49 protein-coding genes, 5 tRNA genes, 1 pseudogene and 2 other annotated features (1 of these 57 running past the window's edge) are annotated in these 57671 nt (G+C 27.9%); of the genes and pseudogenes, 41 read left to right on the plus strand and 14 right to left on the minus strand.

Going from position 1 to position 57671, the window contains the following annotated elements:
- The first annotated feature begins 718 nt into the window (after positions 1-718).
- The 10 genes from ACYUDJ_RS19630 (at position 719) to ACYUDJ_RS19675 (ending at position 11691) form a co-directional block, all read left to right on the plus strand.
- Positions 719-2047 (plus strand): AAA family ATPase, encoded by a 1329-nt coding sequence (locus ACYUDJ_RS19630; RefSeq protein ID WP_003483450.1) that lies wholly within the window; start codon positions 719-721, stop codon positions 2045-2047.
- A gap of 22 nt (positions 2048-2069) precedes the next feature.
- The gene (locus tag ACYUDJ_RS19635) at positions 2070-3806 is read left to right on the plus strand and encodes a VWA domain-containing protein (protein WP_003483453.1); all 1737 of its coding nucleotides are present in this window, start codon (positions 2070-2072) and stop codon (positions 3804-3806) included.
- Positions 3807-3817: 11 nt separating this feature from the next.
- Positions 3818-4159: a hypothetical protein gene (locus ACYUDJ_RS19640; RefSeq protein WP_003483455.1), complete on the plus strand. Its 342-nt coding sequence runs from the start codon at positions 3818-3820 to the stop codon at positions 4157-4159.
- A 36-nt stretch (positions 4160-4195) separates the two neighbouring features.
- Entirely contained in the window at positions 4196-4924 is a 729-nt protein-coding gene (locus tag ACYUDJ_RS19645) for a BRCT domain-containing protein (protein WP_003483458.1), read from the plus strand.
- A gap of 635 nt (positions 4925-5559) precedes the next feature.
- Positions 5560-6129: a helix-turn-helix domain-containing protein gene (locus ACYUDJ_RS19650; protein ID WP_003483460.1), complete on the plus strand. Its 570-nt coding sequence runs from the start codon at positions 5560-5562 to the stop codon at positions 6127-6129.
- Positions 6130-6178: 49 nt separating this feature from the next.
- Entirely contained in the window at positions 6179-7081 is a 903-nt protein-coding gene (locus ACYUDJ_RS19655) for a trans-4-hydroxy-L-proline dehydratase activase (RefSeq protein WP_003483462.1), read from the plus strand.
- Between the two features lie 6 nt (positions 7082-7087).
- On the plus strand, positions 7088-9451 hold the full coding sequence (gene hypD, locus ACYUDJ_RS19660) for a trans-4-hydroxy-L-proline dehydratase (protein ID WP_003483464.1): 2364 nt from the start codon (positions 7088-7090) through the stop codon (positions 9449-9451).
- 110 nt (positions 9452-9561) lie between these two features.
- Positions 9562-10368 carry a pyrroline-5-carboxylate reductase gene (proC, locus tag ACYUDJ_RS19665; RefSeq protein WP_030036785.1) on the plus strand — a complete coding sequence of 269 codons (807 nt, stop codon included), beginning with the start codon at positions 9562-9564 and terminating at the stop codon, positions 10366-10368.
- 127 nt (positions 10369-10495) lie between these two features.
- Positions 10496-10774, plus strand: coding sequence for a pyrimidine/purine nucleoside phosphorylase (gene ppnP, locus ACYUDJ_RS19670; RefSeq protein WP_003483468.1), 279 nt, complete (start codon positions 10496-10498; stop codon positions 10772-10774).
- A gap of 41 nt (positions 10775-10815) precedes the next feature.
- Positions 10816-11691, plus strand: a complete 876-nt coding sequence (locus ACYUDJ_RS19675) for a sulfite exporter TauE/SafE family protein (RefSeq protein WP_003483470.1) — start codon at positions 10816-10818, stop codon at positions 11689-11691.
- Positions 11692-11724: 33 nt separating this feature from the next.
- On the opposite strand, the pseudogene ACYUDJ_RS19680 reads toward ACYUDJ_RS19675, so the two are convergent.
- The 3 genes and pseudogenes from ACYUDJ_RS19680 to ACYUDJ_RS19690 form a co-directional block, all read right to left on the minus strand.
- Positions 11725-12419, minus strand: a pseudogene (locus tag ACYUDJ_RS19680) (L,D-transpeptidase family protein).
- A 57-nt stretch (positions 12420-12476) separates the two neighbouring features.
- Entirely contained in the window at positions 12477-13064 is a 588-nt protein-coding gene (locus ACYUDJ_RS19685; protein WP_003483473.1) for a flavin reductase family protein, read from the minus strand.
- A 52-nt stretch (positions 13065-13116) separates the two neighbouring features.
- Positions 13117-13620, minus strand: a complete 504-nt coding sequence (locus tag ACYUDJ_RS19690) for a QueT transporter family protein (RefSeq protein WP_003483475.1) — start codon at positions 13618-13620, stop codon at positions 13117-13119.
- Positions 13621-13840: 220 nt separating this feature from the next.
- On the opposite strand from ACYUDJ_RS19690, the gene ACYUDJ_RS19695 reads away from it, so the two are divergent.
- The 3 genes from ACYUDJ_RS19695 to ACYUDJ_RS19705 are packed head-to-tail and all read left to right on the plus strand — an operon-like array spanning position 13841 to position 17227.
- On the plus strand, positions 13841-15070 hold the full coding sequence (locus tag ACYUDJ_RS19695) for a M16 family metallopeptidase (RefSeq protein ID WP_003483477.1): 1230 nt from the start codon (positions 13841-13843) through the stop codon (positions 15068-15070).
- Positions 15071-15091: 21 nt separating this feature from the next.
- The gene (gene recX, locus ACYUDJ_RS19700; RefSeq protein WP_003483478.1) at positions 15092-16027 is read left to right on the plus strand and encodes a recombination regulator RecX; all 936 of its coding nucleotides are present in this window, start codon (positions 15092-15094) and stop codon (positions 16025-16027) included.
- Between the two features lie 24 nt (positions 16028-16051).
- Positions 16052-17227 (plus strand): transglutaminase-like domain-containing protein, encoded by a 1176-nt coding sequence (locus ACYUDJ_RS19705; protein WP_042384276.1) that lies wholly within the window; start codon positions 16052-16054, stop codon positions 17225-17227.
- 130 nt (positions 17228-17357) lie between these two features.
- Here ACYUDJ_RS19705 and ACYUDJ_RS19710 read toward each other — a convergent pair whose 3' ends face one another.
- The 3 genes from ACYUDJ_RS19710 to ACYUDJ_RS19720 form a co-directional block, all read right to left on the minus strand.
- On the minus strand, positions 17358-17705 hold the full coding sequence (locus ACYUDJ_RS19710; protein WP_003483483.1) for a tetratricopeptide repeat protein: 348 nt from the start codon (positions 17703-17705) through the stop codon (positions 17358-17360).
- 144 nt (positions 17706-17849) lie between these two features.
- Complete coding sequence (locus tag ACYUDJ_RS19715; protein WP_003483485.1) at positions 17850-18653, minus strand: ABC transporter permease; 804 nt, start codon at positions 18651-18653, stop codon at positions 17850-17852.
- Entirely contained in the window at positions 18650-19411 is a 762-nt protein-coding gene (locus ACYUDJ_RS19720) for an ABC transporter ATP-binding protein (protein ID WP_003483486.1), read from the minus strand. The genes ACYUDJ_RS19715 and ACYUDJ_RS19720 overlap by 4 nt, the downstream gene beginning before the upstream one ends.
- A 328-nt stretch (positions 19412-19739) precedes the next feature.
- Between ACYUDJ_RS19720 and ACYUDJ_RS19725 the strand changes: the two genes are divergently transcribed.
- Complete coding sequence (locus ACYUDJ_RS19725; RefSeq protein WP_043032536.1) at positions 19740-24032, plus strand: 2-hydroxyacyl-CoA dehydratase; 4293 nt, start codon at positions 19740-19742, stop codon at positions 24030-24032.
- Between the two features lie 161 nt (positions 24033-24193).
- Here the strand turns inward: ACYUDJ_RS19725 and ACYUDJ_RS19730 are convergent, their stop codons facing one another.
- Positions 24194-25222: an ABC transporter substrate-binding protein gene (locus ACYUDJ_RS19730; RefSeq protein ID WP_003483488.1), complete on the minus strand. Its 1029-nt coding sequence runs from the start codon at positions 25220-25222 to the stop codon at positions 24194-24196.
- A gap of 395 nt (positions 25223-25617) precedes the next feature.
- On the opposite strand from ACYUDJ_RS19730, the gene ACYUDJ_RS19735 reads away from it, so the two are divergent.
- The 5 genes from ACYUDJ_RS19735 to ACYUDJ_RS19755 all read left to right on the plus strand — a co-directional run bounded on the left by ACYUDJ_RS19735 (position 25618) and on the right by ACYUDJ_RS19755 (position 33992).
- On the plus strand, positions 25618-28113 hold the full coding sequence (locus ACYUDJ_RS19735) for an FtsX-like permease family protein (RefSeq protein WP_043032469.1): 2496 nt from the start codon (positions 25618-25620) through the stop codon (positions 28111-28113).
- A 2-nt stretch (positions 28114-28115) separates the two neighbouring features.
- Positions 28116-28862, plus strand: a complete 747-nt coding sequence (locus ACYUDJ_RS19740) for an ABC transporter ATP-binding protein (protein ID WP_042384280.1) — start codon at positions 28116-28118, stop codon at positions 28860-28862.
- A gap of 142 nt (positions 28863-29004) precedes the next feature.
- Positions 29005-29221 (plus strand) — a binding site (T-box leader).
- A 62-nt stretch (positions 29222-29283) separates the two neighbouring features.
- Positions 29284-29790, plus strand: a complete 507-nt coding sequence (locus tag ACYUDJ_RS19745; RefSeq protein WP_030036759.1) for a GNAT family N-acetyltransferase — start codon at positions 29284-29286, stop codon at positions 29788-29790.
- A 20-nt stretch (positions 29791-29810) separates the two neighbouring features.
- Positions 29811-32456: a valine--tRNA ligase gene (locus tag ACYUDJ_RS19750; protein WP_003483495.1), complete on the plus strand. Its 2646-nt coding sequence runs from the start codon at positions 29811-29813 to the stop codon at positions 32454-32456.
- Positions 32457-32702: 246 nt separating this feature from the next.
- A complete protein-coding gene (locus ACYUDJ_RS19755) occupies positions 32703-33992 on the plus strand; it encodes a bifunctional folylpolyglutamate synthase/dihydrofolate synthase (protein ID WP_003483496.1) in 1290 nt (429 codons plus the stop codon).
- A 21-nt stretch (positions 33993-34013) separates the two neighbouring features.
- On the opposite strand, the gene ACYUDJ_RS19760 is transcribed toward ACYUDJ_RS19755, so the two are convergent.
- Entirely contained in the window at positions 34014-34262 is a 249-nt protein-coding gene (locus ACYUDJ_RS19760) for a TIGR03905 family TSCPD domain-containing protein (protein WP_042384283.1), read from the minus strand.
- 139 nt (positions 34263-34401) lie between these two features.
- On the opposite strand from ACYUDJ_RS19760, the gene ACYUDJ_RS19765 reads away from it, so the two are divergent.
- Positions 34402-35286, plus strand: coding sequence for a YncE family protein (locus ACYUDJ_RS19765; RefSeq protein WP_003483499.1), 885 nt, complete (start codon positions 34402-34404; stop codon positions 35284-35286).
- Positions 35287-35288: 2 nt separating this feature from the next.
- Here ACYUDJ_RS19765 and ACYUDJ_RS19770 read toward each other — a convergent pair whose 3' ends face one another.
- Entirely contained in the window at positions 35289-35816 is a 528-nt protein-coding gene (locus tag ACYUDJ_RS19770; RefSeq protein ID WP_003483501.1) for a DUF4364 family protein, read from the minus strand.
- 163 nt (positions 35817-35979) lie between these two features.
- Between ACYUDJ_RS19770 and pdaB the strand changes: the two genes are divergently transcribed.
- The 3 genes from pdaB to ACYUDJ_RS19785 all read left to right on the plus strand — a co-directional run bounded on the left by pdaB (position 35980) and on the right by ACYUDJ_RS19785 (position 38219).
- On the plus strand, positions 35980-36732 hold the full coding sequence (gene pdaB, locus ACYUDJ_RS19775) for a polysaccharide deacetylase family sporulation protein PdaB (RefSeq protein WP_042384286.1): 753 nt from the start codon (positions 35980-35982) through the stop codon (positions 36730-36732).
- Between the two features lie 198 nt (positions 36733-36930).
- Positions 36931-37428, plus strand: a complete 498-nt coding sequence (locus ACYUDJ_RS19780) for a hypothetical protein (protein ID WP_043032468.1) — start codon at positions 36931-36933, stop codon at positions 37426-37428.
- 77 nt (positions 37429-37505) lie between these two features.
- Positions 37506-38219: a single-stranded DNA-binding protein gene (locus ACYUDJ_RS19785; protein WP_080333646.1), complete on the plus strand. Its 714-nt coding sequence runs from the start codon at positions 37506-37508 to the stop codon at positions 38217-38219.
- 116 nt (positions 38220-38335) lie between these two features.
- Here ACYUDJ_RS19785 and dapD read toward each other — a convergent pair whose 3' ends face one another.
- Complete coding sequence (dapD, locus tag ACYUDJ_RS19790; RefSeq protein ID WP_003483509.1) at positions 38336-39046, minus strand: 2,3,4,5-tetrahydropyridine-2,6-dicarboxylate N-acetyltransferase; 711 nt, start codon at positions 39044-39046, stop codon at positions 38336-38338.
- 268 nt (positions 39047-39314) lie between these two features.
- On the opposite strand from dapD, the gene ACYUDJ_RS19795 reads away from it, so the two are divergent.
- Complete coding sequence (locus ACYUDJ_RS19795) at positions 39315-40478, plus strand: pyridoxal phosphate-dependent aminotransferase (protein ID WP_003483511.1); 1164 nt, start codon at positions 39315-39317, stop codon at positions 40476-40478.
- Positions 40479-40725: 247 nt separating this feature from the next.
- On the opposite strand, the gene dapB is transcribed toward ACYUDJ_RS19795, so the two are convergent.
- The 3 genes from dapB to ACYUDJ_RS19810 all read right to left on the minus strand — a co-directional run bounded on the left by dapB (position 40726) and on the right by ACYUDJ_RS19810 (position 43651).
- Positions 40726-41481: a 4-hydroxy-tetrahydrodipicolinate reductase gene (gene dapB, locus ACYUDJ_RS19800; protein ID WP_003483513.1), complete on the minus strand. Its 756-nt coding sequence runs from the start codon at positions 41479-41481 to the stop codon at positions 40726-40728.
- Between the two features lie 276 nt (positions 41482-41757).
- The gene (dapA, locus tag ACYUDJ_RS19805) at positions 41758-42636 is read right to left on the minus strand and encodes a 4-hydroxy-tetrahydrodipicolinate synthase (RefSeq protein WP_003483514.1); all 879 of its coding nucleotides are present in this window, start codon (positions 42634-42636) and stop codon (positions 41758-41760) included.
- 22 nt (positions 42637-42658) lie between these two features.
- Positions 42659-43651 (minus strand): aspartate-semialdehyde dehydrogenase, encoded by a 993-nt coding sequence (locus tag ACYUDJ_RS19810; protein WP_003483515.1) that lies wholly within the window; start codon positions 43649-43651, stop codon positions 42659-42661.
- Positions 43652-44131: 480 nt separating this feature from the next.
- On the opposite strand from ACYUDJ_RS19810, the gene ACYUDJ_RS19815 reads away from it, so the two are divergent.
- From ACYUDJ_RS19815 to ACYUDJ_RS19885, 15 genes are all read left to right on the plus strand, one after another.
- Positions 44132-45817: a peptide ABC transporter substrate-binding protein gene (locus ACYUDJ_RS19815; protein ID WP_003483516.1), complete on the plus strand. Its 1686-nt coding sequence runs from the start codon at positions 44132-44134 to the stop codon at positions 45815-45817.
- A 77-nt stretch (positions 45818-45894) separates the two neighbouring features.
- Entirely contained in the window at positions 45895-46824 is a 930-nt protein-coding gene (locus ACYUDJ_RS19820; RefSeq protein ID WP_003483517.1) for an ABC transporter permease, read from the plus strand.
- A 16-nt stretch (positions 46825-46840) separates the two neighbouring features.
- Entirely contained in the window at positions 46841-47758 is a 918-nt protein-coding gene (locus ACYUDJ_RS19825) for an ABC transporter permease (RefSeq protein ID WP_003483518.1), read from the plus strand.
- A 14-nt stretch (positions 47759-47772) separates the two neighbouring features.
- Complete coding sequence (locus ACYUDJ_RS19830; protein ID WP_043032467.1) at positions 47773-48792, plus strand: ABC transporter ATP-binding protein; 1020 nt, start codon at positions 47773-47775, stop codon at positions 48790-48792.
- Entirely contained in the window at positions 48792-49751 is a 960-nt protein-coding gene (locus ACYUDJ_RS19835; protein WP_003483522.1) for an ABC transporter ATP-binding protein, read from the plus strand. Before ACYUDJ_RS19830 ends, ACYUDJ_RS19835 begins: the two co-directional genes overlap by 1 nt.
- A 310-nt stretch (positions 49752-50061) precedes the next feature.
- Positions 50062-50334: a small, acid-soluble spore protein, alpha/beta type gene (locus ACYUDJ_RS19840; RefSeq protein WP_003361573.1), complete on the plus strand. Its 273-nt coding sequence runs from the start codon at positions 50062-50064 to the stop codon at positions 50332-50334.
- 85 nt (positions 50335-50419) lie between these two features.
- Positions 50420-51160, plus strand: a complete 741-nt coding sequence (locus ACYUDJ_RS19845) for a class I SAM-dependent DNA methyltransferase (RefSeq protein ID WP_003483524.1) — start codon at positions 50420-50422, stop codon at positions 51158-51160.
- Between the two features lie 37 nt (positions 51161-51197).
- Positions 51198-52088, plus strand: a complete 891-nt coding sequence (gene hslO / locus ACYUDJ_RS19850) for an Hsp33 family molecular chaperone HslO (protein WP_003483526.1) — start codon at positions 51198-51200, stop codon at positions 52086-52088.
- Between the two features lie 64 nt (positions 52089-52152).
- A tRNA-Val gene (locus ACYUDJ_RS19855) sits at positions 52153-52228 on the plus strand.
- 5 nt (positions 52229-52233) lie between these two features.
- Positions 52234-52310 (plus strand) — tRNA-Asp (locus tag ACYUDJ_RS19860).
- A 3-nt stretch (positions 52311-52313) separates the two neighbouring features.
- Positions 52314-52389: transfer RNA gene (locus ACYUDJ_RS19865), tRNA-Phe, on the plus strand.
- 4 nt (positions 52390-52393) lie between these two features.
- Positions 52394-52468 (plus strand) — tRNA-Gly (locus ACYUDJ_RS19870).
- A gap of 9 nt (positions 52469-52477) precedes the next feature.
- Positions 52478-52551, plus strand: a tRNA-Cys gene (locus tag ACYUDJ_RS19875).
- A 325-nt stretch (positions 52552-52876) separates the two neighbouring features.
- Positions 52877-53572: an ABC transporter ATP-binding protein gene (locus tag ACYUDJ_RS19880; protein WP_003483528.1), complete on the plus strand. Its 696-nt coding sequence runs from the start codon at positions 52877-52879 to the stop codon at positions 53570-53572.
- Between the two features lies 1 nt (position 53573).
- Positions 53574-55145 carry a putative ABC exporter domain-containing protein gene (locus ACYUDJ_RS19885; RefSeq protein ID WP_043032466.1) on the plus strand — a complete coding sequence of 524 codons (1572 nt, stop codon included), beginning with the start codon at positions 53574-53576 and terminating at the stop codon, positions 55143-55145.
- 200 nt (positions 55146-55345) lie between these two features.
- Here the strand turns inward: ACYUDJ_RS19885 and ACYUDJ_RS19890 are convergent, their stop codons facing one another.
- A complete protein-coding gene (locus ACYUDJ_RS19890) occupies positions 55346-56053 on the minus strand; it encodes a DUF6873 family GME fold protein (protein ID WP_003483532.1) in 708 nt (235 codons plus the stop codon).
- A 154-nt stretch (positions 56054-56207) separates the two neighbouring features.
- Here ACYUDJ_RS19890 and ytxC point away from each other — a divergent pair, with 154 nt between their 5' ends.
- Positions 56208-57107 (plus strand): putative sporulation protein YtxC, encoded by a 900-nt coding sequence (ytxC, locus tag ACYUDJ_RS19895; RefSeq protein ID WP_042384291.1) that lies wholly within the window; start codon positions 56208-56210, stop codon positions 57105-57107.
- Between the two features lie 77 nt (positions 57108-57184).
- Positions 57185-57402, plus strand: a binding site (T-box leader).
- 52 nt (positions 57403-57454) lie between these two features.
- A protein-coding gene (gene thrS / locus ACYUDJ_RS19900; RefSeq protein WP_003483536.1) for a threonine--tRNA ligase crosses the window boundary here: on the plus strand, positions 57455-57671 show its 5' portion. The gene runs 1691 nt beyond the window's last position; only the first 217 of its 1908 coding nucleotides appear in the window; the start codon lies at positions 57455-57457; the stop codon falls past the right edge of the window.

Raw genomic sequence — 57671 nt, forward strand, 5'->3', positions numbered from 1 at the left:
TTTTTCAACTTCACCTATTTTAACATCTGGTGCCTTAACAAGAACATCTTGTGTAAAATCTGGTGGTGTAAATTTTGGTAATTGAAAACTCATTTTAAATTTCCTCCTTAACGTAATATATTTTAAATTGTATTGGGGTTATATATATTATATAAATATAATATTATCAAATTTATTAATTTGTATTATGATAATTTTTAAAAATTAAATTTTACTACTATTAGGTTAAAATTTTAACTTTTAAAAACAAAAACAATAATAATAAAGGGTAATTTTTTATGACAATAAAAAAATTAAATTTAGATTAATTTTTTTGTTTTTTACAAATTGTTACATACATTTATACACACTAAAAAACTATCTCTTTACATAGATAAGAAATGTTATGTAAAGGATATTATTTAAGAAATTTAAATATATAATATAATATTTACTGCTATTATATTATATATTGTTCTATAAATTTTGTAAAACTCCTTCTAATGTAATTAGGCAAATTTAAATATCAAAATCTAGGTAAAAAAGTCAGAAAAAATGAAATTTTGTTAAAATTGAGTTGAATAGCTGTGATTTTTATTGTAATATACAAGTGAAAGTTCATAAAAAATGAAAATTTTTTGTTTGATATAAACAAATATTTAACAAAATAATATAGTTAATATAAAATGTAAAGATATAATTATAGTACATACAATACTTATAACTAGGAGGTAAATAAATGCAGGAATTTGATGATTTTTTTAAAGGATTAAGTTTAGAAAAAGAAAAATATGAATCTAAATATACAAAAACTAATAATGAAAAAAAAGCCAAGGATGAGAGCAACTTTATAATAGAAATGGATTCTAAAGAAGTAGATAAGCTTTATGAAAGCGGATTAGAAAAAATAAATCGTATAGAAGAAGAACTTAATGATTTTTTCGTAGAACGTGAAGAAATTATAAAAGATGCTTTAAGAGCTTTAGTAATTGGACAACATATGTTTTTATATGGTCCACCAGGAACAGGTAAAAGTTTATTAGTATACAATATATGTAAAAGAATAGATGGATCTAGATATTTTCAATGGTTATTAAACAAAACTTCAGATCCTGCAGAAATATTAGGGCCATATAGCATTAAGGCCATGGAACAGGATAAATTTTTAAGAAAAACTAATGGCAAATTACCAGAAGCACATATTGCATTTATAGATGAAATATGGAAAAGTAATGAGCCTACTTTAAATATATTATTACCACTTCTTAATGAAAAAATATTTTATAATGATGGGAAAGCTATAAAAGTTCCTTTAGTAAGCATGTTTTGCGCAAGTAATGAAATACCAGATGATGAAAGTTTAAATGCTTTATATGATAGGATAATATTTAGAGATTATCTGGGATATGTAAAGGATACGGATAATAAGTTAAAGATGTTTAAAAACTATGTAAGTATGAGAAATAGTGAAAATGAAATAAAAGTAAATACAAAAATAAAATTAGAAGAGCTCTATGCTCTACAAAAGAAAACAGAAACTATAGAAATTAAGGATGATATATATTTAGATTTTATAAAGTTGATGGACAATTTAGAAAGAAATGGGATAGTTATATCAGACAGAAGAAAAAATGAGTGTTTAAAAGTTATTCAGGGGAATGCATTATTATGTAGAAGAAATTATGCAGTAGTAGAAGATTTTGAAGCATTAAAAAATGTTTTATGGAATGATTTAGATGATATAGTAATTATAGAAACTAATATTATAAAAATAATAAATCCTTATGATGATAAAGTTAGAGATTATGCTAGAAAATTTAATGAAATAAAAGAAGAAATAGATTATATAGAAGATAAGGATGAAAAAATTAGAGCTACCATTGAAGCTAAAGTGAGTATAGAGAATATTATTAAAAGATTAAATCTATTAATAGAAGAAGCCAAAAATAAAGGCAAAGATACAAAAAATATGGTTAAAAAGAAAAAATATATAGAGGATTATAATGAAAGCATAATGAAGGAAGTTTTAGGTATAGATTTAAGTTTTGAAGAAGATAGTGATATATAATTATTTTGAAAGGAGTCTTTAAATGAAACTAAATTATTACCAGGTGGTTTTTGAAGAGGACAGAGAAAAAGAAGAAATTTCTGCAGAAAAAAATGATAATTTTCAAGATATAGACTCCATATTAGGAATAAAAAAAAGAGAATATAAAAAAGATCAATCGGTAAAACATTATGAGTTTGATTTAGATATATATGAAGATATATATGAAGTTTCTTCTACTATGCAAAGTTTAGTAAAGGAAGGGAAAAGATATTTACCTATATTTGATAAATTATATAAAGATATATTTTTACTTCTATATAAATATGAACCATTTATATATAAGGAAGAGAGAATGAAGTCTACATCTATAATTAATAATAGAATAATTAGAAATTTAGCTCAAACAGAAGATTTACAAAATTTAAGAAGAAATTGTAGTTTAGATGAGCTAAACTCAGCTATAGGGTGTGAAATTATAGGTAAAAAAGCTGTTAAGATAGCAAAAAAGTGGAACCAAGATCAAGAGAAAGAAAAAGAACAATCAGAGGCTATAAATAAAGAAAATAACCCTCATCATAATAATCAAAAAACTTTATCAGATTTGTTAGTAGAGATGCAGGAAGCAGAAGATAAGATAAAGGATTTATCACAGGAAAAGCAAGAATTAGAAGAAAATATAGAAAATTTAAAGAACAATATCAGTGATTTAAGTGAAGAAGATATGAAAAATAAAATACAAGAAATAGATGAAGAACTAGGGGATATGCAAAAACAAGCAGATAATCTAGAAGAAGAACTAAGTGATAAATTAGAAGAAAGTGAAGAGGATATAGAAAATTTATCAAAAGAAATGGCAGAAGCCTTTAATGAGGCAGAGAAAGAAGTTAGAGAGGCCACATCTTACGTAAAGGATTGGGGATTAGGAGACAAACCTAATAAATCTTCGAAAATTTCTTTTTCTGATAAAGTAGGAGCTCTAGAGCGAATAAGAAAATCTAAAAAGTTAAAAGAGTTATCAGATATAATAGGTAGATTTAAAGAAAGTGCATTGAAAGACCAAAAGAATAAACACAAAGATGGAGCTGTAGCTATTAAATCTGTTAGGATAGGTAATGATATAATACATACTCTTCCAAGTGAAAAAATGCTTTTAGTAAATGAAATAACTAAAAAAGAGTTTTACAGAAAATTTAATCAAAAACAATTATTACAGTATGAGTTAGAATCAGATAAATTAAAAGTTAAAGGCCCTATGGTAATATGTATAGATATGTCTAGTAGTATGAAGGGGATAAAGGAAAAATGGTCTAAGGCCGTAGCGATAGCATTACTTGAAATAGCCCAGGAACAGAAGCGAAATTTTGCAGCTATATTGTTTAATGAAGATGCAACAGAACCTATTATAATAGAAAAAGACAAAAAAGAACCAGAAAAAATATTAGATATAGCAGAAAGATTTGATGGAGGTGGAACCTTGTTTGAAACACCTCTTCAAAAGGCATTAGAAGTTATAGAACAGTCTAAATTTAAAAAGGCAGACATAGTTTTTATAACAGATGGACATAGCTATACTCATCCAGATTTTATAAATAAATTTAATAAATTGAAGGATGAAAAGGAATTTAAAGTTTTAAGTGTATTAATATATGCTGGAGGTAAAATTGGAAACATAGAAAGTTTACAGCTTTTTTCAGATGATATAATGACTATAGGAGAACTTACAGAACTTGAAGATGCAAATTCTGTTATAGCACATAAAATATTTAAAAGTGTTTAGAGGTGTTGTAGATGAGTAAACATTGTAAATATTGTAAAAAAACTATATTTAAAGCTTTTATAAAAAGGCCAGGTATAATAGATTTAAAAGAGAATGAACCTAAAATTTTAAAGGAAATAGATAATAAATTTGCCTATGAGGTAGTAGAATGTTTAAATTGTGGAAAAGCTTTAACAAATAATGATTTAGTAGGAACGGTAATCTGTGAAAATTGCAAAAAAGAGGTGCCAGAAGATAGTTTAATAGAAGGTCTTTGTGTAGATTGTTACTTAGCAAAAAATAGACCGGATTTAAGTAATTTACCAAAAGAAGATTTAATAAAAAAAATTTTGAATTTAGAAAAAGAAATTTAAAGTGTAAATATATATAACAAAGACGGGGAGATATAGATGGATAATATAAACTTCATAAATAAAATTAAAAACATGGTAGGAGAAAAAGGATTAAATATTAAAAAGTTAAATGATGAAACTATAAATATTTTATTTAAAAATGGGTTTTTAAATAATGTTTATGATATTTTTTTATTAAAAAAAGAAGAACTATATAAAATAAATGGTTTTACAAAGGAACATGTAGATGAACTTATAAAATCTATTGATAAAGCTAAAAATTGTAGCTTTGAAAAATTTATATATGCATCTTCTATACCTAAAGTTAAAGAAAAAGAAGCAATGGCTATCGCTCATACTTTTTTAAACTTTACAGATTTAGTAATAGATATAAATAATAATGATTGTGATAGATTAAGAAGAATAGATGGAATAAGTGAAGAATTAGTAGAAAGTATAAAAAGAAATAGAGTTTTTTTAGTTAATTTATTTATGTATGTTAATCCAACCTCCATAGATGAAAAGAACGCAAATATTAAAAGATATAAATTTTGCATAACAGGAGTACTAAATAAGGATACAAATTATTATGAAGAAATGATAAAAGAAGCTAATTGTATAGTAGTAGATAATGTAACAAAGGACGTAGATTATTTGGTATTTGGCGATTTAGCTAATGCTATTAAAATGATGGATGCTAAAAAATATAATACTAGGTTAATATCAGAACGTCAATTAGTAGATATATTAAAGGAAATTAAAGAGAGTAATAAAATGAAAAACTAAAAATCTAATAACAAACGAATAATAAAAACTATTGATATATCAAGTTATCAATAGTTTTTTTGTTCTAAATAATTTTAGTTATAGGTAAAAAATTTAAAATCAAAATAAAAAATTATTTAAGTAATATTAAAAAACATGATTACTTATATAAAAAATAAACTATATATAATGAAACAATATAAGTATATTTAAGTAATAATATACTTATTTCATAAATAAGCATTAAATATAACAGTATCAAGAACAATATAGAATTTAACTATTAATTAATTATTATTATAATATAATAAATAGTGTTTTCATGATAATGAAAAAATATTTAATAATTATCAAAAAAATACTAGACTTTATATATTTAATATATTATAATTTGAATTGTAGAGATTAATAATATTTTAACAATCAACATTTAAATAAGCTTATTAAAGACTTATATATTAATTTAATTAATATTAAAAAAATTCTAAATAAAATTTCGAGAGAATATAATTTTTAATTTGGATTTTGTGTAAAATAATATATTTTACCTATACTAAAATAAATATAGACATATGTGTATATTTAAAGTTAAGTATTACTAATTTTCTGTGATATAATGATATATTATATAAAATTAGTGATTAAGGAGATTAATTATGATAGATGATATAGGTAAAAAAATAAAAAAATTAAGGACTAATAAAAAATTAACTTTAAAAGAATTAAGTGAAAGAACAAATCTTTCAATAGGTTTTTTATCACAGCTAGAAAGAGGTTTAACAACTGTAGCTATAGACTCTTTAACTAAAATAGCTAAAGAATTGGATGTGAATCTAACATATTTTTTTCAAGCACCTAAAAAAAATAAAAAAATAGTTCTTAGAAGTTATGAGAAGGAAATATTGCAAGTAGAAAACAATAGATTTATAAAATATAATCTTAGTAATGATTTAGAAGATAAGAGTTTTTTACCAAGATTAATAGAAATACTTCCTACAGATAGTAAAGAGAATATTATTTCTTATCAACATAAGGGAGAAGAATTTGTGTACGTATTAGAAGGTATACTTACATTATTTATTAATGATGATGAGAAGGAATTATATCCTGGAGATAGCGCGCATTATGATTCAAGTATAAATCATAATTGGGCAAATTATACTAGTAAACCTGTAAAATTGTTAACAGTTCATACTCCTAATATGTTTAAAGACGAAAAATATTAAAATTTAATAAAGTAGATTTAATAAAGCAATAGTTTGGGGGGCGGTTTACTTGAATAAGAGCACTATTGTTAACATTCAAAAATTCTCAGTTCATGATGGACCGGGAATACGTACCACTGTCTTTTTTAAAGGATGTCCTTTAAATTGCTGGTGGTGTCATAATCCAGAAACTCAAAGAAAAGAACATGAAATAATGTTTTTTGAGGAAAGATGTACAGCTTGTGGTATTTGTGTTAAGAGATGTCCTCAAAAAGTTATAACAATGAAGAATAATATTCCTGTAGTGGATGAAGGAAAATGCAATTTTTGTGGAAAGTGTACAAACTTCTGTCCAAATAATGCAAGAGAATATGTAGGGAAGGATCTTACATCACAAGAAATAATAAAAGAAATAATAAAAGATGAAGTGTTTTACGAAGAATCCGGCGGTGGAGTTACATTTTCAGGTGGAGAACCAATGCTTCATGCTGATTTTATAAATGGAATATTAGAAGAATGTAATGTTAGAGGAATACATACTACTATAGATACCAGTGGATATGTATCCTGGGACAAATTTGAGAAAGTAAGAGATAAAGTAGACTTATTTTTGTATGATTTAAAATCAATGAACAATGAAATCCATAAAAAATATACAGGAGTAGAAAACACAATTATACTTGAAAATTTAGAACTGTTGTCTAAATATGGTCATAATATCTATTTAAGAATACCTATTATAAATGATGTAAACGATAACAATGAAAATATAGATGAAACAATTAAATTTATATCAAAGTTACATTTAATTCAAGTAAATTTATTACCATATCATAAAATGGGTATGGATAAATATAAAAGACTTAAAATGGAGTACAAATTAACTGGTGAGGAAAAACCATCAGATGAGAAAATGAATAAGATAGCAGAAAAATTTAAGAAGGCTGGAATTAAAGTAAAAATAGGGGGGTAATTAATTATGATGACAGACAGAGTTAAAAAATTAAGAGAAGAAAGTTTAAAGGCTGTACCACGTATTTCTATGGAGAGAACAAAAATAGTTACTGATGTTTACAAAAAATATGAAGGAACAGTATCAATCCCAGTATTAAGAGCATTAGTTTTAAAGGAATTAATGGAAAGAAAAGAGCTTTGTATTTATGATGGAGAACTTATAGTAGGTGAAAGAGGGGAAGCTGCAGCGGCTACACCAACTTATCCAGAATTATGCTGTCATACAGTTGAAGACTTTGATATAATGGATAAACGTGAAAAAATATCATTTAAAACAACTGATGAAGATAAAAAAATACAAGAAGAATTAATTATTCCTTTCTGGGAAAAAAGATCTATGAGACATAAAATATTAGAAAAAATGACTCCAGAATGGAAAGCTTGTTATGAAGCAGGTATATTCACTGAATTTATGGAACAAAGAGGACCGGGCCATACTGCAGGTGGAGATAAATATTATAAAATGGGATTTTTAGATATTAAAGAACAAATAAAAGAAGCTATAAGTAAATTAGATTATTTAAATGATGATGAAGCATTAGATAAAAAAGAACAATTGGATGCTATGGATATAGCGTGTGATGCTATAATGATTTATGGAAAACGTTATTCAGAATATGCAGCTAAATTAGCACAAAAAGAAACAGATTCAGTAAGAAAAAAAGAACTTATGGAAATATCTGAAGTGTGTAGTTGGGTACCAGCTCATGCTCCAAGAACCTTTAGAGAAGCAATTCAAATGTACTGGTTTGTTCATTTATGCGTAATTTCTGAATTAAATCCTTGGGATGCATTTAATCCTGGTAGATTAGATCAACATTTATATCCATTCTATAAAAAAGAAATAGAAGAAGGAACATTAGAGAGAGAACAGGCTAGAGAATTGTTGCAATGTTTCTGGGTTAAATTTAATAATCAACCAGCACCACCAAAAGTTGGTATAACTTTAAAGGAAAGCGGAACATATACTGACTTTGCAAACATAAATAGTGGTGGTATGAAAGCGGATGGATCAGATGGTGTTAATGATGTAAGCTATTTAGTACTTGAAGTAATAGATGAAATGAAGTTATTGCAACCAAGTTCCAATGTACAAATAAGTAAAAAAACCCCACAAAGATTTTTAAAGAAGGCTTGCGAAGTTATAAGAAAAGGATGGGGTCAACCATCAATATTTAATGCTGATTCAGTAGTCCAGGAACTAGTAAGAGCAGGAAAATCTATAGAAGATGCTAGATGTGGAGGAACTAGTGGCTGTGTTGAAGCTGGGGCTTTTGGTAAAGAAGCTTATATATTAACCGGATATTTTAATTTACCAAAAATATTAGAAATAACATTATTAAACGGTGTTGATTCTCAAACTCGCAAACAATTAGGTATAAAAACAGGAGATGTAAGTACATTAAAAACTTATGAAGATTTATTAGATGCATTTAAAAAACAACTTAAGTATTTTGTTGATATAAAAGTAAATGGTAACAGAGTTATAGAAAGATTGTATGCAACATTAATGCCTGCACCATTCTTATCAGTTGTTACAGATGATTGTATAGCAAAAGGAAAGGATTATAATGCAGGAGGAGCAAGATATAATACTAGTTATATTCAAGGTGTTGGTATAGGAACAATTACAGATAGTTTATCAGCAATCAAATACCAAGTATTCGATAAAAAGAATATAACAATGGAAGAATTAATGGAAGCATTAAGATCTAATTTTGAAGGACATGAAGATATATATAACTTAGTTAAGAATAAAACCCCTAAATATGGTAATGATGATGACTATGCAGATGAAATAATGAAAGAAGTATTTGATGCTTATTATAATGAGGTAAATGGAAGACCTAATGGTAGAGGAGGATGCTATAGAATAGATATGCTACCAACAACATGCCATGTTTACTTTGGATCAGTTATAAATGCTACTCCAGATGGAAGAAAAGCTCATATTCCAGTATCAGAAGGTATTTCTCCATCAAAGGGTGCAGATGTAAATGGACCAACAGGCGTTATAAAGTCAGCGGCTAAAATGGATCATTTAAGAACTGGTGGTACTTTATTGAATCAAAAATTTGTTCCTTCAGTTGTTCAAGGTGAAGAAGGAATAGATAATATGGCTAATTTAGTAAGAGCTTATTTTACAATGGATGGACACCATATCCAATTTAATATTGTAAGCAAAGAAACTTTACTAAAAGCTCAACAAAATCCAGATGAATATAAGGATTTAATAGTTCGTGTTGCTGGATATAGTGATTACTTCAACAACTTAGATAAAGTATTACAAAATGAAATAATAGAAAGAACAGAACAAGAGTTTAACTAAAAATTAGTTTAATATATTATTGTAAAGAAAAATAAAAACTAGGAGAAGGAACTAGATTTATAATTTACGTCTTTCTCCTAGTAACAAATTTGTATTAGGAGGAAAGATACATGAATAAAGTAATTGGATTTATTGGTGCTGGAAACATGGGACAAGCTATGGTTGGAGGAATAGTTAATTCAAAACTGGTTGCTCCAGAAAATATTATATTATCAGATTTAAATGAAAAGGCATTAGAAGCTGCTAATGAAAAATTTGGTGTCAGAGTAACAACAAATAGTAATGAATTAGCTAAAGAAGCAGATATATTAGTTTTATCTGTAAAACCAAATTTATATCCAATAGTTATAAAGGGGATAAAGGATAACGTTAAAAAAGATGTTATAGTAGTTACTATTGCAGCAGGTAAAGCATTAGAAGATACAGAAAATATGTTTGGAAAAAGAATAAAAATAGTTAGAGTAATGCCAAATACTCCTGCATTAGTTGGAGAAGGAATGGCTGCTATATGTCCTAATGATTTAGTTTCTAAAGAGGAGACTGAAGAAGTTATAAGTATCTTTGAAAGTTTTGGAAAAGCTGAGATAGTAGAAGAGAAATTGATGGATGCAGTAACTGCAGTAAGTGGTTCATCCCCAGCTTATGTGTATATGTTTATAGAAGCTATGGCAGATGCAGCCGTATTAGAAGGTATGCCAAGAGATAAGGCTTATAAATTTGCAGCACAAGCTGTATTAGGATCAGCAAAAATGGTCTTAGAAACAGGGATGCATCCAGGTGCATTAAAAGATATGGTGTGTTCACCAGGGGGAACTACAATTAAAGCAGTAGCAACTCTTGAAAAACATGGTTTTAGAAATGCTATTATAGAAGCTATGAGAGATTGTGCAATAAAATCTAAAGAAATGTCTAAATAATACAGTGAATATTTCTTCGTTATTCTATTTTAAAGAGTAGAATAACGAAGAATATAGAATAAGTTACCAAATTGTAGAAAAGATAATCAGAATATTGGAAAAATTCTGGAAATGAGGAGCGATAAAGATGAAAGTAAATGAGTATTTCGATGGTAAGGTAAAATCTATGAGTTTTGTTAATAAAGAAGGAGAGGCTACTATAGGGCTAATGGATGTAGGTGAATATGAGTTTTCTACATGTAAAAAGGAATTCATGACAATAGTTAGTGGAAAAATGATAGTTAAATTGCCAGGGGAAACAATTTGGAAAGAGTTTGGGAAAAATGACACATTTATAGTAGAGGCTAATGAAAAATTTAATGTGAAACTTGCAGAACAAACAGCTTATATATGTTTTTATAAATAATTTTACTAAGGAAAAATAGAAAATAAAAAGGGGAGATAGTAATGGTAAAAGCTATATGGTTTGCATTAATAATCTTAGCAGTGTGGTTTGGAATTATATTATTTAGAGATTTTGTGAAACATAAAAATAATTTAGAAAATGTATCTTGGGGGAAGACAGCAATTATAGGCTTTATAGTTAACTTTTTCGATGTTTTGGGAATTGGTGCATTTGCACCTCAAACAGCTTTACTAAAATTGACAAAACAAACAGAAGACAGATTATTACCTGGTACTTTAAATTCTGCAAATACAATTCCAGTTTTAATTGAGGCTATAATATTCATAAAAATTATAGAAGTAGATTCTATTACTTTAATATCTATGCTAGTTGCAGCAACTGTAGGAGCTGTTATAGGAGCAGGCATAGTATCAAAGCTTCCAGAAAAAATGATTCAACTTACAATGGGATGTGCACTATTAGTGACAGCTTACTTTATGCTTGCAGGTCAAATGCATTGGATGCCAGGTGGTGGAGATGCTATAGGATTACAAGGTACAAAATTAATTATAGCAATAGTAATAAACTTTATATTAGGAGCTTTAATGACAGCAGGTATAGGTTTATATGCACCATGTATGGCTCTAGTGTTTATGTTAGGAATGTCACCAAAGGTTGCTTTCCCAATAATGATGGGATCTTGTGCATTTTTAATGCCACCAGCATCAGCTAAATTTGTTAAAGAAGGTGCTTATAATAGAAAGGCTAGTGTGTCAATGTGTTTAGCAGGAACAGTTGGAGTTTTAATAGCTGCATTTTTAGTTAAATCCTTGCCAATGGGTATATTACGTTGGCTAGTTATAGCAGTAGTAATATATACTGCAACAATAATGCTAAAATCAGCATTTAAAAACAAATCTAAACAAGCCATTGCCTAAAACTATTTTTATATATTTATATAAGGGGGGAGCTTATTCCATAAGTTCCACCCCTAATTTTTTATAAAAGGAAGAATTAACAGTATTTGATAGTGGAATATTATTATCTTTTTGAAATTTATGTATTACTGATTTCATATTTTCACCATATATTCCATCAGGCTCACCGCTATAATATTTTTTTCTTTTAGAAGTTTTTGCACCTCATACACGTCAGAACCTCGCATACCAGGTTCTATAGGCCTTAAACCTTGCCCAAAATTTCCAAATGGCCCTCCCCATATTATTACAGGTGTACCCAAGGGGGTAATTTTGTATAGTTCAGCTACATTTTTATTTTTCATTCTTATACACCCATGAGAAGAATTCCACCCTATGGAATGAGGTGCATCAGTTCCGTGTATGCCATATTTGCCCCAAGGAACATTAAGGCCCATCCATCTACCACCAAAGCTACTTCCCCAAGTGCCTTTGTTTATTATTTTCCAAGTTCCTATTGGGGATGGGGTAGAGGATTTCCCGGTGGCTATACTATAACTTTTTATTACTTCACCATTTCTATACACATCCATGTTGTTTGCAGTAATATCTATTAGTATACATATGTTACTGTTATCCATTGGGTTTGTTTCCATCTTTTGTTGATTATGATAAGATAAAAATATTAAAATAATTTCTACTATAAGTATAAAGATTAATGTATAAAATAGTTTTTTAAAATTAGACATAAAAAAGACCCCCCTTTATATTAATGTATGCAGGAGGCTTTTATAACATAATAAAAATTATCTATTAAACTTCTTTTTTTTCTTCTTTTTTTGTACAGAGTATCCAAATTTACCTAAAGATTTTTGTGGCAGGGCATAATATTCTCCATGAGAATAAGAAATTAGGTTTGCTTTTTCAAAATGAATTTTTCCTTTTGGGTCTATTAGCTCATCATTTATATTGGTACAAAGTACTTCACATAAAAATAAATGATGAGTTCCTAAGGGCAATATATCTACAACTTTACATTCTAAATTTATAGGACATTGTTCTATATATGGAACGCTTATTTCATTTGAATTTTTTAGTGTAAAATCACATTCTTTTATCTTATCATTAGTTTTACCAGAACGTACACCACAATAATCAACTGCTCTAACAAGATTATTAGAGGGGAGATTAACCACTAATTCAGGGTTATTTTTTAGATAATGAAAAGAAAGTCTTTCAGGTCTTATGGCTATGCTTATTATAGGAGGTTTGGTGCATGCTGTTCCAATCCAACCTACAGTGAATACATTAGTTTTTTCATTATTTTTAGTAGTTATTAGTGCTACTGGGACAGGATTTAACATAGCACTGCCTTTAAATCTTACTTTTTCCATATATGTTCTCTCCTTGGTAAATTTATATTAAAAAAATTTATATTTAAAATAATTAATATTTAAAATAAGACATAAGTTTCTTATTCTTTTCTATTATAGATATAAGGATTAATCCTAATACATAACAAGATATTGCTTCTCCTAGCCCTACCCAAATTATTGAAAGTAGTAATGGAAGTTTTAAAGTATAATTTAAAATAAAACCAATTACCACTGCATTTATAATTATTGGTGGTAGAGGTGCTAAATATTTCTTGAATTTTAAATTGCTTTTACCTATGTAATAGGTTAATATAGCAGCTATTAATGTGGCTAGTGAACCAAATACTACATCAATAATTCCATTGCCACCTATTAAATTAGAAATAATGCAACCCAAAAAGACTCCCCATATAGAATAGGAAGAGAGAAAAGGTAGTAAAGTTAAGGATTCTGAAGCCCTTACTTGAATTTGACCATAACTTATGGGAGCCAAAAGTAAGGTTAATACAGTGTAAATAGCAGCAATAACTGCTGAAAACACTAGTTTAGAAATTTTTTTGTTTTGTAAATTCATAATAATACCTCCATAGTTTTTATTAAAGACAGGATGGTTACGAACTGTCTATTATTGTATATAATAAATTTTGAAATTTCATTATATACCTAGTATCTATATAGTTTAATACTTTTAATTAATATAGTCAATTAAATTGAAATACTTTACTTAAACTATGTACAGGTCTATATTTATAAACTATAATGGTGTAAATATATAATTTAAAAAGGTGATATAAATGTATGATGCGAAAAAGACTATATTAAAAAATGGAATAACCTTAGTTACTATAAAGAAGGATACCCAAATAGCTGCTATTCATGCAGGAATAAAGATAGGAGCTATATATGAAAATGAAAAAGAAAAGGGTATAAGTCATTTTATAGAACATATGCTTTTCAAAGGAACTAAATACAAAGATAATGAAACTTTAAATAGAGAATTAGAAAATTTAGGCGGGGAATACAATGCATATACAGATAGTAATTCTACAGTATGCAGTATAACTGTTTTAGAAGAAGAACTGGAAAAATCTATAGAAATTTTAGGGGATATGTTTCAAAATTGTCTATTCCCTCAGGAAGAGATAGAAAGGGAAAGAGAGGTAATTTTATCTGAAATAAGAGGAAGTAAGGACGACTTAGAGGATTATTCTTTTAAAAAAGTAAATGAAACAGCTTTTGATAAAAGTCCATTAAAATATGATACTTTAGGAAATGAGAAAATAGTAAAATCTTTTACCAGAGACAAACTTATAAAATTTTATGAAAGATATTATGTACCTAATAATTGTTTTATATCTATAGTTTCTGATTTTCCACATAATTACGTAGTAAGTATTGTAGAAAAGTATTTTAAAGATTGGTTATGGAAAGAATTTAAAAGAGAAAAAGTCTTAGAAGAAAAGAATAGATTTTTAAAAAAAGTTTCTTACAAAAATAATGTAGAACAAAGTACAGTAGTATATTTATTTACATTACATGGTTTAAGTAAAAAAGAGGAATTAGCACTTACAATATTAAGCCACAGATTGGGTGAAAGTGGAAATTCTGTATTGTTTAGAGAACTTAGGGAAAAGAGAGGATTTGCCTACGATGTATATACAGATTTAGATTTATCACCTTATGTAAAGACTTTGTATATATATACCTCAGTAGGAAGAGAAAATGTAGATGAAACTTTAGAGGTTATAAATCATTGTATAGAAAGTATAAAAAAAGGTAATATAGGTTTTGATAGTAATACTATAAATCTTATGAAAAAGATATTAAAAACAGCTATTGCTTTTACTTTAGAGGATGTAACTGATATAGGAAATTATGCTTTTCATCAAATAATAGATGAGGAAAGCATTTTTCAGTTCTATGAAGATATGAAAGATTTAGATGGAATAAAAGAAGAGGATATATATAATGTAGCTAATAAAGTACTAAATAAACCTACTATACACATACTTTTAAATCAATAACTGTTTTGGGAGTGCAAAAATATGTCAAATATTATTACTAAGATAGAAGTTCAAAAAAGAAATAAGGATAGGGTAAATGTTTATATAAATGAAGAATTTAATTTTGCATGTAGTTCAGAATTAATATACTATCATAATCTTAAAAAGGGTAAGGTTATAGATGAAAATAATTTTAATGATATAATTAGAGAGGATAACTATATAAAAGCCAAAGGTTATGCTTTAAAATATATAGAGAAATCTTTAAAAACAGAAAGCCAAGTTAAAGAAAAACTATATTCAAAGGAATATGATAAGGATACTGTAGATAGGGTTATTAAATTTTTGAAGGATTATGATTTTATAGATGATAATAAATATTGTGATATGTATATAAGAGAAAAATTAAATATTTATGGAAGAAATAAAATAAAATATGCTCTTTTAAATAAAGGAATAAAGGAAAGCATAGTAATTGAAAAGATAAATAATATAGATGAAGAAAAAGAGAAAAAAATAGCCTATAAATTAGCAGAGAAAAAATATAAAATTATGATATTAAGGGAAAAAGATAAATTTAAAATATATAAAAAAATATGGGCATACATTATATCCAGAGGATATAATTCTAATATTGCTGAATGGATAATAAATGAGATTAAATCTAATGAAGCTTTATATAAAGACAATAATATATGCTTAGATGAGCAAGACATAAAATCAAATAAAAACATAGAAAATAAGATAAAAGACGAAAATTTAGATAAATTTCATAATAATTCATCCTTTAACAGTAAAAATAATAGTTATAAAGAGAATATTGATATACTTGCTAGAAAAAGATATGATATTATAATAAAATCAGAAGATGATAAAAATAAAATTTATAGAAGATTGAGCAATTATTTGTTAAGAAGGGGATTTAGCTTTGAAGAAGTAAAGAAAAGTACAAATCGTATTTTATATGAAATAGAATAAAGAAATAAGAGGTTGGTGTTAGATATGAAAACAAATCCAGTTACTTTAATATTAGCTGTAGTGTTTTTTTTCCCTATTTTAAAAGGCTTTCTTTCAAAGTTTTCTTCTCCAAATTTAAAATTAGATATAGAAGATATAAATAAAACTATATCTTTTGTATTTTCTTTATTTTTAGGCATATATTATAGTAAAAAAATATTCATAGAACATAATGCAGGAATATATAAAGATATATATGAAAGAATACCTAAAAATATAATAAAATATATAGAAAATAATTTCTTTATGGTATACGTAGTATTAACACCTTTAATAATATTTATAATTTATAAAATAATATTTTTAATACTAGATCTTTTAAATTCCATAACAATATATCCTATACTAGATAAATTGGAAGACATTTTAAGAGATAAAGGAAATATATTTAAAAGAATATTCGGAGCCTTATTTAATATACCTAAATCTATATGCTATATATTATTAATAGCTTTTGTGTTAAATGTATTTTCTATGTTTATTAAAAATGATACTTTAAATAAATATCTTCAATCATCTAAAATTTATAATAATATATGTAAGCAAGCAATAATACCAGTTACTAACTCTAAAATAGCTAAAAAGTTACCTAATATAATAAATAATTCTTTTAAAATAGTGGTAAAAGAAGAGGCGGGTAAAAGTTCATCACAAAAAAATAATTTTAAAGATAAGAAAACTATTGTTTATTATAATGGGGTAACTTTAGAAGAGGGGATAAAATCTAATAAACAAATAAATAATTTTGCAAGGCATTTAGCAGCGGAAGATGCTACATCTAAAGGAAAGGCAAAAATAATATATGATTGGATTGGAACTAATATAGACTATGATCATGATAAGGCTGAGAAAGTTCTTAAGGATAATTTTCAGGTGAAATCTGGAGCTATTCCTACATTTAATAGTAAGAGTGGGATCTGCTTTGATTATTCCTGTTTATTTATAGCTATGTGTAGAGCAAATGACATAAAGGTAAGATTAGTTACAGGTGAAGGATTTAATGGAGTAAGTTGGGTAAGTCATGCATGGAATCAAGTATATATACCGGAAGAAGGAAGATGGATCAATGTAGATACAACTTTCTATAAAGGAGGTAACTATTTTGATACCAAAAGATTTGATATAGATCATAGAAAATCTCAAATTGCAGGGGAATGGTAAAAATGCTAGTAACTTTTATATAAACTATAAAAGTTACTAGCATTTTATATAGGTTAGTATTTATTTTTATATCATAGTTAAAAATCATTAAACTAATTAATTTTATATTCACATTTAAGGGGGATTTATATTATTTTAAATTTTTAACTATAATATTTATAGCTTTTTCACAATCTTCATCTTTATGATTTAGAGCCCAAGCAGTATTGAAGTAAACTAAAGCTTTCTTATTATTTTTTAACATAGCATAGCAATAACCTAAATTAAAAAAATATTTACTATCTTTTTTTAATATTAGAGCTCTTTTTAATAAAGGAATGGCTTTTTCATATTGTTTTAATTTTATAAAGCAAACAGAAGCGTTGTATAAAGATGAAGCTTCATTTTCTTTGATTTCTGCCGCTTTTTTATATAGATTTATGGCTTTTTCATAATCTTTAGTATTATAATAACTGTTAGCTTTATTAAAGTAACTCATATGTATCCTCCTTGTGTTTACTAAGATGCGCTTGAAGCTTAGTTGTATTATTATAATATCCATTTATGTTATTTTTATGCAAAAATAAATAAATCTATTCAGAAAAAAATTTCTAAATAGATTTATTAAAATAAAAAACTATTTTTAATGCTTAATTTTTAAAGATATTCTTTTTTCTAAAAACTCTACTACTGCATACATTAAATAAGCTAAAATAGCCAATATTATTATGCTAAACATTACTATATCCAGTTGAGAAATCTGACCACCATAAATAATTAAGAATCCTAAACCTTCTTTTGCTACTAAAAATTCTCCCATTATAACTCCCACCCAGGATAAACCCACATTAATTTTTAAGGTAGATATTAAAGTTGGGATTGTAGCAGGGATTATTAAATGAATTAATATTTGCCATTTAGTGGCTCCAAAGGTTTTCATTAATCTTATTTTATCATTATCAACTTCTTTAAATCCATTTAATACAGAAATTATAGTTACAACAATGGAAATTAAGAGAGCTATCATTATTATAGCATTGGTACCATTGCCAACCCAAAAAATTATAATAGGAGCTAGTGCTACTTTAGGTAATGCATTTAATACTACAATATAGGGATCTAAAACTTTACAAGCAAAATCTGACCACCAAAGGAGTATAGCTATGAAAGTTCCTAGTAAGGTACCATAAATAAAACCTAAAATAGTCTCGTAACAGGTTATCCATATATGCTTAAACAATGTACCTTCACTATAGATTTTTACTAAGCTTTTCCACATTCTAGATGGAGTGCTAGTTAAAAAAGGATCTATCCAACCTAGGTTTCCGGCTACTTCCCATAGTACAAAAATAGCTATTAATATTATAAGTCTTGTTATTATTATCTTAGTTTTTCTATTTCTTACTTTTTTAATATATAGTTCCTGTTCTTTTTTTTCATCTATCATATGTCATTCAGCTCCTTCCATATATCGTTAAAATAAACTCTAAATTCTGGAGCTTCTCTACATTTTAAAGGGGAATTACATTCTGTTGAAAGTTTAATAGCTACATCTTCTTTTATTTTTGCAGGTCTTTTAGATAATACAAGTATTCTATCTGACATAGCTACAGCTTCAGATATATCATGGGTTACCATTATAGCTGTTTTACCTTCTTTTTTTATTATATTGTATATTTCATCGCTAATATTTAATCTAGTTTGATAGTCTAAAGCTGAAAAGGGCTCATCTAAAAGAAGAACTTCAGGATTAAGAGCTAAAGTTCTAATTAAAGCAACTTTTTGTCTCATGCCTCCAGATAATTCATCTGGATGATGATCTTTGAAATCCAGTAAACCATAATCTTTTAAAAGTTTTTCTATAGTTTCTTTTCTTTCACTATTTAATTTATGTTGTATTTTTAACCCAAGGGTTATGTTATCTAAGACTGTTAACCAATTAAATAAGTGATCTTTTTGAAACATATAACCTATTTTAGGAGAAATAGATTTTTGTTTTTCGCCATCTATATATATGTCACCACTAGATTGGGGAATTAATCCAGCTATTATATTTAGAAGAGTTGATTTCCCACAACCAGAAGGACCAACTATACTAACAAATTCACCCTCTTCAATGGAGAAAGATATATCTTTTAATGCAGGGGTGCTTCCTTTTAAAGAGTGATAGTTCATAAAAATATTTTCAACTATTACTTTATCCATGTTATCATCTCCTAATTGTTAGAAAATAAGCTTTATCTTGATTTATTATATGAGTAAGTTGTAATAAATGTTATTAATAATTAGGATTAAGCATAAACTCTTAATAGTCAGCATTTAAAAGAAAAAATAATGTTAAATGAAGTGATTTGCAATAATTGGGAAAAGGTATATTCTATCACATAATGTTTAGTTGAATAATAATTATTAAAAGTATATAATATGCATAGTTAATATGAATTTAGTAATATATTTTTTATTAAGTCAAAATATGCATAAATTTATTCCGTTTTTCGTTGTTTTAATATTTAATGTAAAAAGGTGATTATATATGAAAGAGATATTAAAAATGGGCTTAGATGTAGGCTCAACTACTGTAAAGATAGTTATATTAGATAAGTATTACAACATATTATACAGTGTTTATGAAAGACACTTTTCTGATATAAAAAACACAATAGGTAAGTTAATAAAAGATACTTTTAATAAATTTAAGGATCATAGTGTAAGTATTATGGTTACGGGTTCTGGTGGCCTCTCTGTATCAAAATGGTTTGATATACCTTTTATACAGGAAGTAGTAGCTTGTACAAATACTATCAAAAAATTTGCTACAAATACTGATGTGGCTATAGAGCTAGGGGGAGAAGATGCTAAAATTACCTTCTTTGATGATGGAATAGATCAAAGAATGAATGGAACTTGTGCTGGAGGTACTGGTGCCTTTATAGATCAAATGGCATCTCTTCTACAAACAGATGCAAAGGGATTAAATGAGCTAGCAAAAAATTATAAAGTTATACACCCTATAGCAGCAAGATGTGGGGTTTTTGCTAAAACAGATGTACAACCATTGATTAATGAAGGAGCTACAAGGGAAGATATAGCTGCTTCTATTTTTCAAGCTGTAGTTAATCAAACCATAGGAGGGCTTGCCTGCGGGAAAACTATAAAAGGTAATGTAGCTTTCTTAGGTGGACCTCTTTATTTTTTATCTGAACTTAGAAAAAGATTTATAGAAACGTTAAAATTAACTAAGGAGCAGGTTGTTTTCCCTGAAAATTCTCAGTTGTTTGTGGCTATGGGAGCTGCATTAACTGTGAAAGATAGCAAAATAGTTACATTAAAATATTTGTTAGATAAATTAGAGGAATTAGAGAACACTAGGTTGGAATCTGTAGCAACATTAAGACCATTATTTGCTAATGAGCAGGAATATATTGAATTTAAAAATAGACATGAAAAACATAAAGCAGTAGAAAAAAGTTTAGAGAATTTTAAAGGAAATTGTTATTTAGGAATAGATGCTGGATCTACTACTACTAAGGTAACCCTTATAGATGAAAATGGACAATTATTATTTTCAAGTTATGGAAGTAATGAAGGTAACCCTTTAAAATCTGTAATAAATATACTTAAAGATTTATATTCAAAGTTACCTAGAGAAGCTCAGATTTTAAATTCTGTAGTTACAGGATATGGAGAAAAATTAATAAAAGCTGCATTAGATATAGATATTGGAGAAGTTGAAACCATATCGCATTATAAGGCAGCAGAATTTTTTAGTCCAGGAGTAGACTTTATTTTAGATATCGGTGGACAAGATATGAAATGCTTAATTATAAAAGATGGTGTTATAGAAAGCATTATGCTTAATGAGGCTTGTTCATCAGGGTGCGGATCTTTTATAGAAACTTTTGCACATTCTCTAAAAATGAGTGTACAAGATTTCTCTAAAGAAGCGTTAACCTCTAAAAATCCAGTAGATTTAGGATCTAGATGTACTGTTTTTATGAATTCTAAAGTTAAACAGGCTCAAAAGGAAGGAGCTACTATAGGAGATATATCTGCAGGTCTTTCCTATTCAGTAATAAAGAATGCTCTTTTAAAAGTAATAAAAATAAGAGATCCTAAGGAAATGGGAAATAAAATAATAGTTCAGGGAGGAACTTTCTATAATGAAGCGGTTTTAAGAGCCTTTGAACTTATATCACAAAGAAAAGCAATAAGACCTAATATAGCAGGGCTTATGGGAGCCTTTGGAGCTGCACTTATAGCTAAAGAAAGATACGAAGAAGGCTATAAAACTACCTTAGCCACAATGGAGCAATTGGAGAAATTTTCTGTAGAAACAGAAATGAAAAGATGTGGGAAATGTCAAAATAATTGTCTTTTGACTATTAATAAATTTTCTGATGGTACACAATTTGTATCTGGCAATAGATGTGAAAGAGGAGAAGGAAAAGAAAAAATAGAAAATAAAATTCCAGATTTATATGAATATAAATATAAAAGAATATTTAATTATGTACCACTAAAGAAAGAAGAAGCTGAAAGAGGAATAGTAGGTATACCACGAGTTTTAAACATGTATGAAAATTATCCGTTTTGGTTTACATTCTTTACAAAATTAGGCTTTAGAGTGGAGCTATCTCCACGGTCTACTAAAAAAATATATGATCTAGGAATAGATACCATTCCTTCAGAATCAGCTTGTTATCCAGCTAAAATAGTTCATGGACATATTAAGAGCCTCGTAGATAGGGGTATAAATTTTATATTTTATCCAGCTATAACCTTTGAGCAAAAAGAACAAAAAGAGGCTAATAATCACTATAATTGTCCTATGGTAATTTCTTATTCAGAGGTTATAAAAAATAACATGGATATAATTAGAGATAAAAGTATAAAATATATGAATCCATTCCTATCTTTAGATAATAAAAAGAAGTTAGCTAAAAGACTTTATGAGGAATTTAAAGATATCTTTAATATAAGTCTTTATGATATAAAAAGAGCAGTAGAGGCTGCTTATGAGGAAGATCAAAAGGTGAAGTTAGATATAAGGAAAAAGGGAGAAGAAGTTATAGACTATTTAAAAAGAACAGGTAAAAAAGGTATCGTATTATCTGGTAGACCTTATCATATAGATCCAGAAATAAATCATGGTATAACTAATATAATTACATCTTTAGATATGGCAGTTTTAACAGAGGATTCTATAGCTCATCTAGGAAGAGTTGAAAGACCTTTAAGAGTAGTAGACCAATGGGTTTATCATTCAAGGTTATATGCAGCAGCTAGTTTTGTAGCTAAAGAAAATAATTTAGAGTTAGTTCAACTTAATTCCTTTGGTTGTGGATTAGATGCGGTAACTACAGATCAAGTTCAAGAAATTTTAAAAAGAACTGGTAAAATATATACTCTTATAAAAATAGATGAAGGAAGTAATTTAGGCGCCGTAAGAATTAGACTACGTTCTTTAAAAGCAGCTATATATGAAAGAAAGAAAAAGAACTTTAACCCTGTTAAACAATATGATATATCTGAAAGACCAGTTTTTACTAAAAAGATGAGAAAAAATCATACAATATTATGCCCACAAATGGCACCAATACATTTTCAATTTATAGAAACAGCTTTTAAGGCCTCTGGGTATAATTTAGAAGTTCTTCCATCTGTAGATAAGAAATCTATAGATGAAGGGTTAAAATATGTAAATAATGATGCTTGCTATCCTAGCATAATTGTAGTTGGACAAATGATTGAGGCGTTAAAATCAGGTAAATATGATGTGAATAATACTTCTGTTATAATAACTCAAACTGGTGGAGGCTGTAGAGCTACCAATTATATTGGATTTTTAAGAAAGGCATTAAAAGAAGCTGGATACTCTAATGTACCTGTTATATCTTTAAATGTAGTAGGATTAGAAAAGAATCCAGGATTTAAAATAACCCCTTCTTTAGGAAATAAGTCTATGATGGCTTTAGTCTATGGTGATTTGTTCATGAAAGTTTTGTATAAAGTAAGACCTTACGAAAAAATACCAGGTTCAGCAAACTTACTTTATAAAAAATGGATAGAAAAGTGTAAGAAAAGTATTTACAATGGTGATTTAAAAGAGTTTAAGCAAAACATAAATGATATTGTGAGAGATTTTGATACTTTAGAAATTAGAAAAATAACTAAACCTAAGATTGGAGTAGTTGGAGAAATTTTAGTTAAATTTCATCCTACAGCTAATAATGATGTAGTAAATATTATAGAAAAAGAAGGTGGAGAAGCTGTAGTTCCAGATTTAATAGATTTCTTTTTATACTGTGCTTATAGTGAGAACTTTGTATATAGATATTTATCAGGTAAAAAAAGAAAAGCAGTATTAAACAATATCGGAATAAAAGCTATAGAATTTTATAGAAAAGAAATGAAAGAGGTTTTAAGAAACAGTAAAAGATTTTCACCACCAAAAGAAATAGAAGAACTAGCAAAATTAGCGGAACCGATAGTTTCTATAGGAAATCAAACAGGAGAAGGTTGGTTTTTAACTGCAGAAATGATTGAATTAATAGAAAGTGGAACTAAAAATATTATTTGTATGCAACCATTTGCTTGCCTACCTAATCATGTTACAGGAAAAGGTATGATAAAAGAATTAAAAAGAAATTTTAAAGGAACTAATATAGCGGCCATAGATTATGATCCAGGAGCAAGTGAGGTTAATCAATTAAATAGAATTAAGCTTATGATGTCTGTAGCCTTTGAAAATTTAGAATTAGAAGAAGTAAAAAAGGCAAAGGAAGAGATAGCAGTATCTAAAAAAGATGATATTATAGGAGATTAAAAATCTATAAAATACAAAAGGAAGGGATATTTAAGTACCCTTCCTTTTGTATTATAAATTTTATTATTCTAAATGTTATTTTAAAAATATTAAGCATTAGTTAGATTTTAATATATTTTTAGTAAACATATACTATACATTTGATTTAAAGTTGTATAGTGTTATTTTATAGTTTTTTCAGCTTCTTTACTAAATTTAGTATTTACTATTTTATTAAATTCAGGTCTTTCAGGAATCAATTCTTTATCATAACTTTGAATTATATCCATTAATTTATTTAAATTTTCCTCTTTTAAAGTAGGAGTGTTTGCAAAGGAATTTATTTTTTTATAGTTTTTTATAACATTCACAAGTATGTCTTCTTTAGCACCAGGGAAGAAGGAAATTATTGACTTTGCTATTTCCTCTTCAGTATGTTTATCTATCCATTTTTGTGACTTGTATATAGCATTTGTGAACTTTTGAATTGTTTCTGGGTTTTTTTCCATATAAGATTTTGTACTGAAATAACAAGTATAAGGTATATTTCCAGCAGATTCACCTATAGATGCTACTATATGCCCTGCATTTTCTTTTTGAAGCATACTGGCAGTAGGTTCAAATAAAGCTACATAATCGGAAGTTCCTGATTTAAAAGCACCAGCAGTAGCTGTAAAAGCTATATTTGTAATAAGTTCTACATCTGATTTAGGATTTATACCGTGATTTTTTAATACATATTCTAAAGACATTTCAGGCATACCACCAGGTCTTCCACCTATTATTTTTTTACCCTTTAAAGATTCCCACTTAAAGTTATCTTCTTTATTTTTTCCTACTAAAAAAGAACCATCAGATTGGGTTAATTGAGCAAATAATACAGGGTAGTCTTCTCTTTTTTGATTATAAATATAAATTATCTGTTCTGGACCACAAAGTCCTATATCTGCACTCTTACTTAAAACTTGCTGCATAGTTTTATCAGCACCTTGTCCAGTGGAAAGGTCTATTTCTATACCTTCTTCTTTGAAAATACCTTCGTTTATAGCTACGTACATAGGAGTATAGAAAACAGAACGAACTACTTCGTTTAATCTTACTTTCGTTAATTTTTCAGTTTCTTCTTTTTTATTATTGCAGCCAGCCAATAAACCTAGTGAGAAAATTAAGACTGTGATTAAAGAAATTACAGTAATTTTTTTATTTTTCATAATATCCTCCAAGATAAATTTTATATCAGTCTATAATATGAGAGTATTATTAATTATGTTAAATACTTTTATATGATTTCAATTTTCTATGTTTTTTTATTATTTAAGAATTAATAAATAAAAAAATATAATAAATTTGATTCAAAAAATATGTAAAATATATTAGCGCTGAGATTTAGAGATACAGAAGAATACTTTTATAGAACTTTATGAATATTTTGATGGAATTACTTGAGAAAATACAAGAATAATGGTATGTTAAAAACAATGTACAATATTGTAATATTCGATTGTTATAGGGAATATATGGATGTTATGAAAGAGTGTCTAGAAAAGTTTTATGGATAAAAAGTAATAGAGAATAGAGCTTTATGATGTTTTGGGGGATGAATATTATGAAAAAGCCAAAGATGCAAATATTATTTGCTATTTCTATTATACTAATTTCTTTCTTACCTGTTATGACAAATGGGGGACAAAGTTATACCATATTCCAATTGTTGGCGGGGAATGTTAAAACGATGAATCTTGTGATACCAACTCAAGTTCCAGCAGTTTTATTGCTTGTTACACCAATACAGTATTTAATACATATGATTTTGCTTATAAAAAATAATACTGATAGGTATGAGGGGGTTATTCTATACTTAAGTTTACTGACTACAGTATTAGGAACTATTTGTATTTTATTGTGTGGAATAGGAGAAAATAGTGAATTTGCTATATGGGTATGGCTTCGAATGGTTCTTGTTTTCATTGCATATGTGTCACCTAGAGTGTATGAATCATTTCAGGATTTTAAGCAAAACGAGAAAGTGCAAAAGTTAGAAGAGCAAAATGAAAGAGTAGCAGAAAAGGAAAAGCAAAGAGAAGATACTAAGTATATGAAACGTATTAAAAAGAATCCATATCTTAAAAAGATTCTTTGGAAAATTTATAAAAGTAACATGAGAAATTCTATACTGTTAGTTACAGGAGCTACTATTTCCAGTGCATTTTTATTTACTACTATTGCAGTTTATGAGATGTTTTTTGATTTACAAAAGGGGAATGTTCCGGTAGTAGGGGATGAATTATCAGTTTTATTATGGGATGCAATTATTTTAATCGGCATTATATCTATTTTCTTATTAGCACTTTCTTTAAAAATATATGCAAAAAGTAGAATCAAAGATTATAATTTAATGATTACTTTAGGAATGCGAGATAGAGTTTTACGATTTTTTATTGCAACTGAATATATAGGAAGTTTAGCAGTAGGATTATTGATTGGAATTTTCATCGGTAGTCTTTTGACAATTGGATTTCAGAGTGTTATACATTCTATATATCCAACATTTATTTCAATAAAACTTCCTAATATTAAGACTTATTTAATAGCATGTTTTTGCATTATTTTATTATTTTTAGCTTCAACTATTATAAATCACGAAATTTATGTTGAAATGGAATTAGGATCTTCACGACAGATAGCTGTATCAAAAGAGAAGATGCCAAATAGATGGTTAGGAATTAAATGTGTTGTAGGAATAATATTGATGCTGGTTTCCAGCTATGCATTTTCTAAGCGTGTATGGACAGAGTCTATTTATCTTATTATTATGTTTTTGGTTGGATGTTATATGATCATTAGTGCAGGAGGAGCATGGATTTTAAAAAGTTATAGAAAGAAGGGAAATGGATATTATAAAAGACTTCCATTTTTACAGCAGTTTTATAGTAGATTTAAGACACATAGAAGTAATTTTTTTATGGTATACATTCTTCATTTTTTATTAATAGGGTATTTTTCCGTGCGGATATCAGGAATCATTCCTCTTGACAGAGTACAGGCATTGTTTCCTTATGATTATGTGTGTTTAGGAGAAAAAGAGGATCAAGAAACTTTTAAAGAATTTCAGAAAAAATTTTCTGAGAAGAGCCTAATACTTCCAATGGTACGGGTCACAGTTGCCAGTGCAAGTGAAGAAAATAGTGGAAGTAGAATGGATACAAGTTTTCAGGGTCAGAATATGGGTATTTCAGAGAGTAGTTACAATCAATTGACCGGGAGAAAATTAGGACTCCAGAATAAAGAAATTTATATTTCCTTTCAACAGGATAAATCAGAAAAGGCGCATTTGATAGACTTTTCAGTATTAAGTGGTAGTCCTAGAATGAGATTTGGAATGCCAGAGCCTTATTTTCCTGAAAATAGAGATAAAGTTTTTGATTCAGATTATAAGGTTATAGGACAAGAACGTAGAATTATTGTTGGAAACCTGGTGGGAGGAATGCAGGAGAATATTGTTGTTTTTTCTGATGAATATTTTAAATCAATATATTCTACTGGTGATGGGGCGAATATATTGGCATTGTTTAATATAAACAAAGACAAAGGGGAAGAAGCAGTTGTGAAATTTTCAGATTATGCAAAAGATCACATACAATATAGTGAATATGATTCACTTATTCAGCCTGTATATGGGAAAAAAGTTTTACAAAACGATACTTTGCTAGCTCATATATTAAAATTGTTAGAATATCTATTTGTAATGATATTACTGTTGATTAGCATATTATATGTTTTCATTGTAAAGATGGTTTCAGAGTTGCCAGACACACGATCTAGAATGAAGCAGTTTAAATATTTAGGCATGAGGGAAAGATTGGATAGAAAAATTTTAGCATTTGAAAATAATGTTATGACAATTATGCCATTGGTATTGGCAATAGTAGCGAGCATTTTATATATTTTTATTACTTTAAAGGTTCGTTATTTCACAAAGATAGAAAAACAGGAATTTTGGCAATATGAAATATGGATTATAGGAGTTTATACTATTATAAATTTAATTGTAGCATTTATAATAGGTAGGGTTATGATTTGTCTTGGAAATAGGGAGGAATGATTATGGCAGTGATAGAAACAAACAATTTGGTTCGTAATTATAAATTAAATGGAAGTAATCTGAATGATGGGACCGAGATAAAGGTAATAAAAGGACTAGATTTGATTGTTGAAGAAGGAGATTTTATTGCGATTATGGGGAAGTCCGGTTGTGGAAAGACAACCTTAATGAAACTACTTGGATTTATTGATAAACCTACATCCGGTGAGATTATTTTCAAAGGGAGGAGTACAAGGCAGTTTAATAAAGATGAAGTTGCAGATATTCGAAGGAAAGAAATTGGTTTTGTGTTTCAGGATTTCTATTTGATGGATAGCCTTACTGTGAAAGAAAATATTATGCTTCCAATGATTCTAGAGGGAGAAGAGACAAACAAAATATTAAGTGCAACGGAAAGACTGGCCAAGCATTTTGAAATTAGTCATTTGTTAAATAAAAATACTTACGAATTATCTGGGGGAGAAAAACAGCGAGTAGCTATATGTAGAGCGTTGATTAATGAACCAGATTTAATATTGGCAGATGAGCCAACGGGTAATTTAGATTCTAAATCTGCACAGATTGTAATAGATAGTTTGATGAATATTAATAAAGATATGAAGAAAACAATAATACTTGTAACCCATGATGCTGAGATTGCTAGTTATTGTAAAAAAGTAATATTCTTAAAGGATGGAAACATTATAGGTAACATTAATAAAAGGGAAGGGTTTTATAACGATATTATAGGAATGATAAAAAAATTATAAAATTTTAATTTTTAATATTTACCGTATATTAAATGTTTTATCTATTTATAATATGTAATATAATTAAATTATGTTATTGACATTATATTGGTAACAGTTATATAATGAATGAAATGATTATTTATATAAAATTAAATTATAAAATAAAGCTTTGAAAAAGAGGAGTAGAGATAAAAAAGTATAAAGAGAGGAAAACTCAAAGGCTGAAAAGTTTTCTATATATAATTTATCTTGAAGGTAGCTTTGGAGCTTCTTTACTGAGTTTAGTAAGTAGAGACGGATTTCTTATTCGTTAAATATATAAGAGCCTGTAGTTTTGCAGGAAAAAAGGTGGTAACGCGAGGTTTTTCGTCCTTTTAAGGATGAAAGGCCTTTTTTTATTTTTATTTAATGTTGTAAAAATATAAAAGGAGGTAAGCATATGACTATGATTATTAGAGCTGTAAGTCCTGAGGATTATAAAGATATAAATGAAATAAGATGTATGGCTGGAGTACGAGAAAATATTTTAGGCAGAATTAGTGAAAGACTTGAAGAATCTAAGGGATTTATACAAAGTTTAGACCATAATGACCATCTACTTGTTGCAGAAATAAAAGAAGAGGATGAAAAGAAGATTGTTGGAGTCATTGGTTTAAATGTAAATAGCAATCCTAGAACAAGACATACAGCATCACTAGGAATGATGGTTCATAAAGCTTACCAAGGAACTGGTATAGGAAAAAAGCTTATGAGTGAAATTCTTGATTTAGCAGATAACTGGCTTATGTTAGTTAGAATAGAATTAGGAGTATTTACTGATAATGAAAAAGCTATAAAGCTATATGAGAAATTTGGATTTAAAATTGAAGGAACAAAAAAGTATGCTGCTATTAAAAATGGCAGATATGCTGATGAATATATAATGGCAAGATACAAAAATATATAACTATAAGAGGAGGAATTTAAATGTCAGAAACAAGAGAAATGGCAAAAACTTATGATCCTAAAGAGTTTGAAGAAAGACTTTATAAAAATTGGGAAGAAAAATCATATTTTACACCAGAGGTAGATGAAAATAAAACACCATATACTATAGTATTACCACCACCAAATATAACAGGAAAACTTCATTTAGGTCATGCTTTAGATGATACATTACAAGATATATTAATGAGAACAAAAAGAATGCAGGGCTTTAGTACTCTATGGTTACCAGGACAAGATCATGCCAGTATTGCTACAGAAGTTAAAGTTGAAAATGAATTATTAAAAGAAGGTATAGTAAAAAAAGAAATAGGAAGAGAAGCTTTCCTTGAAAAAGTATGGGAATGGACAGATGAATATAGAGGCAAAATAAGAAATCAAATTAAAAAATTAGGTTGCTCTTTAGATTTTACAAGAGAAAGATTCACTATGGACGAACAGCTAGATAAAGCAGTAAAGCATTTCTTTGTAAAATTGTATAATGAGGGCTTAATTTATCAGGGAAATAGAATAACAAACTGGTGTCCAAAATGTAAAACAGCCTTATCAGATGCAGAAATAGAATATAGTGAACATGAGGGACATTTTTGGCACGTAAAATATCCAGTAGTAGGTAGTGATGAATATTTAGAGATAGCTACTACAAGACCAGAAACAATGCTTGGAGATACAGCAGTAGCTGTTAATCCAAAGGATGAAAGATATGCTCATTTAGTAGGAAAAACTCTTATGTTACCATTAGTTAATAGAGAAATTCCTATAGTTGCTGATGATTATGTAGACATGGAATTTGGTACAGGAGCAGTTAAAATAACTCCAGCTCATGATCCTAATGATTATCAAGTAGGAAAAAGACATAACTTACCACAAATCAATGTGATGTTTGATGATGGAAGAATTAATTATGAAGAAACTAGATATCATGGAATGGATAGATATGAAGCTAGAAAAGCTATAGTAGAAGACTTAAAAAATGAAGGTTTTTTAGTAAAAATAAAAGAGCATAATCATAATGTAAGTTGTCATGATAGATGTAATACAGTAATAGAACCTATAATTTCCAAACAATGGTTTGTAAAGATGGAACCACTTGCAAAACCAGCTATAGAAGTAGTAAAAGAAAAAAAGGTTAAATTTGTACCGGAAAGATTTGATAAAACCTATTTTAACTGGATGGAAAATATTCAAGATTGGTGTATATCAAGACAATTATGGTGGGGACATAGAATTCCTGTTTGGTATTGTAAAGATTGTGGTGAAGTTATAGTAGTTACTAAAGAACCAACAAAATGTCCAAAATGTAATAGTGAAAAATTAGAACAAGATAACGATGTTTTAGACACTTGGTTTAGTTCAGCTCTATGGCCTTTCTCAACTTTAGGTTGGCCAGATAAAACACCAGATTTAAAATATTTTTATCCTAATAATACATTAGTAACAGGATATGACATAATATTCTTCTGGGTAGCTAGAATGGTATTCTCAGGACTTTATTGTATGGATGATATTCCATTTGATACAGTATTAATTCATGGTATAGTTAGGGATTCAGAAGGAAAGAAGATGTCTAAGTCCTTAGGAAATGGTGTAGACCCAATAGAAGTAATAGAGGAATATGGTGCAGATGCATTAAGATTTACATTAGTAACAGGAAATGCACCAGGAAATGATATAAGATACTATCCTGAAAGAGTAGAAGCGGCTAGAAATTTTGCAAACAAGATATGGAATGCATCTAGATTTGTTCTTATGAATTTAGATAAAGATTTAATGGATAAATATAAAGATAATAAAAACTATACTATAGCTGATAAATGGATATTATCAAGATTAAATACAGTAGTTAAAGAGGTTACAGAAAATATAGAAAAATTTGAACTTGGAATAGCTTCTCAAAAGATTTATGACTTTATATGGGGAGAATTCTGTGATTGGTATATAGAACTTGTAAAACCAGTATTATATGGAGAAAATGAAGAAGCAAAGGGAATAGCTTTCAATGTACTTCATAAAGTATTAGAAACTTCATTACAATTATTGCATCCTATAATGCCATTTATAACAGAAGAAATATATACTCATTTATATACAGAATATGAATCAATAGTTATATCAAAATGGCCACAATATAAGGAAAGCCTAAAGGATGAAAAATCAGAAAAGGATATGGAATATATTATAGAAGCTATAAAATCTATAAGAAATGTTAGAACAGAAATGAATGTTCCACCTTCTAGAAAAGCTAAATTAATGATTTACTTAACAGAAAATAAAGCAGAAGGATCTTTTAAAGAGGGAGAAGTTTATTTCCAAAAACTAGCTTCAGCTTCAGAAGTTAGCTTCTTAGAAGATAAAGAAACATCAGATAAAAATGTATCTGTAGTTACAAGAGGAGCAGAAATATTTATACCGTTATTAGAATTAGTAGATATAGAAAAAGAATTAGAAAGACTAAATAAGGAAAAAGAAAAACTAGAAAAAGAAATAGATAGAGTAGAAAAAAAATTATCTAATGAAAAATTTGTATCTAAAGCACCAGAAGCTGTAGTTAATGAAGAAAAAGAAAAGGGTGAAAAGTATAAAGCAATGCTTAAATCTGTACTTGAAAGTTTAGAATCATTAAAATAGGATTTAATTTAAACTAATTATATTAATATTTTTATACTTTATTAATAAGTTTTGTATTAAGTTATAAATATAATATAAAATAGTAGAAATACCATAAATACAGGGAAGATAATTTGTAGCTTTCCTGTATTTATTATATAAAAATACAAAGTATATGTTAAATTTTTTAGGGCTAAATAGAAATAATATAAAAGTAACAAAAGAGTTATGATTTGTGTAAAAGATATACATAGGAAGTGATTATATATGGATTATAAAGAAGCTAGAGAGTATATACAATCAAAAGCTAAGTTTGGTAGTAATTTAGGATTAGAAAGAACAGAAAAGCTTTTAGAACTATTGGAAAACCCTCATAAGAGGTTAAGATGCATACATATAGCAGGTACAAATGGAAAAGGATCTACTACGGCAATGATTTCTGCAATATTAAAAGAGGCTGGTTATAAAGTTGGAATGTACACATCTCCTTACATAGAGGAATTCGAAGAAAGAATACAAATAAATAACTATAATATACCTAAAGATGATTTCAGCCATATTATAACCAAGGTGGCTAATGTGGTAGAAAAGGTAGGGAATATGGGATATGGAAATCCTACAGAATTTGAAATTATAACCGTTGCTATGTTTTATTATTTTTGTTTAAAAAAAGTGGATTTTGCGGTGATAGAAGTGGGGTTAGGAGGAAGACTAGACTCCACTAATGTGTTAGAACCTATCTTAAGTATTATAACCTCTATAAGTTATGATCATATGAATATTTTAGGTGAAACTTTAGAAAAAATAGCTTATGAAAAAGCAGGAATAATAAAAAAAGCTCCTGTTATAATATATCCACAAAAGAAAGAATCAGAAAAAATTATAGAAAAAGTATGTAAAGAAAAAAAATCTGAGCTTATAAAAGTAGAAGATAATTTAATAAATGTAAAGAGAGAAATTATACAAAAAAATATAGGCCAGCAAAGCTTTAAATTAAAAACTAAAGAAGATACTTATAATATATGCTTATCCTTATTAGGAGAACATCAAATAAAAAATTGTATTGTAGTTATATTAGCCATAGAAAAGTTAATAAAATTAGGTATAAAAATAGAAAAAATATATATAATATCAGCCCTTAAAAAAGTGAAATGGCCAGCTAGACTAGAAATAGTAAATAAAAATCCTCTAACAGTAATAGACGGAGCCCATAATATGGAGGGCATAGAAGGTTTAAAAAATAATGTGAATAAATATTTTAAATATAATAAGCTTATTTTAATATTAGGCATATTAAAAGATAAACAAGTAGAAGATATGATAAAAACATTAGTACCGCTAGCAGATAGAGTATTAACAGTAACTCCCCATAATGATAGAGGGGAAAGTTCAAAGGAATTAATGCACATTGCGTTAAAATATAATAACAATTGTGAATATTTAGAGGACTATAAAGAATGCTATAATAAAGGAAAATCTTATTATGAAGAGGGGGATATGATTTTAATTTGTGGGTCACTATACATGGTAGGAGATATGAGAAAATTAATAAAATAAGGAAAGTGTGATACACTTTCCTTATTTTATTTTTTTAGCTTCTTGTAGTGCTTTGGATAATTGATCTGGACAGGAAGTATTTTTAGAACCACAAGTTATACCTTGTAATCTTTTTATAGCGTCATCAACATCCATTCCTTCTATTAAACTAGATAATCCTTTAAGATTACCATCACATCCTCCAAGAAAGTTAACCTTTACAACTTTATTTTGGATTATATCAAAAGTTATTTCTCTTGAACAGACTCCAGTAGGTGAATAAGTGTGCATATTTATAGCTCCTTTCCATTGCAATGTTAAATAATACAAATATTATTATATAATATAAAACTTTATTGCTCAACATAAAAGATTTATCACCAAATTAGTTATTTTTCACATATTATATTATAGAGCGAGGGGTGATAAAATGAGGTATGTTTATGTATGCAATACATCTACAGATTGTATTTCCAAAGTTTCTATAGATAATTTTAAAGAAGAAAACAAAATAACCCTAAATAATGAAGCATCCACTAGAATAGGGCCTCATGGTATATGTGCATATAATGATAAATTGCTAGTAGCTAATAGTTATAGTAATTCTCTTTCTGTAGTAGATGGAAAATTAGGAAGAGAAGTAGAAAATTATTTTATAGGAATGCATTGTAACGATGTAGTTGCATATGGAGATAAAGCCTATGTTATTTGTGGTGATCTAAACAATGTAACTGTATTTGATATGGTTAAAAAGAAAATTTTAAAACAAATACCTTGTGGAGATTTACCACATAGCATAGTTATTGATAAACAGAAAGAAATATTAATGATATCAAATATGGGAACAGATAGTATAACATTAATAGATTGTAAAGGAGAAAATAGAGTAAAAAATATAAGAGTTGGATCTTATCCAACAAAGGCTGTTTTCACAGTGGATGGTAAATATATATTAGTATGTGAAAGCAATTTAGGTTCTGATTATAAAGGAAGTATAAGTATAATATCTAGAAAAAATTATAAACTTTTATATAGAATTCCTGTAGGAAATTCACCAGTTGATATGTGTGTTGATGAGAAGTTATGTATAGTTTCTAATTTTGGTGATGGTACTATTAGTTTGATTGATATAAATTACTATGAAAAAGTAAAAGATATAATTGTTGGTGGTATGCCTCGAGGAGTGTGTAAAATAAAAGATAATATTTATGTGGGAGATAATTATAAAAATTTATTTTTAAAGATAAATATTAGAACTAACAATAAGAAATCTATACCTATAGGTGGAGAACCTACAGGTATTTTAGTATTATAATATCAATTGTCATTTGTTGATTTTAAAATGTTTAATATTTGTAAATACATCGCACTAGAATTTTCTTTCCACTTAGAACAGATTTCTTTTGCTTCTTTATTTGAATTTACAGATAACTTTATATCCATTAATAAGAAGTTATTTTCAGTGGCTTTTAACCTTACTAAGAAGGTATCTTTGTTTTCTAAGGTATAATCAGCCATGATATTAACTTCTTTTTTTATCGAATTTAATTTAGAGTCTAAATAATTATTTATAGATTCAATTTTATCTTCACTAATTCTATCTATAAACATTGAGAGAACACGGTTACCTTTTTCTGTAATTATTATTTTATGTTGATCTGTATTTCTAATAAAGCCAGAAGATGTAAGTTCGGATAGATATTGCTGTAAAGTAAAATAATTAATTAGATTATTTTCTAATATAATTTCGGTTATTTTATTATTAGAGATAGAAAGGTCTAATCTATTAAATACATAAAGAATCAGCAATTTATTTTCAGCTAATTCTAAAGCATCATCAAACATCAAATTTCCTCCCCAAAGTTTAGTTAAAATAATTTATATATAATTATATCATAAAAATTAAGTGTAAATTACTTTAATGAATAAAAAATAATTATTTAATGCATATAAAAAAATATATTTTATATAAATAAACATGAAGAAATATTTAGTTTGGAGGAATAAAATGAAAGATAAATTTAAAAAGAGGATGGTATTTTCTTTACTACTCTTAGTTTTAGCTATAAGTATGTCTTTTTTTATTAATGGTGGAGGTCAAAATGTTTCATTAAATGTTAAGAAGAAGGTGCCTATATATAGAGTTGATACAAAAGAAAATAAAATATCTTTAACTTTTGATGTCAGCAGAGGGGACGAATATATAGATAAAATATTAGATATTTTAGATAAAAATGATGTTAAGGCTACCTTTTTTTTAGTGGGGGATTGGATAGAGCAAAAACCAGAAAAAGTAAAAGAAATTCATGATAAAGGACATGAAATAGGAAATCATTCGCATAGTCATCCTAATATGAGTAGAATATCTAAAGAAAAAATAATAAAAGATATTAATATTAATGATGCTAGTATAAGAAAAATAACTGGAGAAGGTACTAAATTATTTAGATTTCCATCAGGAGAGTATAATGCTGAAGCGATAGATACAGTAAATGAAATGGGATTATATTCTGTGCAATGGGATGTAGACAGCATCGATTGGAAAGAGGAAGGAGCTGACTTAGAATATGAAAGAATTATAAAAAAGACTAAACCTGGTTCCATATTGCTTTTCCATAACACAGCTAAATATACCCCAGACAATTTACCAAGAATAATTAAGGAATTAAAAGGAAATGGATTTGAATTTGTTAAAGTAGGAGATTTAATATATAAAGAAAATTATTATATAGATTCAGCAGGAGTACAAAAAAAGAATTAAAGTTTAAATTATAAAATGAAGGAATATTTAAAAAAATATAGAAAATGTAGTATAGGTGTAATATTTTTACTAAAGAGGGTGATTAACACACAAAAGATATAATATTATGATAAATCAATAATAAAATTACAGGGGAATAAAATATTGTAAACTGAAGAAAATAACTAAAAATAGTTATTTTCTTCAGGGGTGTGTAAAATGAAAAAAATATGTATATATTCAGAGGATGAAAATTTTGTAGGGCATATTTATAATATGATAAAAATATTAGATTTAGATTTAGATTGTTCAAGGGAAAATACTTTAGCAAATAGTGAATACATAGTAATAAATAGAGATATTAATTTTGAATATGATGGAATAGATTGTGAATATTGTTTTATAAATATGGATTTGTTTAAAAATAAAAATGTGGATATAAAAGGTGTTGTTATAACCTATGGATTAGGAAATAAAAACACTATTACTTTATCTAGTTTGGAACAAGAAAATATAGGAATTGTTTATTGTATTCAAAGATATATAAGCATATATAATGAAAATATAATAGAACCACAAGAGATACCATTAAACATTTATTATGAAGATGAAAATTATCTTTATGCTTATATGGTTATTATAACTATTGCTTTAATACAAGGGGTACATATTTCTAATATAAAGAGTAAAATAATTAATTCTATAAATAAATTTTAACTTTATGGCATATTTTAGATATATAAATAATAAATATATGTTGTATGAATGAATTGAAACTAAGGGAAAGAGGGGTTATGATGGACAATTTAATGTTAAACAATAAAATTTATTTAGAGGGAACGGTGGTTGAGGACTTAGAATTCAGTCACGAAATGTACGGAGAAGGATTTTATAATTTTAAAATGGAAGTTTCAAGATTAAGCGATGTATCAGATATATTAAATATAACTGTATCTGAAAGATTGTTAGCAGATATGGAACTAAAAGTAGGTATGGACATTATAGTAGAAGGCCAGCTAAGATCTTATAATAAATTTGTAGATGGCAGTAATAGACTTATATTAACTGTATTTGCTAGAAACATAGAATATTGTATTGAAAGAAGTAAGAATCCTAATGAAATATTTTTAGATGGATATATATGTAAGGAACCTGTATATAGGACAACTCCCTTCGGTAGGGAAATTGCTGATTTATTGTTAGCAGTAAATAGACCTTATAACAAGTCAGACTATATCCCTAATATATCTTGGGGAAGAAATGCTAGATTCTGTAAAACTTTACAAGTAGGAGATAATATAAGAGTTTGGGGAAGATTACAAAGTAGATATTACCAAAAGAGAATTTCAGAGGATAAAACCATTACTAAAGTAGCTTATGAGGTTTCTATATCAAAGATGGAGAGAGTAGGAGATGAACAAGCAGATAATAATGGTTATGAAGAAAGCTATGAAGAAAATTATGAAGAAAAGAATTTTATGGACAATATAAAAGAAAAGCATGCATAAAAAATAGTATGTACAACTTTTAAAGTTGTACATACTATTTTCAAGTAATTTTAAATGAATTAATAGAAGAATGGTTTAAATATAAAAGATAGTTTTAAAAATTAGATATTATAAATCTATTTTCTTAAATCATCTAAAAGTTTAGTTTTATCTTTAGTCTTTACATCTACTTCTTTTATTATTTTAGCCGGAGCACCAGCAACTACTACATTTTCTGGTACATCAGTAGTAACTATAGAACCTGCAGCTACTACAGAACCTTTACCAATTTTTACGCCTTCTAATATAACAGCATTTGCTCCTATAAGAACATTATCTTCAATAGTGCAAGGGTCACTGCTAGGTGGTTCTAAAACACCAGCAACTACAGCACCAGCACCTAAATGTACATTTTTACCAAGCTTTCCTCTAGCACCAACTACGGCGTTCATATCTACCATAGTTCCTTCGCCGATTTCAGCACCTATATTTATAACGGCACCCATCATAATAACAGCGTTTTCGCCTATTATAACTTTATCTCTTATTGTGGCACCAGGTTCTATTCTAGCATTTACTTTAAGCATATCAAGTAGAGGGATTGCAGATTTTCTTCTATCTTGTTCTATTCTACAATTTTTTATTTTATTCTTATTTTTTTCTATAAGAACTAATATTTCTTCTGATTCACCAAATAATATATATAAATCACCACTATTAAATTTTTCTATGTTTGTAAAATCACAGTTTGAAAGATCTCCTTCTATGTAGGCCTTGATAGGAGTTGATTTTTTAGCTTCTTTTATGTATTTAGCTATTTCATATGGATCTGTTAAATTGTAACTCATTATCTTTCCTCCTTATTTTATAATAACACTATTATAATAAATATTAATGTTTAAATAAAGGGGGTATTTAATATATATGAAAATAATAGTAAAATTATAGTATAATAAGTAGAAATATTAGAAGAAAAATTATTAAGAATATATGGAATTAAATCTTGTAAATTATTATTGAGATTTAATAAAATATATTGGTTTTAAAATAGTAAAAAATATAAAAAGAAAGGAAAAGTTATGGTTTGTTGAATTTCCGTAACAGGGTAATACTTTAATGGATTATATGAAAACTCAAGAAGTTATCTCTAAAAAGGTTCAAAGAATTGAGATTTCTGGAATAAGAAGATTTTTTAATAAGGTTTCAAATTATAAAGATGTTATTTCATTAACCTTAGGTCAACCAGATTTTAAAGTGCCAAGCAGAATAAAAAAGGAATTAGTAAATGCAATAGAAGAGGATAAAACTACCTATACATCTAATGCAGGATTAAGAGATTTGAGATTAGAAATAGAAAAATATCTTAAAATTATGGATATTAATTATAATGCAGAAGAAATATGTGTAACTGTAGGTGGCAGCGAGGGATTAATGTGTGTGTTTTCTACATTATTAAATGAAGGAGACAAAGTTTTAATACCGTCACCTGCATATCCAGCTTATGAAAGCTGTGTAAAACTACTAGGAGGAGAAATATTAAGTTATAAATTGAAAAATGATTTTTCTGTAGATTTTTCAAATTTAGAAAATATATTACAAAAGGAAAAACCTAAAGTTATGGTGTTATCTTATCCATCTAATCCCACAGGGGCTATACTTTCTAAAGAAGATAATTATAAATTATATAAAATAATAAAAGAAAATAATATTATAGTAATAAGTGATGAAATATACAGCTCCTTATGTTTTGAGGATAAATATTATTCTATAGCTCAGTATGAAGATATAAAAGATAAGGTTATATTGGTTAGTGGATTTTCAAAGATGTTTTCAATGACTGGTCTTAGAATAGGATATGTTTGTGCTAAGGATGAATTCATAAATTCCATAATAAAGGTTCATCAATATAATGTATCTTGTGCGCCTTCTATATGTCAGTGGGGAGCCTATGCAGGATTAAAATACTGTATGGAAGATGTAGCTTATATGAAAGAAGAATTTATAAAAAGAAGGGATTTTGTATATGATAGATTAAAGTATATGGGTATAGATACCTATCTTCCAAAGGGTGCTTTTTATATATTTCCTTCCATAAAAAAATATAATATGACTAGCGAAGAATTCTGTGAAAGGCTCTTAAAGGAAGCTAAGGTAGCTATAGTTCCTGGCTCAGCATTTGGAGAAATGGGAGAAGGACATATTAGGATATCTTATGCCTATAGCATGGAAGAATTAAATGAAGCTTTAAACAGAATGGAAAAATGGCTTAACATTCTTTAAAGGTTGAGAATTAAAGCAATAAATACTTTTGTTCAATATATAGCTATAAAAATAAAGAATACTAATATTTGTTCTCTAATATTTAAGCTAACGCTCTAATGCCACGTCCTGTGGCAACAGAGCTAAGTAAACGTCTTGTTTACTTTACGCTTAAATATTAGTTCACAAATAAAGTATTCTAATTATTTTTCTAGATATATATTTTCACTAAAATTATTTATTGTTTTAATACCTTTAAAAGATGTTATTATAGAGCTGCTTGTATTACGTTATTCATGTTATATAATCCAGCTTCCTTACCACTCATAAATAAACAAGCGTTTAATGCGCCTACAGCAAATACTTCTCTAGATAAAGCTGTATGCTTGATTTCTATAGTTTCTCCAGCTCCAGCAAATATAACATCATGTTCACCTACTATAGTGCCACCTCTTATAGCATGCATACCTATTTCATCATGAGTTCTCTTTGAACTACCTTCTCTTCCATAAGTATATTTAGTATCTTCTTTTATGGAATCCCTTATAGTATCCCCTAGAAGAATAGCAGTTCCACTGGGAGCATCTACTTTTTGGTTATGATGTTTCTCTATTATTTCTATATCAAAGTTTTTATACATAAAAGCACTTATATTTTTTAATATATTGTTGACTATATTAATACCTATAGACATATTAGCAGATCTGAAAACAGGTATTTTTTTTGAAGTTTCTTCTATAAGTTTTATTTGGTCCTCGGAAAAGCCTGTGGTGCATATTATTATAGGCATATTTTTTGAAGTAGCAAAGTTTAGCAAACCATTTAATGCGTCAGGTCTTGAAAAATCTAGTATAACATCAGCTTCTATATTACATTTATCTATATCAGTAAAAACGGGGAAAGTAGAAGTTGCTTCACCTTTATCTATGCCTGCCACAATTTCTAAATTAGAATAATTTTCTGCTAAATTACATATAACCTTGCCCATTTTCCCATTAGAACCATTTAATATAACTCTTACCATTGAAAGTCCTCCTCTAAAATTATTATATAAACAGAGTTCTTAGCTTTAGAGGGAGTTTTTACTCCCACTGGAGCTTAGAAATCGTTATCCAGGGACGTAATCGCTCTTTACTCCCACTTTGAAGAAAAGCAGAGAGTCCAAATCTTCGATTTGGTGCGAATCGCTTTCACAGAGTGCGATGGGAGTATTAGAGCGGCTAGTCATCGGATAAGCTAAATTTTTTATTAGATATTTTAACAGTAAAGTGTAGAGATAAACTCTACACTTTATATTATATTACATTAAATTATAAGCTTTTAATTCTTTTTTTAATACTTCTAAATTATTTTCATTCATTTCACATAAAGGAAGTCTTAGATCTCCTACCTTCATGTTCATAAGATTCATTGCTGTTTTTACTGGTATAGGATTTGTTTCTATAAATAAAGCATTAGTAAGAGCTAAAGAATCTAATTGAATTTTTAAAGCTTCATTAACCTTACCGTTTAAAAATAATTCACACATATTATGAACATCCTCTGGAATTACATTAGCTAATACAGAGATAACACCTATTCCTCCAAGAGCTAATATAGGAATTATTTGATCATCGTTTCCAGAATATATATCTAATTTGTCACCACATAAAGCTTTAATTTGAGCTATTTGACTTATATTTCCACTAGCTTCTTTTACAGCTACTATGTTTTTATCTTCGCATAACTCTTTTAAAGTACCAGGGGTTATATTAAGTCCTGTTCTCCCAGGAACATTATATATAATTATAGGAGTGCTAACAGCATCAGAAACGGCTTTAAAATGCTTAACTAAGCCTTTTTGTGTTGTTTTATTATAATATGGAGTTATTACTAACAATCCATCTACTCCTATACTTTCTGCCCATTTACTCATAGCGATGGAGGCGGCAGTATTATTACTACCAGTACCAGCTATAACAGGAACTCTTTTATTTACTTTATCTATTACAAACTTTATAGTTTCTTTTCTTTCAGTTTCTGTCATTGTAGTTGCCTCACCAGTAGTTCCGCAAACTATTATAGCATCAGTTTTCGATTTTATATGCCATTCTATTAGTTCAGAAAGCTTGTCAAAATCTACTCCTGTGTTAGTAAAAGGAGTTATTATAGCTACTCCAGAACCTTTAAAAATACTCATAAAAATACCTCCTAAAGTTTACTTATTTACTTTTTATTATATGCTCAGCTATTTGAATTGCGTTAAGTGCAGCACCTTTTCTAATATTATCTGCTACTACCCATAAATTTAAGCCATTATCTAGACTAAAGTCTCTTCTTATTCTTCCTACATAAACTTCATCATGACCAGCTACATCAACAGGCATAGGATAAACTAAGTTATCTACATCATCTTTAAGTACTATACCTTCAGCATTCTTGTAAATTTCAAATATATCTTCTAATTCAAAAGGTTTTTCAAGCTCCACATTTATACTTTCACTATGCCCATGGAATACAGGTACTCTAGCTGTAGTTGCTGTTATTTTTAGACTGTCATCATGAAGCATTTTTTTAGTTTCATCAATCATTTTCATTTCTTCTTTTGTATATCCGTTTTCTAAGAATACATCTATATGTGGCAATATATTTCCTGCAATAGCATAAGTAAATTTTTTTGGTGGCTCTCCTGTATAACCATTTTTAAGATCATTAAAACCACTTAAACCAGCACCGGATACAGCTTGATAAGTTGAATATACTATTCTTTTGATTTTATATTTATCATGAAGAGGCTTTAAAGCCACTAAAGCTTGTATAGTTGAACAATTTGGATTTGCAATTATACCGTTATTCCATTTTATATCTTCAGCATTCACTTCAGGAACAACTAAAGGAACTTCCGGGTTCATTCTCCAAGCACTGCTGTTGTCAATTACTGTAGCACCATATTTAACAAAAACAGGTGCAAATTCTTTACTTATATCTCCACCAGCAGAAAATAATGCGAAATCTATTTTTTTATTTTTTATATTATCTTCTTTTAATTCCTCTACCAATATTTCAGAAGCTTTAAACTCTAAAGTTTTACCTGCAGACCTTTTAGAAGCAAAAAAGTAGATGTTTTCTATAGGAAAGTTTCTACTCTCTAAAATCTCTATAAATTTTCTTCCTACCATTCCAGTAGCTCCTACTACTGCTACATTGTAATTCATAACATATACCTCCCAAATTAATAATAAATAATCATGTAATTTATTGTAGTTAATAATATTATATAACTGATTAGATAAAAAATATATAGGCTTTTTGTTATATAAAAATAAATAAAAAGATATCGGTTTATTTATTTTTTATATTTAAATTTAACAGTGCAAAATAAATAAAAAAAGAAAAATAACTTTCAATTTATTTAAAATTCTAAAAATATTAAACAGATATAAATGGCTTAAATAAAGAACTATTACAAATATTTAATAAGTTCACATAAAAATAAACTAGGATAGTATGATTTGAATGTAAATTAACATTCAATTTTTTAAAAATTACAAAAAAGTGTCATCAATAAGTGTTCACTTGCATATTGTATAAAAATAAAAGAAAATATATCAAAAATAGAGTGGCATCAAAAAAATATTGGAAATAAGTGAATTTTCACTTGTTTTTTATAAAATAAGCTAAAAGGGGGAAGTTTAGTGAAAAGTAAAAGGTTATTAGCAGCTGTAGTATCTTGTATTGTTTTGGCTTCAGTAGCGCTGGCTGGCTGTGGAGGAAAGGAAAATGCAGCGGGAGGTAAAGGTGCAGACAAAGAACAATATCTAAATATGATTTTGCAGGAAGAACCTAAAAGTTTAGACCCAGCTAAATCAACAGACTTGTATTCTTCACAGGTTATTTCTGAGGTTTATGATGGATTAACAAGATTGGAAGTAGATGAAAAAGGTAAAGATGTAGTTAAGCCAGCAGGAGCAGAAAAATGGGATGTATCTGAGGATGGATTAAAATGGACTTTCCATTTAAGAGATTATGAGTGGTCTGATGGAAAGAAAGTTACTGCAAAGGATTATGAATATGGTATAAAAAGAAACTTAGATCCTAAAACTGCATCAGAGTATGCTTACTTATTAGCTCCAATAAAAAATGCGAACGAATATAATGCAGGGAAAGCAAAAGCTGAAGAAGTTGGAGTAAAAGCTTTAGATGATAAAACTTTAGAAATAAATTTAGCTGGACCTTGTGCATATTTCTTAAAGATAACATATTTTAAATTAATGATGCCACAAAGACAGGATATAGTTGAAAAATATGGAGAAAAATTTGGCACAGAAGCTTCTAATATGGTATTCTGTGGACCCTTTACCATAAAGGAATGGGTACATGCAAACAAAATGGAATTAGTTAAAAATGAAAAATATTGGGATGCTAAATCTGTCAAACTAAATAATGTTCATATGAAAATTATAAATAATGAATCTGCTAGAATGCAAGAGCTCCTAAATGGAGGAATAGATTTCAGTAATGTTCAAAAGCCAGAGTGGAAAGAAAAGTTCAAAAAAGCTGATAAATTTGAAGTGAAAAAAGTTATTGAACCAGCAACGAATATTGAATTCTTTAATCAAAAGGTTAAATTGTTCAGTAATGCTAAAGTAAGAAAAGCTTTTTCTTTAGCAGTTAATAGAGAAGAGGTTTCAAAAACTTTATTTAAAAATGATTTTACACCAGCCTATGGGTTTGTGCCACCTTCATTACAGATAGGAGATAAAGAATTTAGGAAAGAAGTAGGAGAAGAACCAATTAAGAAATTAAAAGAAGAAAATAAAGATCCAAAGAAACTTTTAATTGAAGGATTAAAAGAATTAGGAATGGATTCGGATCCAAGTAAAGTAACAGTAAACTATTTAACAGGCTCTACAAGTGATCAACAAAAAGAAATTTGCGAATTTTTCCAAGAGATGTATCAAAAAGCTTTAGGGGTTAAAGTAAATATAGAATATGTTCAATGGCCAGTATACATGAAGAGAATAAATAATGCGGAATATGAAATATCTGGTATGGCTTGGACAGGAGATTATGATGATCCTATGACAGAATTTGATTTGTGGATGACTGGGGCCAAAGCGCTTCCAACAAATTACTCAAATACGAAATATGATGAATTAATTAAAAAAGCTGCATTGCTACCAGAAGAAAAGAATGAAGAAAGAATGAAACTATTTAAAGAAGCTGAACAAATATTATTATATGAAGATGCTGTAATAGCACCAGCAGTTTATAGAGCTAGAAATATTTATCAAAGAAAATATGTAAAGGGAATAATGGTTCCACAATTCGGTTCTTTATATGATGTTAAATATGCCTATACGGAAGGTAGGGAGCAATAGTATGATTTTATGCAGCAGAGCCTTTTAATGGCTCTGCTGTTATAAGTTACATAAAAATATATTGGGGAGGGGTAAAGATGTTTAAGTATATCTTAAAAAGATTAGGATATATGCTGCTTACTTTATGGATAGTAATAACTATAACTTTTGTATTAATGCATACTATACCCGGAGATCCATTAGCATCTAGTGCTAAAAGATTACCACCACAAATAAGAGCTAATTATTATGCTAAATATGGATTAGATAAACCATTAACAACGCAATACGCAGTTTATATGAAAAATTTATTAAAAGGTGATTTAGGAGATTCTTTAGCTTTTGCAGGAAGAAGTGTAAATACAGTTATAAAAGATGGATTGCCAGCATCAGCACGAATAGGTATTCAAGCAGTATTCTTAGGGTTTGCATTAGGAATAATATTAGGGGTTGTGGCAGCCTTTAAAAGGAACAAATGGCCAGATTATATAGTGATGTTTTTAGCTTTAATTGGTGTTTCTATACCAAGTTTCGTTTTTGCAGCACTACTTCAATATATATTTACAGTTAAATTTATGATATTGCCAACTACTGGTTGGGGTGGTGCAAAGTATACTATACTGCCAACTATAGCTTTAAGTTTAAGTCCTTTAGCTATATATGCAAGATATATGAGGAATGAATGTTTAGATGTTCTAGGACAGGATTATATATTGACAGCAAAAGCAAAGGGTGTATCAAAGGTTTCTTTAGTTTGGAAACATATAATAAGAAATGCTATTTTGCCTAGCATAACTATATTAGGACCTCAAATAGCAAGTATATTAACGGGATCCTTTGTTATTGAAGGTATATATGGTATACCAGGATTAGGCAGTTCTTTTGTAGGAGCTGTAAATAATATGGATTATTCTATGATTATGGGGCTTACTGTATTTATGGCTGCCCTTTATATATTCTCTTTATTAATTGTAGACATATTATATGGAATTATAGATCCAAGAATTAGGATTACAAACTCAAAATGATAAGGGGGGAGAAAAAATGGCTGAAATAAGTAAAGATAAATTTGAAATAATAGGAATAGACAAAAATGCATCTAATGAAATAAATAGACCTAATATAACTTACTGGCAGGATGCTTGGAGAAGACTAAAGCAAAACAAGGTGGCCATAGGGTCATTGATATTACTTATATTAATAGCTTTAATGACAATAATAGGACCCTATTTAACCCCATATAAATATTGGGCTACAGATTCTAATATTGTAAATATGAAACCTAATTCTGATCATTGGTTTGGAACAGATATGTTAGGTAGGGATATATTTGCTAGAGTATGGAAGGGTGGAAGAGTTTCTATAATAATAGGAATTTTAGGAACTATTATAGAAATGACAATTGGAGTTATATATGGTGGAATATCCGGTTATTTTGGTGGAATGGTTGATGATATAATGATGAGAATAGTAGAGATATTGTTAAGTGTTCCCTATTTAATAGTTGTTATTATAATTTCTCTTATATTAGGAAAAGGGGTTATATCTTTAGTAATAGCAATGACTATAACTGGTTGGTGCGGTATGGCTAGAATAATAAGAGGACAAATTCTACAAATAAGAGAACAAGAGTATGTGTTAGCAGCTCAAGCTTTAGGTGCTAAACCTTCAAGAATAATAAAGAAACATTTACTACCAAATACTATGGGTATATTAATTGTTAATATTACTTTAGATGTTCCATCATTTATATTTGGAGAAGCTTTTTTAAGCTATATAGGACTAGGTATACAATCACCAAATACTAGTTGGGGATCTTTGGCATCAGCGGCGCAACCAAACCTAATGTTCTACCCTTATCAACTGTTTTTCCCTGCTTTATTTATAAGTTTGACTATGCTATCATTTAATTTGCTAGGTGATGGATTAAGGGATGCTCTTGATCCTAAGATGCGTCAATAAAGGAGGGGGATATGATGGAAAGAATATTAGAGGTAAGAAATTTAAGAGTCTCTTATCATACCTATGCAGGTGAAGTACAATCTGTTAGAAATATAAACTTTCATCTTAACAAAGGAGAAACCCTTGCTATAGTTGGAGAGTCAGGCTGTGGGAAAACTGTAACAGCTAAGGCTATAATGAGATTAATACAAGAACCACCAGGAGAAATTAAAGAAGGATCAGAAATAATTTTTAATGATAAAAATATATTAAATATGAAGGAACAGGAATTGAGAGAGTTAAGGGGTGCTGATGTAAGTATGATATTTCAAGATCCTATGACATCTCTTAATCCTACAATGAAAGTTGGAAAACAAATAGCTGAAAGTTTAATTATTCATAGGGGGATGAATAAATCAGAAGCTTTCAAAGAAGCTGTTAATATATTGAAGTTAGTTAATATACCTAATGCTGAAAAAAGGGCTAATCAATATCCTCATGAATTTTCAGGGGGGATGAGACAAAGAGCTATGATAGCTATAGCCTTAGCCTGTGATCCTAAAATACTCATAGCAGATGAGCCTACTACAGCATTAGATGTAACTATTCAAGCTCAGATAATGGATCTTATAGGGGATTTGCAAAAAAAATTAAATACAGCAGTTATAATGATAACTCATGATTTAGGAGTGGTCGCGGACACGGCTCATAGAATACAAGTTATGTATGCAGGGCAAATTATAGAAAGAGGAATTACAGATGAAATATTTTATGAGCCAAAGCATCCCTATACTTGGGCATTGCTTCAATCAGTACCAAGATTGGATACAAAGCATAAGGGAGAGCTTTACTCCTTAGAAGGAACTCCTCCAGATTTAATTAAACCACCAAAAGGATGCCCTTTTGCATCAAGATGTGAACATTGTATGAAAATATGTAAAGAACAGACGCCAGAAGTAACAAAGCTAACAGAAACTCATGAAGTTTCTTGCTGGTTACAGAATCCTATGTCACCTAAAGTTCATAGCTCTTTTTTATCTGGAGGTGAAAAATAATGGGGAATGAAAACTTAATAGAGGTTAGAAATTTAAAAAAACATTTTAAAGTTGGAAAAAATGCTATTTTAAAAGCTGTAGATGGGGTAAGTTTTGATATAAGAAAGGGGGAAACCTTAGGGCTTGTTGGAGAATCAGGCTGTGGTAAAACTACTTGTGGAAGAACTATATTAGGTTTATATGAAGCTACGGAGGGAGAAGTTAGATTTGAAGGTGTAAATATTCACAAGTTTAGTAAAAAAGAAAAAAGAGAGTTTACTAAAGAAGCACAAGTAATTTTCCAAGATCCCTATGCTTCATTAAATCCAAGAATGACAGTTGCGGATATAATAGGCGAAGGTATAGATATTCATGAAATTTATACGGGAAGAGAAAGGCTAGATAAAATATATGAACTGTTGAGTTTAGTTGGATTAAATAAAGAACATGCCTCTAGATTTCCACATGAATTTTCAGGTGGACAAAGACAGCGAATTGGAATAGCAAGAGCTTTAGCTATAGAACCTAAGTTTATAGTGTGCGATGAACCTATATCAGCTTTGGATGTATCTATACAAGCACAGGTTGTAAACTTGCTTATAGACCTTCAAAATAAGTTAGGACTTACTTATTTGTTTATAGCTCATGATCTTTCTATGGTAAGGCATATATCTGATAGAGTAGGGGTAATGTATCTGGGGAATGTGGTAGAGTTGTCTAATAGCCAAGAATTATATGAAAATCCACTTCATCCCTATACTAAAGCTTTATTATCTGCAATACCTGTTCCAGATCCTAAGGTAGGAAAAGATAGAGAAAGAATTACGCTTCATGGAGAAGTTCCAAGTCCTATAAATCCTAAACCAGGATGTAAATTTGCAGCAAGATGTAAATATGCAAAGGAAATTTGTAAAAAAGAAAAACCAAAACTTAAAGAAATAGAAAAGGATCATTTTGTAGCTTGTCATTTATTTGATTAAAAAATATGTATATGGTATAGATGATAACAATAAACTTAAAAAGAGGGGTATTTCAAAATTGTATGTATTTTGAGATACTTCTCTTTAAATTTATGTCTGAACTGTTTGAATGTAAAAGGTATAAATATAAAAGGTATAATTTTATAAAATAAATTTAATTATAATAAAATTATAATATTAATGAAGAAGAGAAAGTAAATAATATATAATAAAGAAGAAGCTAGTATTTTAGTCTCTTTTTATAATAGTATAAAATACCCCTGCAAGGCAAATAATAGTAATAATAAATTATTTGTATGGAGGGATTTAAATGACAAAGACTCCTTTAAAAAAGGTAATAAAATCCAAAATTAAAGCTAACAAGGAGCTTACTAAAGAAGAAAAATTAAGAGAAAAAATGAAGTACGAAATAGCAATAGAGCTTGGCCTACAAGATAAAGTAGACCAATTAGGATGGGGAGGACTAACCTCAGAAGAAACTGGAAGAATAGGGGGCATAATGACCAAAAGAAAAAAAGAGCTTAAACTTCCTAAAAATGAAGAAATATTAATGATGAGTGAAATTAAAAATAGTATGCAATAGAAGCACTAATCTATTGACTTACCTAATAAAAGTATATAATATTTATTAGGTAAGTATATTTTTATAAATTAAGGAGAGTTTAGAAATGGAATGTTATAGAGAATTTGCCCATATATATGATGAACTTATAAATGAGGATATAGACTATGAAAAATGGGCTAAAACTATAACAAATATATGTGATGAGTTTAATTTATGTAAAATAGATTATTTGGATTTAGCTTGTGGTACTGGAAATTTAACATTACAAGTATCACCGTATTTTAAAGATGTGTGGGCAGTAGATCTTTCTTATGATATGTTAACTGAAGCTGAGAATAAGTTTAGAGAAAATAATATAAAAGGTAAATTAGTATGTCAAAACATATGTGATTTAAAATTAAATAAAACATTTAATTTAATAACCTGTTGTTTGGACGGTATAAATTATATATTAGAAAAAAAATCATTAAATAATCTATTTAAAAATGTATACAATCATTTGAAAGAAGATGGATTATTTATATTTGATATAAACTCTTACTATAAATTAAATAATATTTTAGGAAATAACCTCTTTAGTTATGATGATGAAGAGATTACATATATATGGAGAAACTCTACAGAAAATAATATTACCAATATGGATATCACATTCTTTATAAGAGAAGATGAAAATGATTATATAAGATTTGATGAAGAACACAAAGAAAGAGCTTATAAAGAAGAAGAAATAGAAGAAATTATAATAAATAATGGATTTAAAATATTAAGAACTTTAGACAATTATGAGGATAAAAAAATTGAAGAAAAAACAGAAAGAATAGTTTATATATTGACTAAATAGTTTTCAAATTAAAATTATGAAGGTTAGGTGAATTTAAATGAAAGATAGATTAGTAAAAGCCATTGCTAAGGATGGACAGGTAAGAATAATAGGCGCAATAACAACAGAATTAGTCAATGAAGGAGTAAAATTACATAATTGTGCTCCAACAGCAGCAGCTGCTTTAGGAAGAATGCTTACAGCAGGAGCATTAATGGGAACTACATTAAAATCAGAAAAGGACACTTTAACATTACAAATTCATGGTGGTGGTATTGCTAAAGGAGTTGTAGTTACATCCTATGCAGATGGGCATGTTAAAGGATATATAGGTAATCCTACGGCAGATATAGAGCCAAATAGCAAGGGAAAATTAGATGTAAGTGGAATTATAGGTAAGAATGGGAACTTGTTAGTTATAAGAGATATGGGATTGAAAGAGCCTTATATAGGGCAGGTTCCTATATATACTGGAGAAATAGGAGAAGATTTAGCTTATTATTATACAGTATCAGAACAAACACCTTCAGCGGTAGGTTTAGGAGTATTAGTAGATAAAGATTTATCTATAAAATCAGCTGGTGGATTTATAATACAAATGATGCCTGGAGCTGATGAAATGTTAGCAGATTTAATAAGTTATAGATTAGAAGAAATACCTTCTATTACAGAAATGATTTCAAAGGGAATGACGATAGAGGAAATATTAGAATACATATTTGAAGATATGGATTTAAATATATTAGAAAGCATAGTACCAGAATATAGATGTGATTGTTCACGAGAAAAGGTAGAAAGAGCGTTGGTTAGTATAGGACAAAAGGATTTAAAAGAAATATATAATGAAGGCAAAGAGGAAGAATTAAAATGTCATTTTTGTAATAAAGCATATGTTTTTAGTCATGATGAGATTGAAAGTATTTTAGAAAATTATTATAATGAAAAATAATATTGATTAATTATTAGTTGACATTAGTGCCCAATTATAATATAATGATTATTGTAATTGGTGAGGGCGCATAGCTCAGCTGGGAGAGCATCTGCCTTACAAGCAGGGGGTCACAGGTTCGAGCCCTGTTGTGCCCACCAAATACGGCCCAGTGGCTCAGTTGGTTAGAGTGCCGGCCTGTCACGCCGGAGGTCGAGGGTTCGAGCCCCTTCTGGGTCGCCATATGGCTCGATAGCTCAGTCGGTAGAGCAGAGGACTGAAAATCCTCGTGTCCCTGGTTCGATTCCTGGTCGAGCCACCAGATTGCGGGAGTGGCTCAGTGGTAGAGCGTCACCTTGCCAAGGTGAACGTCGCGAGTTCGAATCTCGTCTTCCGCTCCATAATTTTTTGGCGCTATAGCCAAGTGGTAAGGCAGAGGCCTGCAAAGCCTTTATCCCCAGTTCAAATCTGGGTGGCGCCTCCAAAGAGAGATAATATTTGAATATTATCTCTTTTTTTTATGCTTATAATAAGTATAAAAAAGAAGTCAAATTCTTAGTTGAAGGTAACAGTATTAAATGTATAAATTAATATATAGTATGAGTGAATGTGAATGTAGTATGGTTAATAATAAAAATTACTTTAGTCACTGTTTTGATTATATCACTTGACAGTCTAGATTATTTTATAATATATTTTCAAATATAGATTTTAAACCGTATTCTGGCAATATGCATATTATATAAAAGTTTTATAATTAACATATATTAATATTTTTTTGTTAAAATTTATTTTGAGGGGGATAAATAATGCTTGTTGTAAAAGGATTATGTAAAAATTATAATAAATTTAAAGCAGTAAACAATGTTTCTTTTGATGTTAATGAAGGGGAGATAGCAGTACTTTTAGGACCAAATGGAGCAGGGAAAAGTACAAGTATAAAAGCTATTGCAGGCCTTTTAAAATTTCAAGGGGAAATAAGTATTTGTGGTAAAAACAATAAAAGTTTAGAAGCTAAATCTAAATTTGCCTATGTACCAGAGGTGCCAGCTTTATATGATTTATTAACTGTTTATGAGCATGTGGAGTATATGGCTAATGCTTACAAGATACAGGATTATAAAGACAAAGCAGAACATATGTTAAAAAGGTTTGATTTGTGGGACAAAAAAGATAAATTAGGTTCAGAGCTGTCAAAGGGTATGCAGCAAAAGGTTAGTATATGTGCAGCTCTAATTACTAATCCAAAGGTTATATTATTTGATGAACCTATGATAGGATTAGATCCTAAAGCTATAAAAGAATTAAAAAAAGTTTTTTTAGAATTAAAAGAAAAGAGAACAGCAGTAATTATTAGCACTCATATAATAGACAGTATATCAGAAATATGGGATAAGGCATTAATAATGAAAGAAGGAAATATAGTTTTTGCTAGAACTAAGCAAGAATTAATTGATAAAAATGAGTCTTTAGAAGAAATATTTTTTGAAGTAACGGAGGGCTAATATGGGATCACTTAGTTACATAGTTAGAAAAAGTATAAAAAATTATTTTAAACAATTAAAGAATAAGCCGGCTAAAGCTATATTATATATTCTTTTTATAGCTCTTTTAGTTTTTGTTTTAATTGTATCTCCAGAATCAAGCGGGAATAAGAGGATAAAAGATGGTAAAGAATTTTTTAATGCCATAGTTACTATAGCAACCTTATATGCAGTATTTAGTGCTATTAATACAGGTACTAAAAAGGGAAAAAGTTTTTTTAGATTAAGTGATGTAAATTTTTTGTTTACAGCTCCTATACCATCTCAAAGAGTATTGCTTTATGGATTCTTAAAAGAATTATATAAAAGTATAATGATGATAGTATTGCTTTTATTTCAAATACCTAATCTTTATAATTTATTTCCTATAAAACAGAATGGTGCTATACCTGTAGTAGTAGGTATATTTACGTTAATGTTTTCTTATTCAACTATAGCTGTATTAATATATTCTATAGCTGCTAAGGAAGAAAAATATAGAAATATTATAAAAAATATTCTTAATTTATTATTAGGATTATTTGGAGCAGGTTTTTTATGGATGTTATTTAAAGTTAAATCTATAAAATTAGCTTTTACAGCTTTTTTAGGGCTAGATATATTTTCTAAAATACCTTTTATAGGATGGAATATAAATATATTTAATGCTGCTATAGAAGGTATAAATAAAACATTTTTTATAAATCTATTAGGAGTACTTTTATCCATAGTTCTCATAATATATATAGTTTATATTTTAAAGACAGATTATTATGAAGATGCTATGTCAGTTACAGAGGTTAATGAAAGAAAAATAGAAAGAGCAAAAAAAGGTAAAGGAAATGTGGATTTAAATAAACCTATAAAGAGAAAAAATGTTATGGGAATATTAAAATCAAAGGGAGCAAAAAGCATATTTGAAAGGCAAGTCTTAGAGTATAAAAGAAGTGGATTTTTCTTTGTAGATAAGGTGACCTTAATAATGGGACTAAGCTCCTTAGTTTTCGGATTTTTTATGAATAATAAAAATGGAAATATAAATACAGTAATGTATTTTGCAATATATATGCTCTTAATATTTACGTTTCAAGGTAAATGGGCTGAAGAACTGTCTAAACCTTATATATACTTAATCCCAGAAAATTCAGGAATTAAAGTTTTTTATGCTACCCTTACTAACCATATTAAAAATTTTGTGGATGGTTTTGTATTATTTTTAATTTGTGGTATTATATTTAAAACTAATCCTATGGTTATATTGTTAGCTACATTAACCTATGTAAGTTTTGGAGCAATATTTGTATATGTGGATTTAGTTTTAAGAAGATTTTTTGGTGGTAATATTAGTAAAGTTGTAGAAGCCACATTAAAATTTATTTTATTAATAATAGTAGTATTACCAGGAATAATAATATCTGTAGTACTTTCTTTTAAGTATAAAGGATTATTTGGAACAGTTTCTATGTATTTTGCTATGATTTTATATAATTGTCTTATTAGTTTTGTAGGAATATTATTATCTAAAGGTATATTTGAAAAAATAGAAATGAAGTAAACAAAATAGAGTATTTCAAAATAAAATATATTTAATTTTAATAAGGATAACAAAAAATACACGTTATAAACAAATTTATATGTTTATGATGTGTATTTTTATATTTACTATATTAAAATTAAATCTTAATTCAGTTTAAATACTTCCATGAAGTTAAGCAGGGTTCTTATATTAAGCTGGAGAAAGCAGAAGAATAAATCTTACTTAATATCTATACAAAAAATGCTACCCCTATCTATTAATTTATCTTTACTTAAAAATATAGGCTTTACATTATGTTTTTTTAAAAAGTTTAGAACTTTATCACCATATTTATACATATTTAAGTTTCCATAAAAAGCAAGCTTATTATTATCTAAAAGTCCACAGGTACCTCCGATAAATCCATAATCTAAACCAGGTAAAATTATATCTCCTGGTGGTAATAATAGTACATTTATATTATTCTCTTTAAGTATTTTTCCTATTTTCATATCGCTGGTTATCACGGCATTTTCTGAAACTATAGCAGTAGAACATTTAGAGTATCCTTGGTTAACATTTAATAATTTTTTATGTTTTACTAAAGAAATTAGATTAGGATCTGTATAATTTAATTTATGCATAAATATATTCCCAATATTTAATGCATTTAGCATTATATCTTTAGGGTATTTATCTTCTAAAAAGTTATTAGATAATATAACATTAATTCCTAAACTTTTTAATGATTCTACAAATTCTTTATCTATATTTTTATGTAAAATAATATTTTTATTATCTATTATGTGCAATAACATGTCAGGATGACCACATACAGCTGGATATAAAAGTGGGGTAGAAGGGCACAATATCACTTTTATATTCCTTTTTTCTAAATTGTTTTTTTCTTCATTAGAAATTCTGTTATCCACTAAAGCTATTTTCATAAATAATTCTCCTTAAAATATATGCTAAATATTATATTAATTTTATTTGAAAAAATTTTCAACATATTAAGTAATATGTCGATATTTTTTTATAATTGTTTAGTATATGAATTTATTTTAAACACATACTATTTTTAAGGAAAGGAGTGAGATTATGTTGTTATTTACAATGATCTATAATAATGAAAGAGAAGATTTGATTGATAAATTAGTAAAATTAAAGGAATATTTTCAGTCAAGAGATGTGGTAATAGGATTGTCAGAAAATATAGAAGATAAAACTCACTTCATAAAAATATACTGTGAAGAAAAATTTTTGGATAAAAAAGTTATAAATTCGATTAATGATCACCTAGTTGATATATTGTATGATACAACTATAGATAGATTTATCAAAGTAGAACTTAATAAATTTATAACAGATGCATATTTCTTTTTAAAGAGGGAAGAAACAGAAGAATTATTAGAAAAAATTTCTGATGTTTTGAAAGATAAGGATAAAAGATATATAGAAGATTCTATTTATTGTTTAAATAAAAAAAATGAAATAATAAAAAAAATAAAGAAGTGCATTGACGAAAATAATGAAATAAACATAGATGGTTTTTTAACTTTTAGATGCAGAGAATTATTTATAGATATAAAAGGTATAGTAGAAAAAATAGTAGAGAAGTATATGGTAGATAAGGAATACAATGAATTTATAAAATTATTAAAATATTTTGTAGAGATAGAGGAAAGTAAATTAGACAAACTAAATATATTAATAGATCCTACTGGAAAATATACATTAAAAGATTCTGAGGGAAATGATTTAACAGAGGAAGTCTATATAGAAATTTCCGATGTTAAATATGTAGAAAATATATCTGTAGATGATATGCTTATAAGTTGGCTTATAACTAATGTACCTAAAGAAATTAATATATATAATATTGAAAATTGTACAAATAAGGAATTAATTAATACTATAAAGAATGTTTTTGAAGAGAGAGTTAATATCTATAATCATGATAAGCCTATCAAATTAAAGCATACTTATAATAAACTTTAATAAATTCTATAAAAGAGTATTAGGGTATTGACATTTATCTCTATAGCTAATATAATGTATCTAAATTAAAAATAGATTTATAAACTATGAAAAGGAAGAGTAAATAGATTACTATTCAAAGAGAAGAAAATCCATAGGCTGAAAGATTTTCTGAATAAGTTCTATTGAAAACCACCTTAGAGTTGTATACTGAATTGAGTAAGTATAACCGTTTCCTGCGTTAAAGGATAAAGAGATAATAGTAGTGCACTGCTATTAAATTGGGTGGAACCACGAAAATACACTCGTCCCATGTGTTGGGACGGGTTTTTTTATTTGTAATTTTTTATTTGAAGGAGGACAATTTTATGATAAAAATCACATTAAAAGATGGCAAAGTAATGGAATTTGAAGAAGGAATAAAAATATCTGATATTGCTATGAAAATTAGTCCAGCTCTTTATAAAAAAGCTTTAGCAGCTAAAATAGATGGAGAAACTGTGGATTTAATGACTGAGCTACACAAAGATAGTAGTTTAGAAATTTTAACATTTGAAGATGAAATGGGTAAATGGGCTTTAAGAC

The sequence above is a fragment of the Clostridium sp. CTA-6 genome, from assembly GCF_054768115.1.

Bases quoted from the DNA above. Each gene is read 5' to 3' on its own strand.
- ACYUDJ_RS19630 (WP_003483450.1), top strand. From the start codon at position 719: ATGCAGGAATTTGATGATTTTTTTAAAGGATTAAGTTTAGAAAAAGAA.
- ACYUDJ_RS19635 (WP_003483453.1), top strand. From the start codon at position 2,070: ATGAAACTAAATTATTACCAGGTGGTTTTTGAAGAGGACAGAGAAAAA.
- ACYUDJ_RS19640 (WP_003483455.1), top strand. From the start codon at position 3,818: ATGAGTAAACATTGTAAATATTGTAAAAAAACTATATTTAAAGCTTTT.
- ACYUDJ_RS19645 (WP_003483458.1), top strand. From the start codon at position 4,196: ATGGATAATATAAACTTCATAAATAAAATTAAAAACATGGTAGGAGAA.
- ACYUDJ_RS19650 (WP_003483460.1), top strand. From the start codon at position 5,560: ATGATAGATGATATAGGTAAAAAAATAAAAAAATTAAGGACTAATAAA.
- hypD (WP_003483464.1), top strand. From the start codon at position 7,088: ATGATGACAGACAGAGTTAAAAAATTAAGAGAAGAAAGTTTAAAGGCT.
- proC (WP_030036785.1), top strand. From the start codon at position 9,562: ATGAATAAAGTAATTGGATTTATTGGTGCTGGAAACATGGGACAAGCT.
- ppnP (WP_003483468.1), top strand. From the start codon at position 10,496: ATGAAAGTAAATGAGTATTTCGATGGTAAGGTAAAATCTATGAGTTTT.
- ACYUDJ_RS19675 (WP_003483470.1), top strand. From the start codon at position 10,816: ATGGTAAAAGCTATATGGTTTGCATTAATAATCTTAGCAGTGTGGTTT.
- ACYUDJ_RS19685 (WP_003483473.1), bottom strand. From the start codon at position 13,064: ATGGAAAAAGTAAGATTTAAAGGCAGTGCTATGTTAAATCCTGTCCCA.
- ACYUDJ_RS19690 (WP_003483475.1), bottom strand. From the start codon at position 13,620: ATGAATTTACAAAACAAAAAAATTTCTAAACTAGTGTTTTCAGCAGTT.
- ACYUDJ_RS19695 (WP_003483477.1), top strand. From the start codon at position 13,841: ATGTATGATGCGAAAAAGACTATATTAAAAAATGGAATAACCTTAGTT.
- recX (WP_003483478.1), top strand. From the start codon at position 15,092: ATGTCAAATATTATTACTAAGATAGAAGTTCAAAAAAGAAATAAGGAT.
- ACYUDJ_RS19705 (WP_042384276.1), top strand. From the start codon at position 16,052: ATGAAAACAAATCCAGTTACTTTAATATTAGCTGTAGTGTTTTTTTTC.
- ACYUDJ_RS19710 (WP_003483483.1), bottom strand. From the start codon at position 17,705: ATGAGTTACTTTAATAAAGCTAACAGTTATTATAATACTAAAGATTAT.
- ACYUDJ_RS19715 (WP_003483485.1), bottom strand. From the start codon at position 18,653: ATGATAGATGAAAAAAAAGAACAGGAACTATATATTAAAAAAGTAAGA.
- ACYUDJ_RS19720 (WP_003483486.1), bottom strand. From the start codon at position 19,411: ATGGATAAAGTAATAGTTGAAAATATTTTTATGAACTATCACTCTTTA.
- ACYUDJ_RS19725 (WP_043032536.1), top strand. From the start codon at position 19,740: ATGAAAGAGATATTAAAAATGGGCTTAGATGTAGGCTCAACTACTGTA.
- ACYUDJ_RS19730 (WP_003483488.1), bottom strand. From the start codon at position 25,222: ATGAAAAATAAAAAAATTACTGTAATTTCTTTAATCACAGTCTTAATT.
- ACYUDJ_RS19735 (WP_043032469.1), top strand. From the start codon at position 25,618: ATGAAAAAGCCAAAGATGCAAATATTATTTGCTATTTCTATTATACTA.
- ACYUDJ_RS19740 (WP_042384280.1), top strand. From the start codon at position 28,116: ATGGCAGTGATAGAAACAAACAATTTGGTTCGTAATTATAAATTAAAT.
- ACYUDJ_RS19745 (WP_030036759.1), top strand. From the start codon at position 29,284: ATGACTATGATTATTAGAGCTGTAAGTCCTGAGGATTATAAAGATATA.
- ACYUDJ_RS19750 (WP_003483495.1), top strand. From the start codon at position 29,811: ATGTCAGAAACAAGAGAAATGGCAAAAACTTATGATCCTAAAGAGTTT.
- ACYUDJ_RS19755 (WP_003483496.1), top strand. From the start codon at position 32,703: ATGGATTATAAAGAAGCTAGAGAGTATATACAATCAAAAGCTAAGTTT.
- ACYUDJ_RS19760 (WP_042384283.1), bottom strand. From the start codon at position 34,262: ATGCACACTTATTCACCTACTGGAGTCTGTTCAAGAGAAATAACTTTT.
- ACYUDJ_RS19765 (WP_003483499.1), top strand. From the start codon at position 34,402: ATGAGGTATGTTTATGTATGCAATACATCTACAGATTGTATTTCCAAA.
- ACYUDJ_RS19770 (WP_003483501.1), bottom strand. From the start codon at position 35,816: ATGTTTGATGATGCTTTAGAATTAGCTGAAAATAAATTGCTGATTCTT.
- pdaB (WP_042384286.1), top strand. From the start codon at position 35,980: ATGAAAGATAAATTTAAAAAGAGGATGGTATTTTCTTTACTACTCTTA.
- ACYUDJ_RS19780 (WP_043032468.1), top strand. From the start codon at position 36,931: ATGAAAAAAATATGTATATATTCAGAGGATGAAAATTTTGTAGGGCAT.
- ACYUDJ_RS19785 (WP_080333646.1), top strand. From the start codon at position 37,506: ATGATGGACAATTTAATGTTAAACAATAAAATTTATTTAGAGGGAACG.
- dapD (WP_003483509.1), bottom strand. From the start codon at position 39,046: ATGAGTTACAATTTAACAGATCCATATGAAATAGCTAAATACATAAAA.
- ACYUDJ_RS19795 (WP_003483511.1), top strand. From the start codon at position 39,315: ATGGATTATATGAAAACTCAAGAAGTTATCTCTAAAAAGGTTCAAAGA.
- dapB (WP_003483513.1), bottom strand. From the start codon at position 41,481: ATGGTAAGAGTTATATTAAATGGTTCTAATGGGAAAATGGGCAAGGTT.
- dapA (WP_003483514.1), bottom strand. From the start codon at position 42,636: ATGAGTATTTTTAAAGGTTCTGGAGTAGCTATAATAACTCCTTTTACT.
- ACYUDJ_RS19810 (WP_003483515.1), bottom strand. From the start codon at position 43,651: ATGAATTACAATGTAGCAGTAGTAGGAGCTACTGGAATGGTAGGAAGA.
- ACYUDJ_RS19820 (WP_003483517.1), top strand. From the start codon at position 45,895: ATGTTTAAGTATATCTTAAAAAGATTAGGATATATGCTGCTTACTTTA.
- ACYUDJ_RS19825 (WP_003483518.1), top strand. From the start codon at position 46,841: ATGGCTGAAATAAGTAAAGATAAATTTGAAATAATAGGAATAGACAAA.
- ACYUDJ_RS19830 (WP_043032467.1), top strand. From the start codon at position 47,773: ATGGAAAGAATATTAGAGGTAAGAAATTTAAGAGTCTCTTATCATACC.
- ACYUDJ_RS19835 (WP_003483522.1), top strand. From the start codon at position 48,792: ATGGGGAATGAAAACTTAATAGAGGTTAGAAATTTAAAAAAACATTTT.
- ACYUDJ_RS19840 (WP_003361573.1), top strand. From the start codon at position 50,062: ATGACAAAGACTCCTTTAAAAAAGGTAATAAAATCCAAAATTAAAGCT.
- ACYUDJ_RS19845 (WP_003483524.1), top strand. From the start codon at position 50,420: ATGGAATGTTATAGAGAATTTGCCCATATATATGATGAACTTATAAAT.
- hslO (WP_003483526.1), top strand. From the start codon at position 51,198: ATGAAAGATAGATTAGTAAAAGCCATTGCTAAGGATGGACAGGTAAGA.
- ACYUDJ_RS19880 (WP_003483528.1), top strand. From the start codon at position 52,877: ATGCTTGTTGTAAAAGGATTATGTAAAAATTATAATAAATTTAAAGCA.
- ACYUDJ_RS19885 (WP_043032466.1), top strand. From the start codon at position 53,574: ATGGGATCACTTAGTTACATAGTTAGAAAAAGTATAAAAAATTATTTT.
- ACYUDJ_RS19890 (WP_003483532.1), bottom strand. From the start codon at position 56,053: ATGAAAATAGCTTTAGTGGATAACAGAATTTCTAATGAAGAAAAAAAC.
- ytxC (WP_042384291.1), top strand. From the start codon at position 56,208: ATGTTGTTATTTACAATGATCTATAATAATGAAAGAGAAGATTTGATT.